The organism is Winogradskyella pacifica, from assembly GCF_013403915.1.
In the GTDB taxonomy this organism is placed as follows: Bacteria; Bacteroidota; Bacteroidia; order Flavobacteriales; family Flavobacteriaceae; genus Winogradskyella; species Winogradskyella pacifica.
On the sequence record NZ_JABFDI010000021.1, the window covers coordinates 1 to 57671 of the forward strand.

49 protein-coding genes and 1 tRNA gene (1 of these 50 running past the window's edge) are annotated in these 57671 nt (G+C 33.9%); 28 read left to right on the forward strand and 22 right to left on the reverse strand.

The window, feature by feature from the left end:
* Positions 1-94: 94 nt before the first annotated feature.
* Positions 95-2161 (reverse strand): M13 family metallopeptidase, encoded by a 2067-nt coding sequence (locus tag HM984_RS15460; RefSeq protein WP_179349814.1) that lies wholly within the window; start codon positions 2159-2161, stop codon positions 95-97.
* An 81-nt stretch (positions 2162-2242) separates the two neighbouring features.
* Positions 2243-2770, reverse strand: coding sequence for a hypothetical protein (locus HM984_RS15465; RefSeq protein WP_179349815.1), 528 nt, complete (start codon positions 2768-2770; stop codon positions 2243-2245).
* A gap of 171 nt (positions 2771-2941) precedes the next feature.
* Here HM984_RS15465 and HM984_RS15470 point away from each other — a divergent pair, with 171 nt between their 5' ends.
* The gene (locus HM984_RS15470; protein ID WP_179349816.1) at positions 2942-3895 is read left to right on the forward strand and encodes an NAD-dependent epimerase/dehydratase family protein; all 954 of its coding nucleotides are present in this window, start codon (positions 2942-2944) and stop codon (positions 3893-3895) included.
* A gap of 149 nt (positions 3896-4044) precedes the next feature.
* On the opposite strand, the gene HM984_RS15475 is transcribed toward HM984_RS15470, so the two are convergent.
* From HM984_RS15475 to HM984_RS15510, 8 genes are all read right to left on the reverse strand, one after another.
* Positions 4045-5388, reverse strand: a complete 1344-nt coding sequence (locus HM984_RS15475; RefSeq protein ID WP_179349817.1) for an alkaline phosphatase family protein — start codon at positions 5386-5388, stop codon at positions 4045-4047.
* A gap of 8 nt (positions 5389-5396) precedes the next feature.
* The gene (locus HM984_RS15480) at positions 5397-6806 is read right to left on the reverse strand and encodes a tetratricopeptide repeat protein (RefSeq protein WP_179349818.1); all 1410 of its coding nucleotides are present in this window, start codon (positions 6804-6806) and stop codon (positions 5397-5399) included.
* Positions 6807-6817: 11 nt separating this feature from the next.
* Positions 6818-9976 (reverse strand): TonB-dependent receptor domain-containing protein, encoded by a 3159-nt coding sequence (locus tag HM984_RS15485; protein ID WP_179349819.1) that lies wholly within the window; start codon positions 9974-9976, stop codon positions 6818-6820.
* A 93-nt stretch (positions 9977-10069) separates the two neighbouring features.
* Entirely contained in the window at positions 10070-10651 is a 582-nt protein-coding gene (locus HM984_RS15490; protein ID WP_179349820.1) for an RNA polymerase sigma factor, read from the reverse strand.
* Entirely contained in the window at positions 10641-11615 is a 975-nt protein-coding gene (locus HM984_RS15495; RefSeq protein WP_179349821.1) for a FecR family protein, read from the reverse strand. The genes HM984_RS15490 and HM984_RS15495 overlap by 11 nt, the downstream gene beginning before the upstream one ends.
* 472 nt (positions 11616-12087) lie before the next feature.
* Positions 12088-12161 (reverse strand) — tRNA-Asn (locus tag HM984_RS15500).
* Between the two features lie 233 nt (positions 12162-12394).
* A complete protein-coding gene (rseP, locus tag HM984_RS15505) occupies positions 12395-13738 on the reverse strand; it encodes an RIP metalloprotease RseP (RefSeq protein WP_179349822.1) in 1344 nt (447 codons plus the stop codon).
* A 95-nt stretch (positions 13739-13833) separates the two neighbouring features.
* Positions 13834-15774 carry a M1 family metallopeptidase gene (locus HM984_RS15510; RefSeq protein ID WP_179349823.1) on the reverse strand — a complete coding sequence of 647 codons (1941 nt, stop codon included), beginning with the start codon at positions 15772-15774 and terminating at the stop codon, positions 13834-13836.
* Positions 15775-15858: 84 nt separating this feature from the next.
* Between HM984_RS15510 and HM984_RS15515 the strand changes: the two genes are divergently transcribed.
* From HM984_RS15515 to HM984_RS17975, 4 genes are all read left to right on the forward strand, one after another.
* Complete coding sequence (locus HM984_RS15515) at positions 15859-16539, forward strand: SCO family protein (RefSeq protein ID WP_115811359.1); 681 nt, start codon at positions 15859-15861, stop codon at positions 16537-16539.
* 97 nt (positions 16540-16636) lie between these two features.
* The gene (locus HM984_RS15520; RefSeq protein ID WP_179349824.1) at positions 16637-16864 is read left to right on the forward strand and encodes a FeoA family protein; all 228 of its coding nucleotides are present in this window, start codon (positions 16637-16639) and stop codon (positions 16862-16864) included.
* Positions 16857-18956, forward strand: coding sequence for a ferrous iron transport protein B (gene feoB, locus HM984_RS15525; RefSeq protein WP_179349825.1), 2100 nt, complete (start codon positions 16857-16859; stop codon positions 18954-18956). Before HM984_RS15520 ends, feoB begins: the two co-directional genes overlap by 8 nt.
* Before the next feature lies 1 nt (position 18957).
* Entirely contained in the window at positions 18958-19098 is a 141-nt protein-coding gene (locus HM984_RS17975) for a FeoB-associated Cys-rich membrane protein (protein ID WP_115811365.1), read from the forward strand.
* Between the two features lie 231 nt (positions 19099-19329).
* Here HM984_RS17975 and HM984_RS15530 read toward each other — a convergent pair whose 3' ends face one another.
* Together HM984_RS15530 and HM984_RS15535 are read right to left on the reverse strand one after the other, a co-directional pair.
* Positions 19330-20139 (reverse strand): DUF6503 family protein, encoded by an 810-nt coding sequence (locus HM984_RS15530; protein ID WP_179349826.1) that lies wholly within the window; start codon positions 20137-20139, stop codon positions 19330-19332.
* 124 nt (positions 20140-20263) lie between these two features.
* Positions 20264-20920, reverse strand: a complete 657-nt coding sequence (locus tag HM984_RS15535) for a metal-dependent transcriptional regulator (RefSeq protein ID WP_179349827.1) — start codon at positions 20918-20920, stop codon at positions 20264-20266.
* Between the two features lie 99 nt (positions 20921-21019).
* Between HM984_RS15535 and HM984_RS15540 the strand changes: the two genes are divergently transcribed.
* The 7 genes from HM984_RS15540 (at position 21020) to HM984_RS15570 (ending at position 28682) form a co-directional block, all read left to right on the forward strand.
* Entirely contained in the window at positions 21020-23320 is a 2301-nt protein-coding gene (locus tag HM984_RS15540) for a TonB-dependent receptor (RefSeq protein ID WP_179349828.1), read from the forward strand.
* 13 nt (positions 23321-23333) lie between these two features.
* Positions 23334-23804, forward strand: coding sequence for a thioredoxin family protein (locus tag HM984_RS15545; protein WP_179349829.1), 471 nt, complete (start codon positions 23334-23336; stop codon positions 23802-23804).
* A 77-nt stretch (positions 23805-23881) separates the two neighbouring features.
* Positions 23882-24793 (forward strand): metal ABC transporter solute-binding protein, Zn/Mn family, encoded by a 912-nt coding sequence (locus HM984_RS15550; protein WP_179349830.1) that lies wholly within the window; start codon positions 23882-23884, stop codon positions 24791-24793.
* Positions 24794-25059: 266 nt separating this feature from the next.
* Positions 25060-25833, forward strand: coding sequence for a metal ABC transporter ATP-binding protein (locus HM984_RS15555; RefSeq protein WP_179349831.1), 774 nt, complete (start codon positions 25060-25062; stop codon positions 25831-25833).
* Between the two features lie 74 nt (positions 25834-25907).
* Entirely contained in the window at positions 25908-26300 is a 393-nt protein-coding gene (locus tag HM984_RS15560) for a VOC family protein (RefSeq protein WP_179349832.1), read from the forward strand.
* Positions 26301-26401: 101 nt separating this feature from the next.
* Entirely contained in the window at positions 26402-27529 is a 1128-nt protein-coding gene (locus HM984_RS15565) for a metal ABC transporter permease (RefSeq protein WP_115811379.1), read from the forward strand.
* Positions 27522-28682, forward strand: a complete 1161-nt coding sequence (locus HM984_RS15570; protein ID WP_179349833.1) for a metal ABC transporter permease — start codon at positions 27522-27524, stop codon at positions 28680-28682. Before HM984_RS15565 ends, HM984_RS15570 begins: the two co-directional genes overlap by 8 nt.
* Before the next feature lie 287 nt (positions 28683-28969).
* Here the strand turns inward: HM984_RS15570 and HM984_RS15575 are convergent, their stop codons facing one another.
* The gene (locus tag HM984_RS15575) at positions 28970-29758 is read right to left on the reverse strand and encodes a TerB family tellurite resistance protein (protein WP_179349834.1); all 789 of its coding nucleotides are present in this window, start codon (positions 29756-29758) and stop codon (positions 28970-28972) included.
* Between the two features lie 131 nt (positions 29759-29889).
* Between HM984_RS15575 and HM984_RS15580 the strand changes: the two genes are divergently transcribed.
* From HM984_RS15580 to HM984_RS15600, 5 genes are all read left to right on the forward strand, one after another.
* On the forward strand, positions 29890-30294 hold the full coding sequence (locus HM984_RS15580; protein WP_179349835.1) for a hypothetical protein: 405 nt from the start codon (positions 29890-29892) through the stop codon (positions 30292-30294).
* Between the two features lie 136 nt (positions 30295-30430).
* Positions 30431-30841 (forward strand): BrxA/BrxB family bacilliredoxin, encoded by a 411-nt coding sequence (locus HM984_RS15585; RefSeq protein ID WP_115811387.1) that lies wholly within the window; start codon positions 30431-30433, stop codon positions 30839-30841.
* An 81-nt stretch (positions 30842-30922) separates the two neighbouring features.
* Positions 30923-31660 (forward strand): lysophospholipid acyltransferase family protein, encoded by a 738-nt coding sequence (locus HM984_RS15590; protein ID WP_179349836.1) that lies wholly within the window; start codon positions 30923-30925, stop codon positions 31658-31660.
* A 20-nt stretch (positions 31661-31680) separates the two neighbouring features.
* Positions 31681-32661, forward strand: a complete 981-nt coding sequence (locus HM984_RS15595) for an acyl-ACP desaturase (protein ID WP_115811391.1) — start codon at positions 31681-31683, stop codon at positions 32659-32661.
* A gap of 9 nt (positions 32662-32670) precedes the next feature.
* Positions 32671-33333 (forward strand): HD domain-containing protein, encoded by a 663-nt coding sequence (locus HM984_RS15600; protein WP_179349837.1) that lies wholly within the window; start codon positions 32671-32673, stop codon positions 33331-33333.
* A 6-nt stretch (positions 33334-33339) separates the two neighbouring features.
* On the opposite strand, the gene HM984_RS15605 is transcribed toward HM984_RS15600, so the two are convergent.
* Together HM984_RS15605 and HM984_RS15610 are read right to left on the reverse strand one after the other, a co-directional pair.
* A complete protein-coding gene (locus HM984_RS15605) occupies positions 33340-33513 on the reverse strand; it encodes a hypothetical protein (protein ID WP_179349838.1) in 174 nt (57 codons plus the stop codon).
* A 16-nt stretch (positions 33514-33529) separates the two neighbouring features.
* Positions 33530-34402 (reverse strand): AraC family transcriptional regulator, encoded by an 873-nt coding sequence (locus HM984_RS15610; RefSeq protein ID WP_115811395.1) that lies wholly within the window; start codon positions 34400-34402, stop codon positions 33530-33532.
* A gap of 343 nt (positions 34403-34745) precedes the next feature.
* Between HM984_RS15610 and HM984_RS15615 the strand changes: the two genes are divergently transcribed.
* Positions 34746-35303, forward strand: coding sequence for a T9SS type A sorting domain-containing protein (locus tag HM984_RS15615; RefSeq protein WP_179349839.1), 558 nt, complete (start codon positions 34746-34748; stop codon positions 35301-35303).
* Positions 35304-35697: 394 nt separating this feature from the next.
* Positions 35698-36255, forward strand: coding sequence for a T9SS type A sorting domain-containing protein (locus HM984_RS15620; RefSeq protein WP_147298352.1), 558 nt, complete (start codon positions 35698-35700; stop codon positions 36253-36255).
* 245 nt (positions 36256-36500) lie between these two features.
* On the opposite strand, the gene HM984_RS15625 is transcribed toward HM984_RS15620, so the two are convergent.
* From HM984_RS15625 to hemH, 5 genes are all read right to left on the reverse strand, one after another.
* Positions 36501-37283 (reverse strand): enoyl-CoA hydratase/isomerase family protein, encoded by a 783-nt coding sequence (locus HM984_RS15625; protein ID WP_179349840.1) that lies wholly within the window; start codon positions 37281-37283, stop codon positions 36501-36503.
* A gap of 55 nt (positions 37284-37338) precedes the next feature.
* Positions 37339-38748, reverse strand: a complete 1410-nt coding sequence (locus HM984_RS15630; protein WP_179349841.1) for a sensor histidine kinase — start codon at positions 38746-38748, stop codon at positions 37339-37341.
* A gap of 205 nt (positions 38749-38953) precedes the next feature.
* The gene (locus HM984_RS15635) at positions 38954-39502 is read right to left on the reverse strand and encodes a CopD family protein (RefSeq protein ID WP_179349842.1); all 549 of its coding nucleotides are present in this window, start codon (positions 39500-39502) and stop codon (positions 38954-38956) included.
* A 4-nt stretch (positions 39503-39506) separates the two neighbouring features.
* Positions 39507-40856, reverse strand: coding sequence for an MATE family efflux transporter (locus tag HM984_RS15640; RefSeq protein ID WP_179349843.1), 1350 nt, complete (start codon positions 40854-40856; stop codon positions 39507-39509).
* The gene (gene hemH, locus HM984_RS15645) at positions 40856-41893 is read right to left on the reverse strand and encodes a ferrochelatase (protein WP_179349844.1); all 1038 of its coding nucleotides are present in this window, start codon (positions 41891-41893) and stop codon (positions 40856-40858) included. The genes HM984_RS15640 and hemH overlap by 1 nt, the downstream gene beginning before the upstream one ends.
* Before the next feature lie 311 nt (positions 41894-42204).
* Here hemH and HM984_RS15650 point away from each other — a divergent pair, with 311 nt between their 5' ends.
* Positions 42205-45723, forward strand: coding sequence for a TraB/GumN family protein (locus HM984_RS15650; RefSeq protein ID WP_179349845.1), 3519 nt, complete (start codon positions 42205-42207; stop codon positions 45721-45723).
* Positions 45724-45727: 4 nt separating this feature from the next.
* On the opposite strand, the gene HM984_RS15655 is transcribed toward HM984_RS15650, so the two are convergent.
* Positions 45728-46627, reverse strand: a complete 900-nt coding sequence (locus HM984_RS15655) for an AraC family transcriptional regulator (RefSeq protein WP_115811688.1) — start codon at positions 46625-46627, stop codon at positions 45728-45730.
* A gap of 210 nt (positions 46628-46837) precedes the next feature.
* Here HM984_RS15655 and hemA point away from each other — a divergent pair, with 210 nt between their 5' ends.
* The 7 genes from hemA to HM984_RS15690 all read left to right on the forward strand — a co-directional run bounded on the left by hemA (position 46838) and on the right by HM984_RS15690 (position 54311).
* Positions 46838-48085, forward strand: coding sequence for a glutamyl-tRNA reductase (hemA, locus tag HM984_RS15660; RefSeq protein ID WP_179349846.1), 1248 nt, complete (start codon positions 46838-46840; stop codon positions 48083-48085).
* The gene (gene hemC / locus HM984_RS15665; RefSeq protein ID WP_179349847.1) at positions 48078-49658 is read left to right on the forward strand and encodes a hydroxymethylbilane synthase; all 1581 of its coding nucleotides are present in this window, start codon (positions 48078-48080) and stop codon (positions 49656-49658) included. The genes hemA and hemC overlap by 8 nt, the downstream gene beginning before the upstream one ends.
* Positions 49659-49866: 208 nt before the next feature.
* Positions 49867-50895, forward strand: coding sequence for a uroporphyrinogen decarboxylase (gene hemE / locus HM984_RS15670; RefSeq protein ID WP_179349848.1), 1029 nt, complete (start codon positions 49867-49869; stop codon positions 50893-50895).
* 73 nt (positions 50896-50968) lie between these two features.
* The gene (locus HM984_RS15675) at positions 50969-51739 is read left to right on the forward strand and encodes an EI24 domain-containing protein (protein ID WP_179349849.1); all 771 of its coding nucleotides are present in this window, start codon (positions 50969-50971) and stop codon (positions 51737-51739) included.
* Positions 51739-52302 (forward strand): GNAT family N-acetyltransferase, encoded by a 564-nt coding sequence (locus tag HM984_RS15680; protein ID WP_179349850.1) that lies wholly within the window; start codon positions 51739-51741, stop codon positions 52300-52302. Before HM984_RS15675 ends, HM984_RS15680 begins: the two co-directional genes overlap by 1 nt.
* Before the next feature lie 643 nt (positions 52303-52945).
* Positions 52946-53848 carry an oxygen-dependent coproporphyrinogen oxidase gene (gene hemF, locus HM984_RS15685; protein ID WP_179349855.1) on the forward strand — a complete coding sequence of 301 codons (903 nt, stop codon included), beginning with the start codon at positions 52946-52948 and terminating at the stop codon, positions 53846-53848.
* Positions 53849-53924: 76 nt separating this feature from the next.
* Positions 53925-54311, forward strand: a complete 387-nt coding sequence (locus tag HM984_RS15690; RefSeq protein ID WP_179349851.1) for a YchJ family protein — start codon at positions 53925-53927, stop codon at positions 54309-54311.
* A gap of 170 nt (positions 54312-54481) precedes the next feature.
* Here HM984_RS15690 and HM984_RS15695 read toward each other — a convergent pair whose 3' ends face one another.
* Positions 54482-57118 (reverse strand): DEAD/DEAH box helicase family protein, encoded by a 2637-nt coding sequence (locus HM984_RS15695; RefSeq protein ID WP_179349852.1) that lies wholly within the window; start codon positions 57116-57118, stop codon positions 54482-54484.
* Positions 57119-57230: 112 nt separating this feature from the next.
* Between HM984_RS15695 and hemB the strand changes: the two genes are divergently transcribed.
* Positions 57231-57671 carry the 5' portion of a porphobilinogen synthase gene (gene hemB, locus HM984_RS15700; protein ID WP_179349853.1) on the forward strand. The gene runs 552 nt beyond the window's last position, so 441 of the gene's 993 nt are visible here — the first part of the coding sequence; the start codon lies at positions 57231-57233; its stop codon lies off the right edge, out of view.

The window sequence follows — 57671 nt, forward strand, 5'->3', positions numbered from 1 at the left end:
AAGATACGAAAATCAATGCTTCTTTGAAAATATAAAATATAAAAAAAGAGACTGCCTTTTTAGACAGCCTCTTTTTTATATCCACTTTTAATGTTTACCAAATTCTAACGCGATCTTCCGGCGCTAAATACATTGCGTCACCTTCCTTAATATCAAATGCCTCATAGAATGCATCTATATTTTTTAAAGGTTGTGTTGCTCTGTAAACACCTGGGGAATGTGGATCTGTTTTTATCTGAGACCTTAATCCATCCTCTCTTGTTAATGTTCTCCAAACTGTTGCCCAAGACATAAAGTAACGTTGCTCTGGTGTAAAGCCATCTATATTTTCTGGTCTCCCATTCTCTTCATAATATAATTGTAGACCATCATAAGCTCCTAATACACCACCAAGATCACCAATGTTTTCTCCTAAAGTAAACGCTCCATTTATATAAACGCTATCTAAAACTTGAATAGCAGAATACTGATCGGCCAAGGCTTTTCCTCGTTTTTCAAATTCTACTAAATCTTCTGGAGTCCACCAATTATTTACATTTCCGTCACCATCAAAACGAGCTCCAGAATCATCAAAAGCATGTGAAATTTCATGGCCAATAACCGCACCAATACCACCATAATTTACAGCTTCATCAGCTGTATAATTATAAAACGGAGGTTGTAAAATAGCTGCAGGAAAAACAATTTCGTTATTCATTGGATTAAAATAAGCATTAACTGTTTGAGGAGCCATTCCCCATTTTGACTTATCTACAGGCTCGTTAATATCATCAATATTTTTCTTTTGAGCCCAAGCACCTACAGCTAACATATTCTCTGCATAAGAATTATCTTCTTTTACTTGCATTGCTGAGTAATCTTCCCACTCATCTGGATAGGCTATTTTAACCGTAAATTTATCGAGCTTCAAAATAGCTTTCTTTTTGGTTTCTTCACTCATCCAATCTAGTTTATTAATTCTATTTTGAAACGCCTTAATAACATTAGCAATCATTTTTTCTGCTTTCTCTTTTGCTTCAGGCGGAAATTTTGCTTGCACATACAATTGACCAATTGCTTCACCAACAGCACCATTTACAGTACCCAATGCGCGTTCTTTTGCTGGAAGCATGGCTTTAGAACCATTAAGCGTTTTACTATAAAAATCCCAATTAGCTTTTTCCATTTCTGTGGTAAGCATACTCGCAGCATTATCTAAGGTATTCCAAGTTATAAGTGTTTTTATATCTTCTATAGAATTGGTTTTTAAAAACGCATCCATAGCTTTTAGATACTTAGGTTGCATAACCATAAGTGTATCTACTTTTTTCGTAATACCCATGTCATCCATTAATTTTTGCCAATTAATAGAAGGTGCCATTTTTTGTAAATCTGTCAACGCTGTAGGATTATTAAAATTTCTAATATCTCTACTCGCTACTTTATCTAAACGTGGCTCTGCCAATTGCGTTTCTAACGCTAAAATCTTTTCTGCTGCAGTGCGTGCATCGCCTTCAGAATAATTGATAAATTGAAGCATTCTTGCAATATGATCTACATATTTACCTCTTATCTCTTTCGTTTTTTCATCTTGGTCTAGGTAATAATCGCGTTGCAATCCTAATCCACCAGGGAATACCCACGCAATATTCATACTACTGTCATTAAGATCGCCACTAGCTCCAATACCCGCAAACGGTGCGCTAACACCTAAGGTAGACGCATAAACCGTTTGCATATCGCTAAGGTTTTTAATCCCATTAATCTTATCTAATAAAGGCTGAACGGGTTTAATACCAGCCTCATTACGCGCAAGTGTATCTAACTCAGATTCATAAATTAATAAAGCCTTCTTTTGATCAGAACCTTCTTTATAAGTTCCTAATTCTTTTGAAACATTTAAAATCTCTAAAACATCTTGTCTTGTAGCTTTACGTAAGACTCCAAAGCCTCCCCAACTAGTTTCATCATCTGGAATGGTATTATTCTTTGCCCAATTTCCATTGACGTAATTGTAAAAATCTTGTTTAGGATCCATTGAAGTATCCATATTCTCCAAAACAATTCCGGGTATTTTCACCTCTGTTATGGCAGAATCTTTTTTGACCTCTTCCTTACACCCTACTAGTGTAATAAATGCCAAACTTGATAGCGCCAATGCGCGACTAATATTAGTTTTCATAGTTTATGTTAATTAGTTTCAATTAAAAATAATTATATATAAGACTAAAAATGTATTGATTTGTTACAAACATATTTAATACTATTCTGGCTGAATTTTATCATAAAAATCGCTTTCTAACTTTTCATTAATCTGATAATTAAGATTAGAAAAAGATACAAATAGCGCTTTAATACTTAATAATTTTTCACTTCTTTTAATATTATCTAAGGTTAAATTTTCATTCAACTTTAAAAGATCTGTTTCTACAATAGCATTTCGAGATAGAATAGGATTTACTTTAAACTGGTCTGGCATTTGCGTTTTAAATTCTTCGGTAAACTTTGTTAAGAGTTCTATATCTCCATTAAAAAACGAAAAATCAGCCTTTTTTAAGTAACTAATTTGCGTAGCTAATTCGTGATACCGTTCCCAAGTTACAACGGCACTTTCACTTTCGCTACTAAGCGCATAATCCTTATAACCTATACTTTCTATAGTTTTAGCTGTAATTTTTGCACTCTGTTCTGTATTATCAGTTGTCTCCAATACTTGGGTGGTATTGGTATCCTCACCACAACTCATAACCATAATACCACATAAATATAAAAGGACAAATCTAGTTTTCATAAGTATTTTTTAATTTGAATGTAAATATACTAAACTATCCTTTTTTAGGCTTTAGTATATGCATTTGAAACAAAGTTGAGTAATTCATAATTAAAACCACCTTTTTCTGAAAACTTTAATATTACAACGCCTAAATTCTTATTACTTTTGGCGATAATTTAAAAAGAGTAGATGTCTTCAAAAATATTAATCATTGGTGCCTGTGGGCAAATAGGAACAGAACTAACCACTAAGTTAAGAGAACTCCATGGTGTAGATAACGTTATTGCTAGCGATATTAACACACGTAAACTAGAATTGGTAAACGCTGGACCTTTTGTAATTTTAGATGCTAAAAACTTTAATGCCATTAAAGATTGCTGTATTAATCATAAAGTAGATACCATTTACCTTATGGCAGCTTTGCTTAGTGCTACAGGCGAAAAGTACCCAATGGAAGCATGGGATTTAAACATGAATTCATTATTTCATGTGCTTAATTTAGCCAAATCCGGACAAATTAAAAAAGTATTTTGGCCAAGTAGTATTGCTGTTTTTGGACCAACAACTCCTAGAGAAAACACTCCGCAACACACCATCAGCGAACCGACGACCGTTTACGGTATTACCAAACAAGTTGGAGAACGCTGGTGCGAATATTACCATGATAAATACGGTGTAGATGTAAGAAGCATTCGCTATCCAGGTATTATCAGTCATAAGGCGATGCCAGGTGGTGGTACTACGGATTATGCTGTAGAGATTTATCACGAAGCTATAAAAGAAGGCAAATACGAGAGTTTTTTATCAGAAGACACCAATTTACCGATGATGTTTATGGATGATGCTATTAAAGCAACCACTCAAATTATGGCAGCTCCTGCTGAGGATGTAACCATAAGATCATCTTACAACTTATCGGCGATTAGTTTTACTCCAAAAGAGATTGCAGATAGTATTAAAGCCGAAATGCCTGATTTTAAAATGGCTTATAAACCCGACTTTAGACAAGCCATTGCAGACAGCTGGCCGTCATCTATTGATGATAGCGTAGCTCGTAAAGACTGGAACTGGTCTCATGATTTTGATCTTAAAAAAATGACGTCTGAAATGTTGACGCAGTTGAAGAAAAAGTATCAGGCTTAAAAGTTTATTCTTTTCGAAATAACATAAAAAAATCCTATCGCTTGATAGGATTTTTTATTTGCTAGATACCACAATTATACAGATATAAAAAAAGCAAGAGAAACCTAACTCTTGCTTTTTTACTATAAAAGATTTAATAATTGGTATTATTAATACCTACTATTACTATTTAGCATGCTCTTATAAACAATTCCTTTGGAGGATTCTAATTGAGTCCCAAGAACATAAGCTGCTAATGCTGCAATATCTTCCATTTGAATTTCAGAAAAAAGGATCCCTTTTTTAAAATCAGGACCAGAAGCTACAAAACCCGTCTGGATGTTTTTAGTATCTGGATACTGACCATGTTTACCACCATGCGCACTTTTAATTAATTCTCCTTCTCTGTCATTATTAAAACTAAAACCATCGTTTGCAGATAAAGCCAATACGGCATTTGGATTAGCACCTCTAGAAGTCATCTCATCTCTAGAAATAATTCTAAACGCTTTTTTAACACTAAAAGGCAAACTCTCGAGTTTATTCACAATTTTTTCTATCATTTTAGTATCGTTTTTATTCTTCACATGTAAGAATGCCGAACCACCAGTACTTAAAAAGAATGTGTCTTTATCTAGCAGGCCTAACTCTTTTAACCATAGATTGGGAGCCATACTAGAATGTACAGTATAAAAACCATGATCTCCGGTGATAATAATATTGGTTTGTTCTAAAATATTCGCTTTTTTTAAGGCATCAATTATAGTACTCACAGCTTGGTCTGCACCTGCAATTGCTTTTTTAACTTCAATACCATCACGTCCATTTCTGTGTTGTGCACCATCGGTATTTGGTAAGTGAATTGTTAATAAATTTGGAGTATAGGTTCTAATTATATAGCCTGCTATTCTACTCAAATTTTGATCCATACTCAACGAACTTAAGTTATAATCGTCTATATCTAAATTCCCTGTAGCATTAGCTATGGCATCCTCAAACAAACCTTCAGGTATTGCATGTATTTGAGTAGCACCACGGCGATCTCTTGGGTTATCAAACGACCATATTTCTGGTATGTTATAATCTATGAATGGTGCATTTACCGTTATGGGCCATGACACAGAAGCTGTTTTTAATCCTGCGTTTTTCGCAGCTTCCCATAAGGTTTTAGCTTTTACAGACTTAAAATCATAGTACCAGTCTCCTAGTGTGCCTTCTTCCGAAACTTTAGTATTGTAATATATACCATGCTCGTCTGGACCTACACCTGTAATTAAAGTGGTATGCGATGGATATGTAACTGTCGGGAAAATACCATTTACACCTTGGGAAGCAATTCCATTAATAGCTAAATCCTTAATATTAGGAGTCGGCCACTGGTCTTCCAAATAGAAGTCTGGCCTAAAACCATCGATACTAATTATAACCAAGTGCTTTGCCTCTTGTGCAGCGATTAGGTTTAAGCCTAAACACGCTGATATCACAAAATAAATATATCTAAGTTGCTTTTTCATTTTTAGAATTAATTAAAAGGTAAGACATGGTTTGATGCTTTATTTTCGACCAATACACGGTTCATATCATAAAGGATGGTGACATTCCCTGTGGTTTCATCTACCGTAAAATCGTCTAGACCAAGATTCATAGGAATAAAATTAGGAATCACAGGCAAAGTAAATTCATCTGAAATATTAGAATTGTTTAATTGCTCAGTTTGAGAAACAGGAAACTTAATACCTAAATCGTTAGAACGTCTACCTTCACTAATAAAAATTTCTTGACGCACTAAGTAAATAAGGTATAATACATCATCTGCATTTGCTGTAGCATCAATATCTTGATTTGTGATACTTGTGCCAGAAACTGTATACACAGGTATTAAACCTGTTTGTCTATCTAAGATATACCCGGATTTAGATTCTTGGTCACTTTCAAAACTGACATTAACAGCTGTTATTGGATAATCTTGTCTATTAGTACCATTTCTCAATTCTTCACTATCGTCTAAATACATAATTGGTCTGGATGCTAAAACATTATCTATTAAATTGGTTAGTGTAGATTTAGCCAATTCCAAATTATTTTCGGCAGTATACGCTTCCGCTAAAATTAAATAGGCCTCTTCTACTTTAGCCAGAGACAATGGCTTTTGATCTTCTGCAGATGTTCCTATGTCAAAAAATTTAGGATCTAAAAAATCTAACCTTGGTAAAGGTGCAAACCTATTCTCACTAGCGGTAAAGGTGGCATTCTGAATTTCATTAGGAACACCATTATTACCATCAAATTCTACAGTAAACAATAAGCTGTTATGACTAACCACTGTTAGAGCCAAAGATTTTGCATTAGCAACATCCCCTAAACTACGATACACTCTAGATTTTAATAATTGGTAGACTAAAGTGGTTTCGGGCTCAGTTTCATTTTCAATTGCAAGGTCTAAGTAACCTATGCTAGCTTCTAATAATTCGTTTGGAGTATAAGCGTCACCATTACTGTTCATAGGAAGACCAGTGAAATTTTCACCAGATAAAATTAAGGCATAAGCTTTTGCAAAATAAGCATAAGACCAGTCTTGAGCTGTAGCGTCTGGATCGTTTGGAAGTACTGTTTCTAGAGCATATTCTGCCATTTCTCTTAGCGCTCCAATTTCAACCTGCATACTATTACCATCAATATCTGTATAGTCAATTTGCGGAATATCGTATACTTTATTGTAAAGCGTATAATTGTTGAAATAATTATCTGAAACCATTTCAGAGTTGATGACGATAGCGTTCATGGTTATGGCAAGTTGCCTTTTAACACCTGTAATCCAACTCGTAGCAGAATTGTTGTTGTCCAAGAAATTCTCTTCAGTAACATTTGGGTTATCGACACAAGCGGTAAGTGTCAGAAACAAAACGGTTATGTATATATAAATTGTTTTCATGTTTTTTGTTATTAGAAGTTTATTTTTAATGAGGTTAAAAATTCTCTTGGCGCAGAGTATGTAGCATAAGATATACCACCCGTAGAAGCACCACCCTGTCCCGTTGCCGAACCACTAATTGTAGCTTCAGGGTCAAACGACGATGCTGTAAAACTTAGCGGGTTATTAACACTAAACCCAATTAGGATGGATTTAATAGTATTAGTGTTTTTAGGGATTAAATTGTAATTCATTCCGATGGTTCTAATTTTTATAAAATCAGTCTTTTCTGTAAATAAATTTGTAAAGTTTAACCAATTTGATGTTCCATTAGCTTCAACTTCTGCTGCTGGCACTATATCATCCGATGCACCATAAAGAAATCTAAACTGTTGATCAAAACTGTTTGCGTAAGCCCCTTTTTGGTAATTACCGTTTGCAAAGAGACTGAAGTTTTTATAGGCGAAATTCATTCCAAGATTACCAAATAAATCTGGAATCGTAGTCCCTAAATACGATTGTGCTGTTGTGGATTCTAAAACACCATTCTCATCAAAGGTTCCATAGTTTCCTCTAATATATCCTATAGGATACCCTTCTTCTACTACAGTTTGAATGGTTCTGGCACTAAATCCATTAATATTAAAGGGTGCTACACCACCTGAGTCTACCACTAAGTTGTCTAAAGTGTTTATAGATACATTAAGTGATAAGGTTACATTTTCGGTTTGAATAGGAATAAAGCTGGCATTTATTTCCCAACCCTTATTCTCTATTTCACCAATATTGTATAATTGACTATTGGCATATCCACTAGATGGTGTTGGCGGCACATAGAATAAAGCATCTTTTGTATTTGCGTTATAGTAACCCACAGAAAGATTTACCCTATTATTAAACAATGCGGCATCAACACCGACTTCAAAAGTTTTCGTTTTTTCAGGTTTTAAATCCGGATTACCAGATTGTCCAAAAAAGGCCGCTTGTTCTCCTAAAAAGCCATCAAAATCAATGGTTCTTTCGTTTACAAAAGCAGGAGGTAAATTACCCGCTACACCGTAGTTTCCTCGTAATCTTAAAGAATTTATAGCAGTTGAATTTTCTAACCAAGGTTCTGAGCTTAATAGATATGAAACACCTGCTTTAGGATAGTATTGCGTCCCAATATTATCTCCAAAAGAGGGGTTACGATCTCCTCTAATACCTAAGTCAAAGAACAACTTATCTTTAAAGCCAATATTTTCTTGAAAATAGAAACCATAGTTAAGCACCTCTGCCAAATATTCTTCACTTGTTTTTATAGCGGCATCGCTAATTGTTTCGGCTCCGTCTCTAATATTAGTACCTGTGAATTGTATTTGATGATCTGAGTTTCTAAACAACTGACCTCCCACGGTAGAGATAAATGAAAATTGACCTGTTTCAAATTTATGTTGCGCACTTAACTCTAGAGTAATACCAAAGTATTTACGTTCTAAGTTATTTATACTTCCTTCGTCTGTAACGTTAGTTTGAGTTGTATGCGTTAAGTATTCATTGGTTTGGATGGCCTTGTCATTCTGAACTCTATAATCGATACCTCCAACAAATTTAGCTTCAAAATTATTCACTGGTTTGTAAGAGAAACTTTGAGACGTTGTAAATCTATTAATTGAGATTTCGTTGTCTTGTAGTTCTTCTGCTGTTTTCACAAAATCATTAATTTCACTAAACTCGGCAGCACTAAGGTCGTCTAGTCTATTGTTAAACCCTTTTAAGGAGGAAGCACCACTTTCTGCAAACCATAAACCTGTATAACCCCCTTGGTTACCATTTCGGTTTCTGTTGTAGACATTATTCACGTAAATAAAAGAACTATTATACGTTACTTTTTCTCCTAATTTAGCTTTAAAACCAGTGCTAAAATCTATTTTCTTGTTGGCATTATTATCTGCTATTTGAGCTCCTGTATTCTCTAAAAAATTTCCAGAAAAACTATAGCCAAAACCTTCAGAGTTACCACCACTGATACTTAAGTTATATTTTTGGTAAGTTCCTGTTTCAAATAATAAGTCCTTAGAGCGATCAAAATACAGAAAATCTGTAGTTGGTGCTATAATTCCCATTTGAGTTGAAGCTGTAATTTGCGTTCCTCTAGAGCTTCCTTTTTTAGTGAAAATTTGAATCACCCCGTTTGCGGCATCTGAACCATATAATGTTGTTGCGGCTCCACCATTAATGTATTCGATACGCTCTATATTATCCATTGGAATATCGGCTATAGAACTCATCGCTGCACCTTGTGCACTACCACCACCTAAAGCACTCGAGGTGTTTAAATTATCCATACGAACTCCATCTATATAAAAAACTGGTGTTGAGCTAAGAAAAGCAGAATTAATACCTCGAGATCTGATTAAGGTTGTTGCGCCCGATTGACCTCCTGTAAAATTAATCTGTGTATTAGGTAATTTGGTTGCAATCAATTGGTCTATACGTTGCGATGGTAAACCGGCTAAATCTTCGGACTTAAGAACTTCTACATTACTAGACAATCTTTTTCGTTGTACACTTGCACCCTGTCCTGTAATGACAACTTCGTTAAGAGCAGCAAAATGAGGCGTTAAATTAATTGTAATTTCTAATTGACCTTCTAAAGGATAATCTACGTCTTCGTATCCGATATAAGTAATTTTTAACGTCTTAGTATCGGCAGGAACAGTAATTGTAAACTGGCCATCATAATCGGTTACAGCACCAATATTATATGCTGTAGCGTAAATATTAGCTCCAAGTACAGGCGTATTGGTTTCATCATACACCACACCTTTAATAGTGATATTCTCTTGATTAATTTTAGAAACAGTTTTGGATATGGGTTTAACGAGTATACCATTATCGGTGATTTTAAAATCTATTGGTGATTTTTGTTTTAAGGTCTTTAAAACAGTTTCTAAAGGTTGATTATTTATACTTAAATCAATTTTAGTGTTTTGGTAAATCTCATTAGAAATATAAATGAATTTTAAATCGGTTTGTTTTTCAATTAAATTAAACACCTGAATTAAAGATGCTTTTTTTAGCTGTAAGTTAATGGTGTTACTAATAATGTAATAACGCTCGGTGTTGTGTTTTGGATGTATACTTCCATAAACATTGAATAAACTTGCCAGGATTATGACAGTACTTAATATGAATTTGTGATATTTCATAAAGTTGTAATTTTTTTAATGATTAGTTGTGATTGTTACAATCGTTTGAGATTAGAAGGATGAGGTAACGAGTAGCTGTATTTCTAACACATACTACTTTAGCTTATTTACATTTGCACTAATGTGTCTGAGAGCTAACCCAATATGATTCTCTACGGTTTTAGGGGTTATGTCTAGTAGTTCTGAAATTTCTTTGTATTTAAATCCGTCAATTCTGCTCATTTCAAAAATTTGACGTGTCCGTTTTGGTATGGATTCTAAAACATTTTTAATAACATTTTTATTGATTTCTTTCTGTTCGTTAGCTATAATTTCTTCTTCGATACTTGGATAAAGACTGTAACTATTTAGGTAGTCTTCATTTTGTAGTGGTCTAATTTGGTAATTGTTCTTAACTCTTAAGAGATCGTTTTTTAATATGGCATAGATATATGATTTTGGATTTTTAATTTTATTAAGCTGGCTTCTATTAGACCATAATGTGATGAAAACATCATCTACTTTTTCTTCTATGATATGACTATTGGATTCGAATAAAACACCAAATCTGCACAGTTTTTGATAGTATTTTTTAAAGAATAGATCGAGCGCTTTAGTATCACCTTCTTGCATTTGTTCAAATAGAAAAAGGTCTTCGTTTGTAATGACTGAACGACGAATGCTTTTAATCTTCATTTTTTTGAGCTATTAAATATGTGTTAGTATTAACTTTCTTTATTTTAACATCCGCGATGAATTCAATGGAGTTTATAAATTCATCGATATTTTGCTCTTTAAAAGCACCTGTTATCTTTTTTTGATTGATGTCTTCATCAGTAATCTTGAAGCGTACTCCGTAAAAATTATTTATTTTATATAAGGCGTGTTTGAATATTAAATTATCGAGAATTAACATGTTATCTTTCCAGGCTAAGGCCTTGGTGATATTGAAGTTTCTTTTAGTAACATCCGAAGTTTTGGTGTTATAAATAAGCTCTTCTTTTGGTAATAAATTAAGGCTGTTTTTAGAGGTCTTAATTAATACATTTACTTTACCGCGTTCTAACGAAACTGATTTGTTATCGAAGACTGTGCTAACGTTAAATGCGGTTCCTAAAACCGTAATATTTAAGTCTTCGGTATGGACTATAAAAGGAATATTTTCATTGTGGGTAACATCAAAATAGGCCTCTCCTTTTACATAAACACTCCGTTGATTTTTAAAATCTGAGTTATATTTGATCTCACTTAAAGCATTTAAAATAACTAGACTACTATCTGGAAGGTATACTGTTTGCCGCTGACCTTTGTTTGTAGTAATCTGATTTGTATAGCTTAACTCATTTGAAGGTAAAAAATAACCATAGGCTATAAATATTAAAGTAATTGCCGCTAGACTAAATGATACGTGATTAATTACTTTTCTCTTTCGGTTTTTATTTCTTAAAACAGTCTTAGATTTTAATTGTATTTCTTTATGTTCATCATACTCCTTTAAACTATCAGGATAGTTATCCCAAATTAATTTATAGTTGTCATACGTTGTTTTTAATTCATAATCTAAAGTCAGTTCTATTTCAAATACAGCTCTAGCGGCTGTAGATAATTCATGTGTTAAATACCGAACGCATTTTCTCTCATTTTTGGTCATATTAATCATGGAGTACTCCTTTTACTACTATGAGTAGAAAATTAGAAAATACCCTCAGTGATTGACATCAAGAGATTGACAAGGAATTATTAAGTAAATGTTAATTGTACTGTTAGAAGGCTTGTTGCGCTATATTAATAGGTTTAAAGTGTCGTATTAAAGCGACCTTTAAAACGAAAGACAAAAGGAAAGTTTAAAAGATTGGATTAGACAGGGCTGATTAAATGAAAGCGATATCAAAACACTTTGTCTTAAATCTTAATGGATTAAGATTAATGCTTGATTAGAAATTCTGGAAGACTAAGTTTAAGAAGCTTTAGATAATGGTTCAAAATCTTTTATTTGCAAAAACCCGAAAAGTATAGATAATTCACACACAACTTTTAGTCTTGATTCCCTTTTAGTCTTGATCCCATAAGGGATCATAAACAAAACACATTAAAACACAAAAAAGCCACTACTTTCGTAATGGCTTTGTTTGCTCCTCTTCTTAGGCTCGAACTAAGGACCCTCTGATTAACAGTCAGATGCTCTAACCAACTGAGCTAAAGAGGAATAAAATTCCTTTTTTTAGTGTGTTTTAGAAGGCACTAAACTTCTCTTTTCTTAGACTCTAATTAATCTCGAAAAGCTTTCGAGGCTCAATTAACAATCAATCGTTCTTTCTATTTGGTTATTATTAGCAGAACTAAAGTATGTGTTTTTTCGCGTTAGCGAGCGCAAATATATACAGTATTTTCATTACTACAAAACGAAATAATAATTTTTTTTAAAAAATTTTAAAATATTTAATTCGTGATGGCTTTAAAAATATCATTACCATTGGCAAACAGCACTAAAGCGATTAAAATAAAGAACCCTATAACTTGTGCACGCTCTAAAAACTTTTCGCTTGGCTTACGTCCAGAAATCATTTCATATAGTAAAAACACCACGTGTCCACCATCTAAAGCTGGTATTGGTAATAAATTAAGTATCGCCAACATAATAGATAAAAAGGCTGTTAAACCCCAGAAATCTTGCCAAATCCATTGGTCAGGGAACACATCAAAAATCGCTTTAAATCCACCAACGCCTTTATAAGCACCTGTACTTGGTGTAAAAATCTTTCCTAATTGATCAAAATACCCAGAAACCTGTTCTTTAAATTTATCTACTCCTCCACCAAAACTTTCTAAGAAGGTATAATCTTTATGAATAATATTAAAATACCCTAGCTCTGCAAACCTTGAATTATGTGATGCCGGGAAAATTCCAACTTTACCTTCAGCATTGACTTGTAAGTTTGTATTTATTTTTTCTTCACCTCTTAAAAATGTTGCTTCTACAGATTGATTTTTATAGGCTAACATTCTTGACTCTACCTCATCAAAGTAACGTAGATCTTTTCCATTAACCGATAATAAAACATCACCCTTTTCTAAGTTCGCTCCTTTATTTAATGATGTATCTGGCACACTACCCACCATAAACGGAATTCGTAGCTTAAAGGTGCCGTTCTTTCTTTCTGCTGATGACAACTGACCCAAGAAATCTTTTGGAAGTACAATTTCTTTGTTTTCACCATCTCTAACTATAGAGTACTTTTCGCCATTTACTAAGTTTTTTCTAACATCATAATAGGTGTCAACTTTTTCGTCATTAATAGCTAATATTTTATCTCCGTTTTTAAAACCAACATCTAAAAGCAGATTGTTTTCTATCCAGAAGCCATCTTTCATACTGTCGGTAGTAACATCTGTATCTCCATATGTAAACGAAATAACCACGTAGATAAAGTAGGCCAAAATAAAGTTCACGGTTACTCCACCAAGCATAATAATTAAACGTTGCCATGCTGGCTTAGAACGAAATTCCCATGGTTGCGGTGGCAATGCCATTTGCTCCTTATCCATGCTTTCATCAATCATTCCTGCAATTTTCACATAACCTCCAAGAGGCAACCAACCAATACCATATTCGGTATCACCAATCTTCTTTTTAAAGAGTGAAAATTTCACATCAAAAAAGAGGTAAAACTTTTCAACTTTAGTTTTAAAAAGCTTTGCCGGTATAAAATGCCCAAGCTCGTGCAAAACAATAAGTAAGGATAAACTAAGTAAAAATTGAGATATTTTTATAATAAATTCCATGTAATTTTTTTCAAATTTCGATTTGCAAAAGTAAGGTATTTATATGAAACGTATATTTAAAAAAATCTTAGCAATACGTTAAAACAACAGCCTAGTTAATTTTTTATAATTCTTTTATTAATCACTCCTTCTTTGGTTTGAATTTGTACAAACAACAAGCCTGACGCCAAAGTGTTTAGATCTACCTGAGGCGTCCAATTCTGCTGTAATACTAATTGGCCTAAACTATTATAGATTTTAATGGTTTCGATCTCCATATGTTCTGGTTTTACAATATGAATTACAGATGATGCCGGACTAGGATAAATGGTTATTTGGTCCTGTAATTCAAAATCTGACGTGCTTAAAGTTGAGGCATTATTTTTTGAGATTAAATGATAATCAGGATCGACTAACACCTCCAGTACTGTAAAATTAACGGTTTCAAAAAACTGTTCGTTATTGGTCGTATTGTCTAAAACTAGATCTAAAGATTCGCCCAAAGTTCCTGTCACTCTAATTGGCAATCCTGCTTCAAAAAAAGACACTGACGCATCACTTTGAGTCTGCGACACCATAAGTTGCAATTGATTGTCATCTTGATTCCAGTTCACTGAATAACTTGGGTAGCCTTGGTTATAAAGCCAATCATTAAAAAACTCATCTAAATTTTGCCCTGTAGATGATTCCATAATAGCAATAAAATCTTGTGTTTTAGCATAATCATAAACCAAAGTTGGTGTCGCCAAATACGCTTTAAGACCTTGATAAAAATCAACATCACCCAATTGACGTCTTAACATATGCAATACCATAGCACCTTTATTATAAGTTAAACGGCTACTAAAAATTCTATTAACACTTGTGGTATCTTGGTCTGTAAGATAGACTGCACCTCCAGGTTGAGATGTGATACTCGCCGTGGTTTGCTGTCTCCACGATTTAAAATTAGCCTCTCCGTCTAAATCTTCAATCACCAAGCCAGATAAATATGTTGCAAAGCCTTCGTTTAACCATATATCTTTCCAGCTTCCGCATGTTATTTTATTACCAAACCATTGGTGTGCCAACTCGTGTGCAATAAGTCCTCTGTTAAAAGATCCCATAAAGGAAACTGTGGTATGCTCCATGCCTCCTCCCCATCCAAATTGTGCATGACCATATTTCTCATCTGCAAAGGGATATTCTTCAAATAAATCTGTAAAAAGATTCATAATATCTACAGTTATCCCTGTATTTGCTTGAGCATAATTAATATCTTCCGGATAGACATAATTTATAATATCAAAAGGGTTACCATTGTTTGGTACCACATGCGAATACACTTCATAATTAGTAACAGCTACGGCAATTAAATAAGCCGGAATGGGATGACCATGTTTAAAATGAGTCGTCTTCTCAGAACCTACAACCACTTGGCTTTGCTCTAAACCATTAGAAACGGCCACGTAAGTTTTGTTTAACGGATTTAATACTGGTGTCGTAATATAAACATCTATATTCTCTATTTTATCTATTAAATCTTGTTTGCACGGCCACCAACCTTTAGCTCCATAAGGTTCAGAAAGCGTCCAAATAACAGGATCATTGTCGGCACCATGAGTGGTCTGCTCAAAAGAACCAAAACCTGAACTCACAGGGTTGCCAGCGTAACTTATCGTTAATGAATCTAAAACTCCTTGGGCTTGTGTGGCAGGTAAGGTAATGACCAATTCATCATCCGAATTCTGAATATAATTTAAACTATTACCACGTTGCAACACTTGAGAAACCATCATATTATCCGACAAATCAAAAGTGATTTCTGTCAGTGCTTCTTTAGCTTCGAAATAGGTAGTGACATCACCAGAAATTGCTGCTACAGACGGATCTATATTTAATTCTAGCCTATGGTATTTAACATCGTAATTTCCTGTATTAGCGTTTTGTGCATTCATCATTTGACGTAATGCTGTGTTAGCTTCAGCAGAGCGAATAGCATTCAATGTTTCATTATAATCTTGGGCATTTATTTGCATAGCCAATACCAAGATTAGGCATCCTAAAAATCGTTTCATAGCACTCGTTTTAATGTTAAAAATAAAGCTTTTCTTGAGATTCAGTCGTATTTTTGCCCTTCAACTATCTTTAATACAATCTTAATGTCATTTCTTTCATTTTTTAAAGGGTATAAAAACTTCGGAATCTTTTTTTCAATACTTTGTATCATTATCATCGCAATAATATACAACGTCTTAAATGTAAAACATACACTTCCTATTTATCAGCCCGGAATGGTGAGCGAAGAGTTAGTAGACAGCACTATTCAACACCAATTAAAATATCATAAAATAGCGGATTTTAGCTTAACTAATCAAAATGGTGAAACGATAACACAACAGAATTACGAAGATAAAATCTATGTTGCAGATTTCTTTTTTACGACGTGCCAAACGATCTGCCCGATAATGACCAAAAACATGGAACAAATACAGAAGGCAATTATTAATGATGATGATATTATGTTACTTTCTCACTCTGTAACTCCAAAAATTGATAGCGTAGCGCAACTAAAAAAATACGCTATAGAAAAAGGGGTTATAGATCGAAAATGGAATTTGGTTACTGGAGATAAAAAACAAATCTACGAACTAGCCAGAAAGAGCTACTTAGCCGTAAAAACTGATGGTAATGGCGATCAATTTGACATGATACATACAGAAAATTTTATGTTGATTGATAAAAAGCGTCAAATAAGAGGTTTTTATGACGGTACAAATCCTGAAGATATTGAGCTACTTCTGCAAGATATTGAGACTTTAAAATATTTTGGTGGATCATAAAATAAGTTAAAGCCTACAAATAACTATTGTCTTACTTTTTACACTAACAAATTTCTATTACATTTGCTTCTTTATAACAATTCTAAATAAGGAGAGGTTGACATTAGCAGAATTAAAACGCGGACAACAAGGCACTATAACAGATGTGTCTTCTATTCATATTCCATTAAAATTGCTCGAAATGGGCTGTTTACCTGGTAATTTGGTAGAGCTTGTACAAGTTGCTCCTTTCGCAGACCCAATGTATCTTAACATTAATGGTACGCATTTAGCCATTAGAAAAGAAACTGCTATTCACATTATAATTGAAACTGCGCATGAGTAAGCAAATCAATGTTGCGTTAATAGGAAATCCCAATACAGGTAAAACGTCTGTTTTTAATGCCCTAACCGGATTAAATCAAAAAGTGGGTAATTATCCTGGCATTACCGTTGAAAAGAAAGAAGGTATTTGTAAACTGCCTCGAGGAGTAAAAGCGCATATTATAGATTTACCCGGCACGTATAGTTTAAACGCCTCGTCCTTAGATGAGAACGTTGTTATAGAATTACTATTAAACAAAAACGATAAGGATTATCCAGATCTTGCTGTTGTAGTTAGTGATGTAGAAAATTTAAAACGAAATCTTTTATTATTCACACAAATCAAAGATTTAAAAATCCCTACAATTCTTGTTATTAACATGTCTGATAGAATGGCCTACAAAGGCATTTCTTTAGATATCGATTATTTAGAACAAGAATTAAAAACCAAAATAGCTTTAATAAGCACCAGAAAAAACAAAGGGATTAACGAGCTAAAGGAACTCATAACACACTTTAAAGAACTTTCTACAGAACCTTGTCTAGATGCCTCTACTATAGATAAAGCCTATTTTGAAAACTTAAGAAAAGCATTTCCGAATCAATTATTATACAAACTTTGGTTAGTGATTACCCAAGATGTAAACTTCGGAAAAACAGATAGAAAAACATTTGAAGCCGTAGAGGATTTTAAAACCAAATCTAAAACAGATTTAAAACGACTTCAACAAAAGGAAACCATAAAGCGTTACCAATTTATAAACGAAACACTAAAATTAGGACAAACTATTGACCTAAAATCGGCAAAAGATTTACGCATAAAACTAGACAGAATTCTAACTCATAAAGTTTGGGGTTACTTAATTTTTGGGGTTATTTTACTCACCATATTCCAAGCCATTTATGACTGGTCTAGCATTCCAATGGATTTTATAGATAGTTCATTTGCCTCTTTAAGTGAATGGACAAAAAACACATTACCAGAAGGTGCCTTTACAAACCTACTAGCTGAAGGTATTATTTCAGGACTTGGAGGTATCGTTATATTCATTCCACAGATCGCCTTCTTATTTCTGTTTATTTCTATTCTTGAAGAAAGCGGTTATATGAGTCGTGTTGTGTTTTTAATGGACAGAATTATGCGACGTTTTGGATTGAGCGGAAAAAGCGTTGTGCCTTTAATTTCTGGAACAGCGTGTGCCATTCCTGCAATTATGGCAACTCGAAATATTGAAAGCTGGAAAGAACGCTTAATCACTATTTTAGTAACACCGTTCACTACGTGTTCGGCAAGGCTACCTGTATATCTTATCATTATTGCTTTAGTTATACCCGAAGGACGCATACTAGGATTAAGCTATCAAGCCTTAACTTTAATGCTCTTATACCTTATTGGATTTGGAGCCGCGGTTGGTTCAGCCTGGATTCTTAATAAAATATTGAAAATAAAAAGTAAGAGTTTCTTTGTGGTAGAAATGCCAAATTACAAATTGCCTTTATTTAAAAATGTGGCGCTAACGGTTTTAGAAAAAACAAAAGCTTTTGTTTTTGGGGCGGGTAAAATTATACTTGCAATTTCTATCGTATTGTGGTTTTTAGCATCTTATGGACCAGGCGATAATTTTAATAATGCGGAAAGTATTGTCACCGAAAAATTTGCTTCAGAGAATTTACCTGAAGATGAATTAAACGAAAAAATAGAATCTCATAAACTAGAGCATTCCTTTATTGGTATTGCAGGCCACGCTATAGAACCAGCAATTAGACCTTTAGGTTACGATTGGAAAATTGGTATTGCCATCGTAAGTTCTTTTGCTGCGCGTGAAGTTTTTGTTGGGACACTAGCCACTATTTATAGTGTTGGTAGTGATGAAGAAGAAACCATTAAAAACAGAATGGCAGGCGAAGTCAATCCTATACTTGGAGGCCCATTATTTAATTTTGCTTCTGGTATTTCATTGCTCTTGTTCTATGCCTTTGCTATGCAATGTATGAGTACACTTGCTGTTGTGAAAAAAGAAACCAACTCATGGAAGTGGCCAATGTATCAATTAGTAATTATGAGTGGATTTGCTTATATTGTTGCTTTAATCGCTTATCAAGTCTTGAAATAATATGAACACAATAATTCAAAACATATTAGTTTTTGCTGCATTAGGATTGGCCTTACTTTTTCTAGTACGAAAATACATTTGGTCCCCTAAGAAAAAATCAGCTAAAGCTTGTGGCGGCGATGATGGCTGTGGATGTCATTAGTCGTTATCATAATCGCTTACATTTTCGATTATAAATCTAACAAAACAACGTTTTTAAAAGACCTCATCAGTGGTATTCTTATATGCTTTGGTCTTTTTATCTCAGCCCTAGTATTTGTAGTGCTATTTGACCTTAAAATCATTCACGGTGTTTTCTGTGTGAGTATAGAAATCATTCTCCTGTTTGCCTTAAAAGCTTTTATACAGAGTAATAGTAGTAAGTAAGTTGATTTTATTTTTCTATAAAATCTGCAGGAATAGAAAACGTATCAGCATTTGGCGTCACAAACTTTACATTATTGATAATCGTATTACCAATCACTTTACCTAAACCAGCATCTTTAGACCACTCATAAAATTCCCAGTTATGTGCAATTGGCACACCATCAATCATTTTATAATTAGAGTAACCTATAGCATGCGGATCTGATTCCGCTGCTTCTGTAGATTTATTAACGGTAACAATGTAAGCTACATAATCCATCATATTGGTTTTTGGATCACTGTAAACAATATACCAATCATCTGGTGCATCGCCCGTATTAGCTTCAAACGTTAAATGTTGCGAATTGTATGTTTTATCATTAAGTTTTGCACTTTCTACATCAGACCATATAGTTCCTTGGTCGCTCAACTTAGTAGGAAACAATAAGAAATACATCCATGTGTAAGCATCAAATCGTGCTGCTTTACCGTTTGTAAGATTTGGAGAATGGAATACTTTTTCGCCATCATAATAAATAAAAGTACCATCATTCAATTCAATTTTTCCTTTTGTTGAATTGGTTAAAAACGTCATTTTTCCATTAAGGCGTTCACTACCACCAAAACTGACCACCATATCTAACTCAATAGCTTCGTTAGATAAAAACACATCTTTGTTATAAGCTTTTTCAATAGTTTCTACAGGTGTGAGAATCTTATTTTCTACTATCGGTTCTGACGTTTCTGCTTCAATTGACTCTTTCTTTTCACTTTTACAACTTGTAGCAAGTATTACAAGCAAAACACAAACGATACTAGACTTAAACATATGAGACATATTATAGAATTTTATTAAATGAGAATGACTTCAAAATTATAGTGTAAAATGAACACCAACGATTAGACTTCATTATTTTAAGATAAGTTTAGCTTTTTAAGTGAGATTTTTACCAAGAGCGGAATTAAATCTTCTTTAAGTATAAATTTTTAGCCACACTTTGAGAAACTACAATTTCAGAATTTTCTAAAGCTATTTTTATAGAATTATCAAAAGGTTCTTTATGCTTTACTGTTATTATTGTACCGAGCGCAATATGATTACTGTCTAAATATTTTAAAAACTTAGAAGACGTATCATCCACTCCCACACATTTATAAGCAGAGCCAACTTCGGCTTTAGCCAAAACTATTTTTTCAATATGCTTAAAGTTACCTTCCTTATCAGGAATTGGATCTCCATGGGGATCATACGTAGGAAACTCTAAGAACGCATCTAGCTCATCAATCAATTTATCAGATTTAATATGCTCTAAATGTTCTGCAACTTCATGAACCTCATCCCAAGAGAAATTTAGCTTCTCAACTAAAAACACTTCCCAAAGGCGATGTTTACGAATAATATTTACAGCAACACGCTTACCGTCATCCGTTAAAGTAACACCTTGGTATTTTTTATAATCCGCATAATTCTTTTCAGATAGTTTTTTAATCATATCCGTAACAGAAGATGCCTTCGTCTGCATCGCAGAAGCTATAGCATTTGTATTCACCGTTTTTTCGCCATTACTGCTTAAATGGTAAATGGCTTTAATATAATTTTCTTCTGTTAGTGTAATCATAGTTTTATCGTGTAAAGCAAATATAGAAAAAGTAAACTTCTTAAAATATTTTTAGACTAATCTAAAAATATATTTATATTTGCTTAAAAAATAATAAAGATGAGACTAATATTACTTTTACTTTTTGCTTCAGTCACTTGTATAAATGCCCAAAACACTTATGAAATTACTGGTCGAGTAACTTCGGAAGGACAACCACTACCTTCTGCCAATATTTATATTGAAGACAATTCAAAAGGAACACTATCTGATGACAATGGAAATTTTATCATAAAAGATTTAAAAGCAGGTACCTATATTCTTGTCGCGTCATTCACAGGCATTAAAACGGAAACAAAACGCGTTTCTATCACAACTGATAATGTGTATGTCACGTTCGATTTAATCAATAAAAATGATTTAGACGAAGTGGTCATTACAGGGACACGTACAGAAAAACGTCGTACAGATTCTCCTGTTATCGTTAATCTAATTAATAGCGAAACTTTAGAACAGGTTGTAGCCACTGATCTTTCTGAAGGCTTACGTTTTCAACCAGGACTTCGTGTTGAAATGGATTGTCAAACGTGTAATTATAGTCAAATTCGTATGAACGGACTTCAAGGTGGATACTCTCAAATCCTTATTAACGGACGTCCTATTTTTAGCCCATTAACTGGACTATATGGTTTAGAACAAATCCCAGTTAATATGATAGAACGCATTGAGGTTGTTCGTGGTGGTGTCTCAGCACTCTACGGGTCTAGTGCCATCGGAGGAACCGTAAATGTCATTACCAAAATCCCAAAACAAGATGGTTATAACTTTAGCTATACCTATCAGAACATCAACGGAGGCGCTGACCAAAATTTAATCAATGGAAATGCCACTGTAGTTAGCGACGATTATAAATCTGGCGCGACCTTTTTTGTAAGTAACCGAACCCGAACAGCCTACGACGCCAATGACGATAATTTCTCTGAATTACCAGAACTAAAAAATACCTCTTTTGGTGTTAATGCTTTTTTTCTACCTACAGAGAATTCAAAATTAGAAGTCAATTTAAGTAAGCTTTACGAGTACCGTTTTGGTGGTGAAATGGTAGATAAACCGGCTTATTTAACTCAACAATCCGAAGAGCGGGATCACCATGTGCTTATGGCGAGTTTAGATTATCAAATCAACTTTAACAACGATAAAAATTCATTGATTTTATACTATGGAGGTCAGCGTACAGATCGTGACCATTACACCGGAATTATTCCGGATGATACTGATGAACAAACTGCCTTTTTTGCAGATCCACCTTACGGAATCTCCGAAGTTACCACACATCAAGGAGGCGTTCAATTAAATAATAGATTCGATGACTTTTTAGGAGGAACAACGGTATTAACTGCTGGTGTAGAATACGTTTATGATGCTGTTATGGATGAAATTACGTCTTACAATTACCTCATCGATCAGACCACAAACAACTTAGGTGTATTTGTTCAGAATGATTGGGAAGTTACTGAAGATATCAATTTTCTAGCGGGCTTTAGATTAGATGATCATAATTTGGTAGACAATGTTGTTTTTAGCCCACGGTTATCTTTACTCTATAAACTAAAAGAAACCACACAATTCCGTTTAGGTTGGGGAACTGGCTTTAGAGCGCCACAGGCTTTTGATACCGATTTACATATTGCTTTTGCTGGTGGTGGCATCTCTAGAATTTCACTTTCTGAAGATTTGATTGAAGAACGCTCTAACAGTTTTACCGCTTCAATGAATTACGATAAACCCACAGAACATTTTATCGCTGGTTTTACAGTTGAAGGGTTTTACACTCATTTGGAGGATGCCTTTTTTCAATTTCCACTTGGCGAAGATGAATTTGGAGAACGTTTTGAAAAGCGAAATGGTAGTGGCGCAACCGTAAAAGGATTCACTTTAGAAACACGCGCTAATTTCGATTATGTTTTTGAAGTTGAAGCCGGATTCACAATACAATCAAGCAGATTTGACGATGCGGTAGAAAATATTGAAGGTTTAGAAACTAAACGCGAATTTTTAAGAACACCTAACGATTATGGTTATGCTACGTTAACGTACAAACCGACAAAACAGTTTACAGCGAGTGCCAATTTAATCTATACAGGTCAAATGGATATTACCCATTTTGCAGGAGATGGCACAGGTCAAACCGTTGATGAATACAATACAACAGATACGTTTACTGAATTGAGTTTGCGTTTGGGTTACACATTCAATCTACCAAAAATAAGCACAGGCATAGAATTTTATGGAGGTGTTAAGAATATTACCAATAGCTACCAAAGTGATTTTGATACTGGTAAAAATCGTGATAGCAACTATATTTATGGATCTGCAGCACCACGAACCTTTTTCTTAGGACTTTCTATCAACTCTCTGTAATCAGAAAAATGCAATGAAAATTTCTCTCAATTTAGTCATGTTAGTCATGGTCAGCACAGTCTTTTCACAATCAGAAAAGGCTGTGAATTGGCTTAATTTTGAACAATTAGAAGAGTCTCTTCAAGTACAACCTAAAAAAGTATTCATTGATTTTTATGCCGACTGGTGTTCACCTTGCCTAAAAATGCAAAAAGAAGTTTTTACAGACACCCTAATTATTGATTTACTTAACAAAGATTATTACGCTGTTAAAATGAATGTTGAAACAAAGGACACTATATATTTCGGCAATCAGCTTTTCATCAACAAACGTTTAAACAAAAGAAACCCTATTCATCAAATTCCATTATTAATGGCAAGGCAAAAAAACAAACCATTTTCATTGCCTGCATTAGTATTCTTAGACGAGAAATTTCAAGCTACAGCACGTTACTTTCAGTACCTCAATGTGAAACAACTTTCTAAAATTCTTTCAAATCAATAAAAAACAGATTTGAATCCTACTAAAAACCGATTAACTCTTCTCATTTTTTAGTACCTTCGTAATAAATATTTAGATATATGAAAAAAATAATTTTCCTCTTAGCTATCACGCTCATTTTTACGGCTTGTAAGGATGAATCTAAAGATAATGGAAAACTGAATATTGTGACTACAACGACCATGATTACTGACTTAGTTGAGAATATCGGTGGAGATATGATTAATATACAAGGCTTAATGGGTTCTGGAGTCGATCCGCACTTATATAAAGCCAGCGAAGGTGATGTTTCTAAATTAGTCAATGCAGATATCATATTCTACAGCGGCTTACATTTAGAAGGAAAACTCGTAGAAGTCCTTGAAAAAATGGAGAGTTCCCAAAAAACAACCATAGCACTCTCAGATGCTCTAGATGAAAACACACTTATAGGTTCTGAATATTTTGCTTCAAATTATGATCCACACGTTTGGTTCGATATTAATTATTTTGAACAATTTGCAAAAAAAGTAGCGGCTGTTTTATCTAAAAAAGATCCTAAAAACACGCAAAAATACGAAGCCAACAAGAATGCTTATATCCTTAAATTAGAAGCACTTCAGAATAACATAAAGCAGACCATAGAAACACTTCCAAAGGAAAAAAGGATATTAGTAACAGCTCATGATGCGTTTAATTATTTTGGAAAAGCCTACGGATTTGAAGTCGTTGGTTTACAAGGTATATCAACAGCAACTGAAGCCGGTGTACAAGATGTTCAAAAATTGGCTACATTTATTATCGAAAAAAACATTAAAGCCATATTTATAGAAAGTTCTGTACCAAAACGAACGATTGAAGCTCTGCAAGCTTCTGTGAAATCTAAAGGACATGATGTAGAAATTGGAGGCACACTATATTCTGATGCCCTTGGAAATGCCGGAACACCTGAAGGCACCTACATTGGTATGTTTGAGTATAATGTAAATACGATTGTAAATGCTTTAAAATAATATTCAGTTGCAGTTTGCAGTGAAGGCAATTTTAAAGAAATTAAATAAAAAGAAATTGAAAACTAATATTGCAAAGAAGAATGTCCTAGATCAATTCAGAGAATTGAACATCAAAATTCAAAAATAATGAACGAAGGAATGTAGATGCGAGGAGCAGCCTCAAGCACGAAGTTCTAAAAGTGAGTGATGCTTTAGCAATTTTCTAATTTTTGATTGTGATTTTTTGGTTCGTTTTGTATCAAGACAAAATGAACAGAACTAAAATTATGAAAGAACAAACTATTGATAATAAGACTCCTGCTTCCTCAGGAGTAATTGCCGTAAAAGTAGACGATCTTACCGTTGCTTACAACTACAAACCGGTTCTTTGGGACATCGATTTAGAAATTCCAGAAGGAGTTTTAATGGCTATTGTTGGTCCGAATGGAGCAGGAAAATCCACACTTATAAAATCTATTTTAGGAATCTTAAAACCGATTGCAGGTAGTGTCACTATCTACGGAAAACCTTATAAAAAGCAAAGACAACTCGTAGCTTATGTGCCTCAAAAAGGTAGTGTAGATTGGGATTTCCCTACCACAGCATTAGATGTAGTGATGATGGGAACCTATGGAAGTCTAGGTTGGATAAAACGTCCTGGCCAAAAAGAGAAAAAAGCATCACTAGAAGCTTTAGAAAAAGTAGGGATGTTAGCGTTTAAAAGTCGACAGATTAGTCAACTTTCGGGAGGACAACAACAACGTATTTTCTTAGCACGTGCTTTGGTACAAAATGCTTCTATCTATTTTATGGATGAACCATTTCAAGGAGTCGATGCCACCACTGAAATTGCCATCATTAACATCTTAAAAGAATTACGAAAAGCAGGTAAAACGGTTATTGTAGTGCATCACGATTTACAAACCGTACCCGAATATTTTGATTGGGTAACCTTTTTAAATGTGAAGAAAATTGCCACAGGACCTGTAAAGGACATCTTCAATGACGATAACTTAACGAAGACCTATGGTATTAATTATAAAGTGAGTATACAGGAGTAGAAACATAGTTGATCGTATTCAGTTGGCGGTTGGCAGTGCTTACTCTAATGAGAACTAAGAAAGCAATAAAAAACATGAAATACGCATACACCATTTTATATGTCGAAGATGTTGAAAAGACAATGTCATTCTACGAAAACGCTTTTGGGTTTCAAAAAAAATTCATCACACCAGAGCACGATTATGGCGAGCTACTTTCTGGAGAAACCACCATCGCTTTTGCGTCTCATTCCTTAGGAAATTCAAACTTTAAAAAAGGCTTTAAACAACTTTCTATAAACGAAAAGCCAAACGGAATTGAAATGGCTTTTACAACTGAAAATATTGAAAATGATTTTAATAAAGCGATAAAAGCTGGAGCCATAGAATACGAACCTATAATTGAAAAACCTTGGGGACAAAAAGTGGGGTATTTAAGAGATATTAATGGGTTTCTTATTGAAATTTGTACACCAATTAAGAATTAAAATAGATACAGATCTCACAAGTTTTAGAAACCTTTGAGGCCTACAAACTAAACGAAAAAAATATTACAAAGTAGGATGAGATTCCTGCTTTCGCAAGAATTGTGGATATAACAGAATACATAAAACTAGTCTTCACAGACTACACACTACGAACCATCACACTAGGAACAGCCATTTTAGGAGCTGTTACCGGAATGCTTGGTAGTTTTGCTGTACTCAGAAAACAAAGTTTATTAGGAGATGCCATCTCTCATGCGGCTTTACCTGGTATTGCTATCGCATTTTTAATTACTGGCGCCAAAGACAGTAATACATTATTAATCGGAGCATTAATTAGTGGTTTAATCGGTACGTTTTGGATAAGAGGTATTGTCACAAAAACCCACTTAAAATCAGATACCGCTTTAGGTTTAATTCTATCCTTGTTTTTTGGATTCGGAATGTTGTTACTCACCTTTATTCAAAAACAACCTAATGCTAATCAAGCCGGATTAGACAAATACCTCTTTGGACAAGCAGCAACTTTAGTAGAAAGTGATGTGTGGCTAATGGCCATTGTCACAGGACTTTGTTTAATTGTAATGCTCACCTTCTGGAAAGAATTTAAAATCCTATTATTTGATGCCGACTACACGCAAACACTCGGTTTCAACACTAAATTTATAGATATTCTTATTACGACATTTATTGTTTTGGCTATTGTGTTAGGACTTCAAACTGTTGGTGTGGTTTTAATGAGCGCTATGCTTTTGGCACCTGCAGCTGCGGCTCGGCAATGGACAAATAGCTTATCAGTTATGGTATTCTTAGCCGCTATTTTTGGTGCGTTTTCTGGAGTCTTCGGGACTGCAATTAGCGCAAGTCAGAATAACTTATCTACGGGCCCTGTTATCGTTTTAGTGGCTGGCGTTTTTGTAATGTTTTCATTTATATTTTCCCCAAGTCGTGGCTTGTTGTTTAAGCAAATCCGATTTATTAAAAATCGTCGTGATTTAGAATTGCATAAAACTTTAGCATTTATGCATCATATTGCAGAAACACACGAAGATATTTCACATCCACACGCCATAAAACTTTTAAATAATTTTCAAGGTTATACACGTTCTACACTTCAAAAATTGGTAGATAAGGACTATGTACAACTCGATGGAAATATGTGGAGTTTAACCAAAACAGGATTTGAAACCGCAGCCAATTTGTACACTAAACAATCTACTGAAGATGAGTAACGCACAACTTGAAATACAACTTATAGCGAGTTTAGTGGCTGTTGCTTGTGCCATTCCTGGAACATTTTTAGTCCTTAGAAAAATGGCCATGATTAGCGATGCTATTAGTCATTCCATCTTACCAGGTATTGTCGTTGGTTTTTTTGTGACACAAGATTTAAATTCACCCTTATTAATTCTATTAGCCGCTTTAACAGGCATCATTACGGTAGTTTTAGTAGAATACATTCAGAAAACAGGATTAGTAAAAGAAGACACAGCCATTGGATTGGTGTTTCCAGCTATGTTTAGTATTGGAGTCATTCTAATTGCTAAAAACGCCAACGATGTCCATTTAGATGTCGATGCAGTCTTATTAGGTGAATTAGCCTTTGCCCCTTTTGATAGATTACTCATTGCAGGAACTGATGTGGGGCCAAAATCACTTTGGGTCGTTGGCACCATTCTACTCATCACAATTACACTTTTAATTCTATTTTTTAAAGAATTGAAAATAAGCACTTTTGATAAAGGTTTGGCGGCATCCTTAGGATTTTCACCAGCGATTATTCATTATGGATTAATGTCGGTGGCTTCAGTGACCACTGTGGGTTCTTTTGATGCGGTTGGAGCTATATTAGTTGTCGCTTTAATGATTGCACCCGCTGCGGCTGCCTATTTGTTAACCACAGATTTAAAGAAGATGTTGGCTCTAGCCATCGGTTTCGGAATTTTTAGTGCCATTTTCGGTTATTGGGTAGCACATTGGCTAGATGCTTCTATTGCTGGCTCGATTACAACGGTTCTTGGCTTAGTATTTTTGCTAGTGTATTTATTTGCGCCATCAAAAGGAGTGATTGCTGTAATGTACAGAGAAAAACAGCAACGCACCGAAGTGTCTTTGCTCACATTTTTATTACACTTAAAGAATCATGATGAACTCGAAGAACGCCATGTTAACCACCTAAGAGAACATATTAATTGGCAAAAAGTACGTGCTAAAACTGTTCTCGATTTAGCGAAAAAAAATAACATGATTCATATTGAAAAAAATATTGTGTCCTTAACTAAAAAGGGAGATGAATTTACCTCTAAAGCCATTGATTACATTATTACTAATGAAGATGCGCAAATTGAAGATATGAAAGATGATTTCTTTTTGTTTAGAGGATAAATTTGATGGATTTATTGACACTACGATTGAAAGCTTCAAGGCTTAACTACGACAGATCCTAAAAATTTTTAAATCTCATGAACCTATTAAATTATTTCACCGGTAAAAACGGATTACTTATCATAGGATTTATCGTCCTGTGTATTTTCATTTATAACAAGTATAAAACACAACGTTACTTTAAATACATTGAAAAACGCATGAAAGAAAAAGAAAGGAAAGAATAAACTTTTATAACATCATATTGTTATCCAACAATTAAGGACAAACAACCATCAACGATAGGTTTATTTAAACCCACGTTCCTTCTGAATATGCTCATAAGCCTCTTGCACTTGTCTAAACTTAGCTTCCGCACCTTCTTGATGTTCTTTACCTAAATGACCAACGCGATCGGGATGGTATTTTTTAGCCATACCACGATATGCTTTTTTAACCTCAGCATCGGATACTGATTTATCGATTTCTAGAATTTTATAAGCATTATCGCTACTGTTATAAAACATGGCTTTAATACTCTCAAAGTCTCTATTACTAATTCCTAAATACCCCGTTATGGTATAAATCTGTCGTAGTTCGTCCTCCGTAACTAAACCATCTGCTTTTGCAATTCCGAATAAAAAGTGAATTAATTGCAGACGCGATGCATGATCCATCATTTGCTTAATCTGCAAACAAACTTGGCGTGTAGATATATTTTGTTTGGTAATGCGTTTAAACAATTCAAAAGCCTTATTCGCTCTATCTTTACCATACATATTGGTAAATTGCTGACGTACAAAATCGAGTTCACGTTGATCTTGCTTACCATCTGCTTTAATAACAATAGACGCTAAAATTAAGAGGCTTACTTCAAAATCACCCGATTGTGTTTGTGGTCGCGTTGTACGTTGACCGTAATTTGGTGTTTTTCGATACGTATCGCGCTGTCTTCCCGCTTGACGATCACCTATTAAAGGTGTTCCGCTATCTGTTAAATTATCGACAAAACTACCCAAAGCTAATCCTATAATAGCACCAATTGGACCTCCAAAAGACCAACCTAAAGCACCACCAATCCATTTTGCAAAACTCATATTATATTTTTGATTTTCTAAAGCTGTAAATATACTATATGTTAGTTGTTTGAAAATGTAATTTGTTACGTTTTGTACGCAACCATTTGCGCAAAGTCGTATCTTATAGCTATAACCAATACCTTAATATTATGAAAATCACTTTTTATATTCTAGCCTTAATGCTTCTTACACTAAGTTGTAGCAGCGATGACGACGCACAGCAAGACTCAGAACCAACACTTAATGCAACTTGGTCTTTGGTCAATGTTTCCGGTGGTTTCGCAGGTGTTGATGATGATTTTGAATCGGGTATAATTACATGGCATTTTAACAATGAATCGTCTGAAATTACCGTTATCAATAATGACACAAGTAATGCTATACATAGTGGATATGCTTCTGGAACTTATAGTTATGAAGTCTTAACAACATCTAATGAAACCAGTGTAGTTATTGAGAATACCGATTTAAGAATTATAAGTTTAACCACTAATCAACTCATTTTAGATGAAGGTATGATTTCTGATGGTTTTCAATATACATTTAGTAGATAGCTTAAATTTTCAATAGTTCTAAACACTATTGAAAACCAAAATAGTACCATTTAAACTACGAACTAAAGACTTACGAGTGCCTATTATTTTTCATTATCTTTGCAATTCAAATTAAGATTAATTAAAATATAAAGATATGTACCCAGCAGAATTAGTAAAACCAATGCGTGAGGATTTAACCAAAGTAGGTTTTGAAGAATTACATACATCAGAAGCTGTAGAAAGTGCTATTGCAAAAGAAGGTACAACATTAGTTGTTGTAAATTCAGTTTGTGGTTGTGCAGCAGCAAATGCAAGACCAGGTGCTAGAACAAGTTTAGACAATGCAAAAAAACCAGATCATATTGTTACTGTTTTTGCAGGTGTAGACAAAGAAGCTGTTGATGCAGCAAGAGCACATATGGTTCCTTTTCCTCCAAGTTCGCCATGTATGGCTTTATTTAAGGACGGAGAATTAGTACACATGTTAGAGCGTCACCATATTGAAGGTCGTCCTGCAGCATTAATTGCTGAGAATCTTAAAGATGCTTATAACGAGCATTGCTAAAAGATAAAAAAACTAAGTATTTAAACCACGATTTTTATCGTGGTTTTTTTGTTCCTAAATTCCATTGATTACCTTTGCCACATGAGAAAACTACTAGCCTATCCGCTTTCGGTTATATTTTATTTATGCTTTGGGTTAACCTTGGTTATATTTCATATAATTCAATGGATTAGCTTTAATGTATTTGGCTATAAAGCACTTAAAGTTAGTGTAGATTGGCTACAATTTTTTATTATGCGCTGTCTTAATCTTTTGGGCACCAGAATCTCATTTTACAATCCCTATAATTTAAGCACAGACCGCCCTTTAATTATAGTTTCTAATCACCAAAGCATGTATGATATATCACCTATTATGTGGTATATGCGCAAACACCATGTTAAATTTGTTTCTAAAAAAGAATTAGGAAAAGGCATCCCAAGTGTGTCTTACAATTTAAGACACGGGGGATCGGTTTTAATAGACCGAAAAAATCCGAGACAATCGTTATCTGCAATGATGACCTTTGGAGATTATATTGAAAAAACAAAACGAGCAGCTGTTATTTTCCCTGAAGGCACACGAAGTAAAGATGGTGTTCCAAGACCATTTAAAACCAAAGGATTAGAAATGCTACTCAAGAAAGTGCCTTCTGCACTTATCGTTCCTGTTACGGTTAATAACTCATGGAAAATGTTACGCTACGGAAATTTCCCAATGGGAATAGGAAATCATATGAAATTTACTGTTCATAAGCCCCTAGAAATTATTAACTTTACAGATAAGACTGAATTAATTGAGCAAGTAGAACAAACTATTGTTGCTGCTATTGAGAATTAATTACCAAAAACACTATTAAGATGTCGCTAAAAAACGTAAGATTAGAAGTGATGCAACATCTCGAAAAAGATGTACAATCACTGATTGAAAAATATTTAATTCCTGTTGAAAAAATCTGGCAACCTACAGATTTCTTACCAGACCCTACAAAAGATTCATTTTATGAAGAGGTTAGGGAGATTAGAGAATTATCTAAGGAACTGCCTTACGACTTTTGGGTGGTTTTAGTTGGTGATATGATTACCGAAGAAGCCTTACCAAGTTACGAATCTTGGCTTATGGATGTTGAAGGAGTGGACCAAATTGAACGTAACGGATGGTCTACCTGGTTAAGACATTGGACAGGTGAAGAAAACAGACATGGTGATGTTTTAAATAAATACTTGTACTTATCTGGTCGTGTAAATATGCGCGAGATTGAAAAAACCACACAATATTTAATTAGCGATGGTTTTGATATTGGTACAGGCAGAGATCCTTATAAAAACTTTGTATACACAAGCTTTCAAGAGTTAGCGACTTATATTTCGCATAATCGTGTGGCTAAAATTGCCAAACAAAAAGGTAATAAGCAATTGGCTAAAATGTGTAAAATCATTTCAGGAGACGAAATGCGTCACCACCATGCGTATTCTGAGTTTGTAGAGCGCATTTTTGCTGTAGACCCTAATCAGATGATGATGGCTTTTCACGATATGATGAAACGTAAAATTGCGATGCCAGCACATTTCTTAAGAGAATCTGGTGAGAGTATTGGTACGGCTTTCGAAGAATTTTCTAACACCGCACAACGTCTTGGTGTTTATACGTCTAACGATTATGTAGATATCTTACAGAAACTAATTGACCGTTGGGAAATAGGAAAAATGACCGGACTTAATGAGGAAGCCGAAAAAGCAAGAGATTACTTAATGAAGCTACCTCCAAGAATGTATCGTTTGTCTGAGCGTATGAAGATTCCTGAGAATTCATATCAATTTAAATGGGTAGATCCTGCGTAATAATTTCGTATGACAATTTCTGATGCGCAACTCATTGAAGCTACTATTGATTTCGTTAAAACTGAACTCAAGAATGCTGAAGGTGGCCACGACTGGTTTCATATTGAACGTGTTTACAAAAACAGCTTACTAATTGCTAAGCAAGAAAATGTAGATATCACAGTCGTGTCGTTAGCCGCTTTGCTTCATGATATTGCAGATCCTAAATTTCATAACGGAGATGAAGCACTCGGCTCTAGAATTGCTAGTACATTTCTATTAAAACACAATGTAGACAGTGAAATTATAGAGCATGTGACTCAGATTATAGATAACATGTCTTTTAAAAATTCGTTTGATTTAAATACGTCGTTCACTTCTAAAGAAATGGAAGTAGTCCAAGATGCAGATCGTATAGATGCTATTGGAGCTATTGGTATTGCGCGCTGTTTTAATTATGGTGGTTTTAAAGATAGAGCCCTTTATAATCCTGAAATAAAGCCTAATCTTAATATGACTAAGGCAGACTATAAAAACTCAGAAGCGCCAACAATTAATCATTTCTACGAAAAATTGTTATTGTTAAAAGATCAGCTAAATACTAAAACAGGACAACGCATTGCTTTAGAACGCCACAAGTACATGGAAGGTTTTCTGAAACAGTTTTTTGCCGAGTGGGAAGGCGAAAAATAAAATCTATTAGTTTTCTTTAGCCACCTCTAAAGCAGTTAACTTATATTCAATCTCTGCCATTTCTTGGCCATAGTGAATAATTTCATCTGCAGATAAATTGCTATTAGAGTTTACAGCATTTAAAATATCTTGGCCTTTTTTAGAATAGTATACTATTGCAATTTCTATTTTATCATCCATAACTATCACAATTAAATTATTGAACCATTAATTTTAACTGGCCTCTATACTTAGAAGCACTTTTACCTGTAAACTCTTTAAATAGTTTATTAAAGTGCGAAAAATTATTAAATCCACACTCAAAACTAACGTCTGCAATACTCTTTTGACTTTCCGAAAGCAATTTGGTAGCATGCACAATACGGTATTCATTTACCAACTTTGTAAATGTCTTACCTGTTACCTTTTTAAAATAACGACAAAACGCAGGTACCGTCATGTTTACTTTATCAGCGATTTCATCTAAACTAATATGCTCCTGAAAATTTTGATTTATATGCTTAATAACAACATCAATCTTAGCACTATCTTGTGGTTCTGTTTCAAAGGCAAAACCATCGACATTCAATAATGTGTAATCTTCACATTTAGCTAAACCGTGTAACACTTCAAGGAATATTAATATTTTTTTGAAGCCTTCTTTTTCGTTTAATTTTTCAATTTTCTTCCCAAATTTTTGCTTTGTTTTAATCCCAAAAAGAATTCCTTTTTTAGAACGCTCAAACATTTTATTGATATCCTCCATTTCTGGAATATCAAAAAAATGCTCACCCAAAAACTCTGGTTTAAATTGTACAATAGTTTCACTTCCATTAATGGTAAGACGATCTGTGAACCCGTTATGAGGCAAATTAGATCCTAAAAGTAATAATTGACTGTTATTAAAATATGATAAATGGTTTCCTATATGGCGTTTACCTTGGCCTTTGTTAACATATACCAGTTCCATTTCTGGATGAAAGTGCCAAAACGGTTTACTCTCTCCTGTATATACATCGTTCTTTTTAACTTTAAGAGAACTACCAAATTCGGGACTTATTTTTTCTAATGTAGGTTTTCTTGTATTCATAATAGATTTATTACTGCAAAGTTAAGTCTATTTAAAATGAAAACCTATATACAATTACCAATAATATATTCTATTTTAACCACATACAGCATTTGAAACAGGGATAAGGTTAATTTTACATATAAATACACCAAAATGCTTGTTTTATTGAAGGTGAAGACCTTATACATTTGTAGTGTTAAATCATTTGAACTGATTATTAAAAAAACGTGAATTTTTAAGTTTCAGTTGTAACCAAAAAAAATGAAACATTACGAAACGAGCATGCTGAAAACTATATCAATTAAAGAAATGATTAATAGCGAACTGCATGTGACAATTAAAAATCAATAAATTAAAACACATGAAAACATTATTTAAAAATATTTTAGTATTAGCTGTAATGTTAGGAACATATACAAGCTACGCCAACGCCACATTAGAAGTTTTACCGACTTTTAATAATGTAAAAAAAGGAAGTACAATTTCTGTCACTAATGCTTTAGGAAAAGTAGTCTTTAGTGGTCTTATTAATTACGATGGTAATATCAGTCGTCTTTATGATTTTTCGCAATTAGAGAATGGCATATATATTATTGAAGTGAATAAAGACTTTGAAATTGATATTAATACTGTAGAAGTTAAAAACAACACTGTAAACTTTATAAGTCATAAAAGCGAAAAGATTTTTAAGCCTGTATTTAGAGTTGAAAAAGATAAAGTATTGATTTCAAAATTAGCTTTAGATGCTTCAGAAATGAAAATAGAACTTTACTTTAGTAACGAATTAATATACTCTGAAACGGTAAAAGGAAGTGATGTCTTAAACAGAGCTTACAAACTAGATCATAGTATTAGAGGAGAATACACTGCCATTGTTAGATCTAACGACAGGGTGTTCGTTAAAAACTTTAAAATCTAGATTATAATTAAATAGATTTATTTTAAAAGTGGCCCTTAATTGGTCCACTTTTTTTTGATTTAAACTATTACCCTCACCTATATAATATAGTATTCGTTTTAATCTACAGTCGCTTTAGTATTAGAGACTAATAAACACCAGTAATCAAAGACTTAAGTATAACACGCTCAATAAAGCTATAGAAGATTACCATCAATATGTGTTATTTTAACCCATAAAGTAATGAGCCAAACCACTAAGGTTAATTTAGTACACAAATATGCCAAAATGGTTGTTTCACCACATCTATAACTGCCCTAAATTTGCAGTGTTGAATCGTTTAAAGCTGGAGTCTGAAAAAATTGCTATGACCCAAATTATAAGTCCAGCTTTTAAACGATTAAAATTAAAAATTATGAAAACAGTATTTACAAAAATTTTAGTATTAGCTATAACATTAGGATCACTAACTAGCTATGCAAACGCAAAAACAGATATAATACTTTCTTCTAAGTTGGTTAGTAAGGGAGATCATATTTCTGTATCAGATGCAGCAGGAGTAGTACTTTATAGTGGTAGTATTAATTACAACGGAAACATAAAGAATCTTTATGATTTTTCACAATTACAAGATGGTGTTTACACTGTTGAAGTGAATAAAGATTTCGAAATAGATATAAATTCTATAAAAGTAAAAGCGAATAAAGTTACGTTTTTAGAAACGACAAGTAAAAAGATTTTTAAGCCTGTCTTTAGACTTAATGATTCTCAACTTATCATTTCAAAATTAGCTATGGATAGTAACGAAATGGATGTAGAGCTATATTTTAAAAATGACATTATCCTTTCTGAAACTATAAAAGGTAGTGACGTATTAAACCGTATTTACAAATTAGACCAAAACCTAAAAGGCGAATACACTGCTATAATCAGAGCAAATGGTCGTGTGTTTGTTGAAAACTTCAAAATTTAGATTATTGTTTATTTATTAGTTTATTTAGTTAAAAGTGGGTTGTAGAGAGCCCACTTTTTTTTTGTTTAAAACAGTTTCATTCGGCCTGTCTTTTACAAGGGCTTATGAAGCTACATATTAAATCTCAACGCAATAAGATTGTGGTCTTTTAAATAAAAAAAAGGCTATAAATTTTTGATAAAATCTATAACCTTTAATTAAGTATCATTTATATTAAACCTATTCAAAAAATAGATAATATTCATCTATTTCCCAGGAAAATCTGCCTTACGCTTCTCCAAAAACGCTGTAGTTCCTTCAACAAAATCCTCTGTTCCAAAGCATTTTCCAAATTGTTTAATTTCTACTTTGAAACCATCTTTGCCGTCTTTGTAATTCGCGTTAATCGCTTTAATGGCTTTACTGATGGCAACAGAAGAATTTCGCATTATTTTACTTGCAATCTTCTCTGCTAATGGTAGTAATTCTTCTAGCTCAACAACGTGGTTTACTAAACCATAATTTAATGCTTGGTTAGCATCAATCATACCGGCTGTCATTACCATTTCCATAGCTCTACCCTTACCAACTAATTGCGGTAAACGTTGTGTCCCTCCATACCCCGGAATCACTCCTAGAGACGTTTCTGGCAATCCCATTTTTGCGTTGCTACTTGCCACTCTAAAATGACAAGCCATCGCTAATTCTAAGCCTCCACCAAGTGCAAAACCATTTACGGCTGCAATTACTGGTGTACTTAAACTTTCCACAAAATCGAATAATAAAGCTTGTCCTTGTGCGGCTAGTTTTCCTCCTTCTTTAACACTAAAATCTGCAAATTCGCTAATATCAGCTCCGGCCACAAAGGCTTTTTCACCGCTTCCGGTAAGGATGATAACTTTAGTGTTTTCATCTGTATCTGCAGCATCAAAAGCATCATGTAATTCTTGAATAGTATCTTTATTCAAGGCATTCAACTTCTTTGGTCTGTTGATGGTAATTGTTGTAATTCCGTTGGAATAATCTGAAAGTATGTTTTCGTAGTTCATTGAAATATGTTTTAAAAGCCACTCAGACTCTGCTCAGTGTGACATTATCATTAAATTAATTTTTAGGAAAATTTACAGTGAAAATGGTTCCTTTTCCTAATTGCGTAGTAAAGGTAATACTTCCATTATAAGTTTCTACAATGTTTCTTACCATAGCTAAACCTAAGCCCATTCCACTCGTTTTGGTCGTAAATTTTGGCTCGAATATTTTATCTTTAGTTTCTTCATCTATTCCGGTACCATTGTCCTCAATCGTAATGTTTACATTGTCTCCTTCCCTAAAAACACGTACTACAATTTTAGGATTTTTAGCGTCATTAGGAATTGCTTGAATACCATTTTTAACTAAATTGGTAACCACCCTTATTAACTGTGTTCTATCAAATTTAGCAATAATTTCTTCAGTTTCAGAATAGAATTCAATGTACTCTTCGTTAAAAATATCGAGTGCCATTTTTACAATATGCACCACGTTGAGCATTTCACTTTTTTGAGCTGGCATCTTAGCAAAATTTGAAAATGCCGAGGCAATAGAACTCATGGTATCGATTTGCTGAATTAACGTATTGCTGTATTCATCTACTTTTTTATGAATGTTTTCATCCTCTGGATTAAACTTACGTTGAAAACTCTGAACCGTTAATCGCATTGGTGTTAATGGATTTTTAATCTCGTGGGCCACTTGTTTTGCCATTTCGCGCCAAGCTTGCTCACGCTCATTAGTTGCTAAAACCACAGCACTCGCTTCAAGCTCATCAATCATGCTATTATAAGAATTAATAAGCGTTGAAATTTCATTACTTGATGAATCTACCTGAATCTTTGTATTTCGCTTTTCTAAACGTGTTTCATTCATCTTATCACTAATAGTCCGAAGTGATTTGGTTATGAATTTAGATATAAAATAAGCAAAGACAATTGCGACTAAAATCAATACTAAATAGGCATAAGCTAAACGTTTTAAAAATTCCTTTAGCTCTTTATTAAAAAAATCATCATTTTCTAAATAGGGTAAATTTAAAATGGCTAAAGTCTTAAACTTTTCGTCCATAATGTAAGTATACGATGATTGAAATGTTTGTCCGGCAACCTTATTCTTCACCACGTAACGGTGTTCTAAAGTATTAGATAAGGTGTTTAATATTTCAGCATCTAAGCAAAGATCGGAAGGATCTCTTTGAATGATTCTTTTTGAACTTTTTAATAATTGTCCATCCAAATCATAAAGGTTAATTTGTAAATTATGAATGGCATCAATTTCGAAAATTTCATCTTTAAAAATTAACGGAATATTATCTGTTGTAACAGGATATGTGGTTTCACCGATAACGAAATTAATACTTTGCTTAATCGCTTTTTCTTTACGCTCTAAACGTTCGCTATGGTACTCCTTCGCCTCTTCACTATATTGATAAATAGTTACTGCAGCGATCAAAACTGAGGCTACAAGTACTAAAAGTATCATGGCTACATTTATTCGAGCTCGTAAGGATAGACGTTGTATCATTATTGAAATGCCCAAGAAAATGGACGGGTTTTAATTCTGAAATATAAGTTTTAAATATAGCAATAATCAATCCAAAGACACTATGTGTAAATTCCAATTTTAAAAAACTCAAATTCCAATGCGTACCATTTGAGATTTGGATTTTAGATTTTGGAATTCGATTCTATGCTTCTGGATTTTTAGAACGTATATTTTTATACAGCTTAAAACCTAACATTAATAAAACCCCTAAAACTACAATACCGAGCACTCCAAAAATCCAGTTTATAGAACTTTTCAGAATGACTAGAAAAACAACAGCAAATAGAATAAAGGTGGCGCCTTCGTTCCAAATTCGCATAAAATTAGAGGTGACTTTAACCTCATCATTTTGAAGTTGTTTAAAATACAAATGAGTTTTAAAATGATAGATAAATAATAGAAACACAAATAGCAATTTTACATGCATCCAACTTTGTTGCAACCAACTTGGCATTAAAATCAGTAGCCAAACCGCAAATAGTGTCGCTAAAACAGCAGAAGGCCAAGTGATAATGAACCAAAGACGTTTGGCCATTAATTTTAATTGTTTTCCTAAAATTTCTTTTTCTGGTGATGGTTTATGAAAGGCTTCAATCTGATACACAAATAATCTTGGAATGTAGAACAAGCCTGCAAACCAAGTAATCACAAAAATGAGATGTAATGATTTTATGTAATTATAATATTCCATGCGATTAAATTTTATCTACTAATGTTTTATTAATCTCTCTTTTCAAAAAATAACCAGTGACAAGGGTTGATAACACATCAGAAATCGGAAACGCAATCCAAATCCCTAATTCACCAAAATATACAGGTAAGATATACATTAATGGAATAAAGAAAATAGCTTGTCTCGTTAGGGTTAGTAATAATGCCGGCAATGCCTTACCAACTGCCTGAAAATAGGCCGCACCAATAAGTTGCAACGCTAGTATTGGCACCGCAGCAAAAGCCCATCTCATATTATTAGGGGTAATTCTAATAACATCAGGATCTGATGTAAACCATTTAGTAATAGTTTCGGGAAAGAACATTAAACCAATAAATACTACGGTTCCTAAAATAGTAGCATATTTTATGGCGGTATAAATAGACTCCTTAACACGTTCATATTTTTCTGCACCATAATTAAAACCTGCAATAGGAATAAAGCCTTGCGTAATTCCAAAAACCGGAAACAATACAAACATCATCATCCTACCAACTATAGCATAAGCCGTAACCGATGTTTCTCCTCCGAAGTTAAAGAGTGCATTATTTACCAACAAGAACGTAACACTTACAACAGCTTGCCTCGCTAAGGTTACAAAACCTAACGATGCAATTTCAGATACAATAGACTTCTGTAATTTAAAATGTGAAAAGTTGATTTTCAACTCAGAATTATCGGATAAAAAATACCAAAATATAAACAGAAACGCCACGACATAAGACCCTGTTGTAGCCCATGCGGCTCCTGCCATTCCGTAATCTAAAACATTAATAAATATATAGTCTAAAACTAAGTTGCCGACGGAAGGAATAAGCATGGCATACATCGCAAATTTAGGTTTCCCTTCTGCTCTAATGACAGTATTCCCCATCATTACAAATCCTAAGATGGGTACACCGTAGAGAATGATTTCGTAATATACTTTTGCTGGTTCAAAAATATTACCTTTTCCACCAAAAGCAGGAATTAAGGTGTCCACAAAATAAAGTCCAAACACAGCAAACGTCACCGTAAACAATAGGGTGAGTGTGAGCTGATTCCCAAAAGTTTTAAGCGCTTTAATAGTATTATTAGCACCTAAAGCTCTAGAAATCATTGAAGACCCTCCAATACCAATAGCCATACCCAATGCTGCAATAAAAAACGACACTGGTAGTACTACGTTAATGGCGGCAATGGCTGTAGAGCCAATCCAATTTCCAACAAAAATAGTATCGACCAAGATGTTAAGCGACATCACCAAAATACCTATAGATGCTGGTACGGCTTGCCTAATTAATAATTTGCCTATAGGCTCATTACCTAGATCTTGAGACGATACATTTGCCATTATACGGCTTTCGTTTCAGCAGTTGCCCACTCCTCTACCATAGTGCTAAGTACTTCAGCAAAATCGTCGCGGTCGTTGAGGCAAGGGATCACTGTAAATTCTTTTCCACCCATTTCGTGGAAGATTTCTTCACCTTCCATCGCAATTTCTTCCAAGGTTTCTAAACAATCGCTTACAAAAGCAGGTGTTACAATAGCCATTTTCTTGGTGCCAGCCTTACCCATTCTTTCAATTGTACGGTCTGTATAAGGTTTTAACCATGGATCAAACCCAAGTCTCGATTGAAACGTCGTAGAATATGTACCATTTTTTAAACCTAGCTTTTTAGCCACATTTACGGTGGTAATTTCGCATTGGTGACGGTAACAAAACTCATGTTGTTTACTCCCCATTTTAAAACAGCATTTGCCGTTCATTTGGCAGTTACCATTGGTAATATCACTTTTACGAATATGTCGTTCAGGAACCCCGTGATAACTAAAAAGAACATGCTCATAATCCAAATCATTCAAGGTTTCACCAATGCTTTTAGAAAGTACATTGATATAATCTTCACGATTGTAAAATGCTGGAGTTCGTGTAATTTTTATATCAGGAAAATGTTTAGCAACCAACTCATCTACTTTTACATCAATCGTTTCCGTTGTTGCCATCGCAAATTGCGGATATAGTGGAATGGTTTTTATTTCAGTACAGCCTTTATCAACTAATTCTTGCAATCCTTTTTTAATCGTCATGCTGCCATAACGCATGGCCAAAGCCACAGGATACTCTACTTTTTGCTGTACTTTTTCTTGAAGTCGCTCTGAAAGTACAATTAACGGAGAGCCTTCCTCCCACCAAATTTTTTGATAGGCTGCAGCCGATGCTTTAGGTCTGGTATTTAAAATAATACCTTTTACCAAAATAGTACGTGCCACTAATGGCACATCAATAACGCGTTCGTCCATTAAAAACTCGCCAAGATACTTCTTAACATCTTTAGGACTTGGACTGTCTGGAGAGCCCAAATTAACTAATAAAATTCCTTTTGACATGCTTTACATTTTCAACTACAAAAGTACGATACTAATCCTAAAACTTAATAATGGTTTGTATTGGTTTTATTTATTCTACCATCTTAAAATATTTTATCTACTTTTAGGTTATAGATACCAAAACAAATAGTTTTATGACTTGTTTTTAATCGAGTTTAAGTTAAACTATAAGTCTGTTTAAAGGATTTAAATATCTTTACAAGCCTTGATAACATTTTATTATGAACCGAGTATGTTCAAAATTTAATTATTTAAAATATAATTAATAGCGAACTGCATGTGACAATTAGAAGGTCAACAAACACAAACACATGAAAAAAATCCTATCACTACTTCTCTTTTTATTTACAATAGTTGCCTTTTCACAACAACAATATCAGAGTTTACTTTGGAAAATTACAGGAAACGGATTAGAAAAACCGTCCTACCTCTATGGCACCATGCACGTTAGTAAAAAAGTAGCGTTTAGGTTAGACGATGTGTTTTATAAAGCTTTAGATCAAAGTGATTGTATTGCACTAGAATCTGACCCAACCACGTGGCCAGGTTTTAATTACGAAATGATGCTTGGGCAAATGGCAGCCTACACTAATTATAATGATAATTTTTACACCAACCTTTTTAAGCTAACGCATCCGGAAGAAATGGCCATTAGAGGCTCAGTGCGTATGGATAATAATGCAGTGAACGCCTATTTATATAGAAAAAATAGTTCTTCTGATAATTTTGAAGAAGAAACGTATTTGGACATGTTTATTTTTCAGGCGGGAAAGAAAAACAATAAAAAAATATATGCCCTAGAAGATTTAGAAGAATCTAGATACTTAACGACAAAAGCAGCTTATAATGCTAATAAAAAAGAATTAGACCCTTGGTTACAAAAATTGTATGCTAAAGAGAACGCGTATTTAATTCAAGAAAACTTATATCGCGATAGAAACTTAGACTTACTCGATTCTATTGGAGCTGGTGTTAACACCGAATTCTTCCGCGAAAACATGCTCTATATTCGAAACGAGAATATGGTGATATCTTTAGAAAAATTAATGCCTACCAAATCTGTATTTGCAGGAGTTGGTGCCGCACATTTACCAGGAGAACACGGCATGATTAACATGTTACGTCAACGCGGTTATACCGTAAAAGCACTAACGTCAGATCAGACAGATTATAGTAAAACAGAAAAAACAAAACTCGATAGTCTTTTTGTAACACCAGAACTAAAAATGCATAGTAGTCCGGATGGATTTTTAAGCATCAATACCTACGATGAGCTTAGAGAGTTTTCTTATGGTGGACAGAAATATTATTTAGATCCAGACATGACTAATGGTGCCTATTTAACCATTAACAGAATTAGTCGTTTTACGTATTTACCAAACGAAAAAGAAAACATTAGCCTTAAGGAAATTGACCATTTGCTGTATGAAGACATTCCTGGAGATATTATTAAGAAGGACGAATTAACGCAACCTTATCCCGGCATAAGTATCGTTAATAAAACTAAAAAAGGTGAGTTTCAGAAGTACCATATTTATGAAACACCGTTAGAAATTATAATTATAAAATTTGCGGGTCGCAGTGATTTTGTACTCAAACATGAAGATAAGATTTTCAATTCAATAGTATTGAAAACTCCTTCAGACGACACACAACTGTTCACCTCTCCTAAGCGTAAGTTTCAAGTAGATTTTCCTAAATATTATATTTCTAGCAACATGGATAACTATGGAAAAAAGCTAGTGGAAGGTCATAAAGATGGAGCTTATTATTTTGTTGAAGAAGCCGTTTTAAACGACTTAACTTATATTGAAGAAGACAGTTTTGAGGCTAAGTATTTTCACCATGCCTTATATAAAAATTACAAATTAGTTGAAGCTGAAGGTGGTTTTAAAGCAGGTGATTACAAAACCTATGAATCTAACGCCATTTTAGATGCAGACACCAACAAAAGATTATATCTAAAAACCATTGTTAAGGATGGTAGTTACTATCTGTTGGGTTATGTGGGCACAAATGAAGCCGATAAAACGGCATTTTTTAAGTCGTTTAAATTTAATAAAACAGATTATTCAGGATTCGAAAAAGTGATAGATACCTCTTTACATTTTTCGGTTAACACAAATGGAAAAGCACCTTTACCAAATCCATACAACTACAATTACAATGGTGGTAAAAAAGCTAAAGATTATGAGCAGACCATAAACGAAACGGTTTATTCTACTTATGCTAACGAGCAAATCTCCATCTCAAGGACTAAGTTTCACGATTTACAAATGTTTCATAATGTAGATAGCCTTTGGAAAGATTTAGAAGAGAAAGTAAATTACAGAGCACGTTATTATAAAGCCGAAAAAGCATTTCATATCGCCAATCGTAAGTCATCTAAAACGGATGATGATATTTACATCAATACTTTTAGTTACACAGATTCTTCAAGTGCAAAGCAAGTATTAGTTAAGAATATTTTGAAGGAAGGAGTGCTTTTCGAATTAAAAACGTTGGTGGATTCTATAAGCGGTCCTTCAAAATTTGTGACAGAATTTTACGAGTCATTTACACCAAAAGACACCCTTTTAGGGAAAAATGTGTTAACCGATAAAACCAAACAATTTTTTGAAGCCTTACGAGCAAAAGACAGTATTGTTTTAGAATCTTATGGTCTTATTAAATTTAAGAAACACAACAGTAAAGACATTGCTTCTATTCTGAAGGATTTTGAATTTGATAAAGAACGCCTAGAGATAAAATCGTACCTCGTAGAACAACTCATCGAAATCGACTTAAAGAACAATCTGCCTTTTATAAAGCAACTCTATCACGATAGTTATTCTGACCCACAAACTCAAACCTCTATTTTAGAAGGCTTATTAGATTCTAACACCAAAGAATCTTATACCATTGCTTTAGAATTAATGGAGCGCGATTTACCCTTAGGAAGTGTTGGCAGTATGTTTTATAATTATAATCGCAAAGACTCGCTAGAACTGAAAGCTTCGCTATTCCCTAAAATATTAGAATACAGTACCATACAAGAGTACAAACAACCACTTTACACTTTACTAGCTAAGATAAAAGACAGCGGATTAGTAAAGCAAAAGACCTATAAGAAATATAAAAATCAGTTGATAAATGACGCTAAAATGGAAATAAAGCGGAATTTAGGAAGCTATAATAATTACGGTTACAATTCGTATTCGCATAATTTGGCGACCTATGTACGACTCATTTTTCCTTATAGAGAAGAACGTACAGCTAAAGATTTCTTTTCAAAATTACTTAATGTAGATGATATAAATGCCTTGGTAAAATATTATGTATTGTTAGCTAAGGCCAAAGAAACAATTCCGGCTCAACTTACAGAAAAGCTTGTTAATGATGAAGAAAACCAATATTTACTTTTAGAGGAATTAGATGCTTCTAAATTATTAGGCAAACTAAAATCTATTGGTATTAATCAACAACAATTTGCCAAATCGAAACTATTATCGGACGCTAATTATGAAAAAGAAAAAGATTCTATTGCCTTTCTTTTTAAGCGCGATTTTGTGACCGACAAAGGTAAAAATGCCGTAATGTATTTCTTTAAAATAGATAAGGATGACGAGTATTCTGGCAAGGTTGAAGCCTTACATTACATTTCATTTATTAAACCAAAAGACCCAAAGCAATTGGTTGTAGATTACTATTCTGTATCTGAAAGTTATGGTACTATGGTTGATAAAACGAAAGAACTCGAAGAGCAATATACTGAAATTCTTAACCTAGCGATTTATAAAGATAGACAACGGGTAACGCCTACTGGTGGTGATGGGTATTATGATTATTAGTAATTTATGACGATGCCTGAATATACTTCTTAGGCGTCGTCCCAAATTTCTTCTTAAAAGCCGCAATAAAATGGCTTCCTGTGCTGTAACCCACTTTTAGTCCAACTTCGTTTACATTATAATCGCCAGATTCTAGAAGCTTACGAGCGACTTCCATTTTATAATCGAATAGAAAACTAAACACCGAATCGCCATAAATCTGTTTAAAACCCTCTTTTAATTTCTTAAGACTTAAATCAATTTCATCCGCCAACTCTTGCAAACTTGGTGGTTCAGCCATATTTGCTATCATAATGTCTTTTGCTTTTTTTAATTTGGCAACATTGACCTCATCAACTAAAAACGGACATTGTTCAATATCGGCATCTTCACTTCGGTTAAAAAACAGACTCAATAATTCATAAGCCTTACCTTTAAAGTATAAGGGTTTTATGGAATTGTTTAAATTAAAACTGATTAATTGATTTAAAACTACAGCCATGGATGGAGATATTTTTCCATCCTTATAATATTTTTTATCTCTATTATCGTCCGTTAAAAAGGTAACATAATTAGCATCCTCTGAAAACAAACCATGAAATTTCTTAATAGAAATCACTAAAGACACCAACCAAGAATGCGGCTGAATCTCTAAATGAATCGGCAAATCACGTTCTGGATTATAAAGTAACAAGGACGTTTCTTCATCAATATTCAAGGTATAATTGCCCTGATTAAACTTAAAAGCAGCTTTTCCTTTAGTGCAAAAATGAAACTGAATATAGCTACTATCAATCTCACGCTCAAGAATTTCGAGGCTGTCATTTTCATTTTTATGGGTTAACACAAAAAAGCCATCTTCAATACGCGTTTCTTCAAAAGTACTTATAGCGATACTTTCTGAGTTGGTTTTTTCTAAATCCATTTCGTTATTATTTAGATTCATTCTAAACAAAAGACTAAAAAGCCCTTGGTTTTACTACAAAAGTATGATAATTATCATGTTTTAGTAAAAAACAATCCTAAAAAACCACAATCGATACTTTAAGTTCTTCTAGCGTTGTTTTTATTTGAATATCAAAATTACATTTGCGCTGTTACTTTCCAAAGTCAGGTAAACGAGCGAACGCAACACATGCATAATAAAAGCAAATATTTTTACGCCATAGGTCTCAGCTATCAAAAAGCAGATGCAGAAGTGCGCGGTCATTTTAGTTTAAGTGACACGGCTAAACACAACATATTGTCGCAAGCTAAGCAAAACGGCATCGAAAGCCTTTTAGTAGTTTCTACTTGTAACCGAACTGAACTTTACGGTTTTGCTGAGCATCCTTTTCAACTGATTCAATTATTATGTGATAACACAAAAGGTACTATTGAAGAGTTTCAAGATGTAGCTTATGTTCACAAAAACAAAGACGCTATAAACCACATGTTCCGTGTAGGCTCTGGTTTAGATAGTCAGATTCTTGGAGATTTCGAAATTATATTTCAGCTTAAAGCTGGTGCACGAATTTCGAAAAAAGTCGGTTTATTAAATTCATTTACGGAACGTTTAGTGAATTCTGTGATTCAAGCTAGTAAACGTATTAAAAACGAAACGCAGTTATCTTCTGGTGCCACATCGGTTTCATTTGCTTCTGTTCAGTACATTATGAATACCGTTGAGCAGATTTCTAAAAAGAACATTTTACTCTTCGGAACAGGAAAAATTGGAAGAAACACTTGTGAAAACTTAGTTAAACACACGAAGAATTCTCATATCACATTAATTAACAGAACTAAAGATAAAGCTGAAGAAGTAGCCGGTAAATTTAACCTTGTCGTAAAAGATTACGAGAATTTAGAAGACGAAATTAACGCTTCTGATATTGTCATTGTAGCAACAGGCGCTCAAAATCCAACGGTTTACAAATCTTTAATTTCAACCGAAAAACCATTATTGGTTTTAGACTTATCGATTCCAAAAAATGTTAATGAAGACATTAGAGAACATGCTAATATCACTTTAGTACATTTAGATGATTTGGCAAAAATCACAGATGATACTTTAGAAAAGCGAAAAGCATACATTCCACATGCTGAAGCGATTATTATAGAAATTTCAGCCGAATTTAATGCGTGGTTAAATACTTTAAAATTTGTACCTACCATTCAGGCTATAAAGCATAAATTAACAGATTTTAAAAATTCTGAATTCAATACACAACGTAAAAAGATGTCTGACTTTAACGAGGTTCAGGCAGAATTAATTACGAGTAATTTGATTCAGAAAATAACAAATCAATTTGCACATCACTTAAGAGAAGATGGCAATACTTCAGATGAAAGCATAGAGCTCATCAAAAAAATATTTCAGTTAGAAACTACCGATAATGTCTAAAATAATTCGCATTGGCACACGCGACAGCCAGCTCGCTATGTGGCAAGCAAAAACCGTTCAATCTCAACTTGAACATTTAGGTCATAAAACCGTCCTTGTTCCGATAAAATCAACAGGAGATTTAGTTCTCGATAAACCGTTGCACGAACTCGGTATTACCGGAGTTTTCACTAAAACTTTAGATATCGCCATGCTTAAGGGCATTATTGATATTGCGGTTCATTCCTTAAAAGATGTACCAACCGTTTTACCTAAAGGAATTATTCAAGCGGCAGTTTTAAAACGTGGAAATATTAATGACACCTTAGTTTTTAAAGACAATGAAGAGTTTTTATCAGCTAAAGACGCCATTATAGCAACAGGAAGTTTAAGACGCCGTGCACAATGGTTAAATCGTTATCCAACGCATACTATTGTTGGTTTGCGTGGAAACGTAAACTCTAGACTAGAAAAGCTTGAAAATAATGACGATTGGGATGCTGCTATTTTTGCAGGCGCTGGTTTAGGTCGCTTAAATATCACACCCGAAAATTCAATTAACCTACACTGGATGGTTCCTGCGCCAGCACAAGGAGCTATTATGATTACAGCTTTAGAATCTGACGAAGAAACTAGGGCAATCTGTACAGAAATTAATGACGAAGTAACTCAAATTTGCACCACTATTGAGCGCGAATTTTTGAATCGTTTAGAAGGAGGTTGTACAGCACCAATCGGAGCTATTGCTTATATTAACAAAGAAGAAGAACTTAATTTTAAAGGGATTCTTTTAAGTACCGATGGCTCTAAAAAAATCGAAGTGGTTAAAGTAGTTCCACTTGGAAACCATCATAATGTAGCAGAATTCTGTGCTGATTATATTATTGGCAAGGGAGGTAAGGTTTTAATTGACGAATTAACGCAAGGTGACAAAATCACTAACATTTATTCTACGAAACAATTAACTAACGATCAGAAAGCGTTGTTTCATGATGATGTTGTCGCTGAAAGTAACGATGATATTAAAATTAATCCCAACAGACTTAGTAAGAGTGTTGTTCGTAACGAAATTGAGAACGTTATTATTACAAGTCAGAATGCAGTAGAATCGCTACTTACAAATTTTTCGGCAGTAGAATTACAATTCAAAAATATTTATTGTGTTGGTCGAAAAACCAAACGTATGGTTGAAAAACGTATCGGAAAAGTTAAGCATTACGAGCAGTACGCTAAAAATTTGGCCAAGCACATGGTTGAATTTATGGATGGTGCTGAAGTGACTTATTTCTGTAGTAATTTGAGATTAGATACCATACCTGATATTTTATCCGAAAACAACATCAAAGTCAACGAAGTTGAAGCCTATGAAACGAAGCTTGATGCTAAGAAAGTAGAAGGTGATTTAGATGGAGTTATGTTTTATAGTCCATCTACAGTTCAAAGTTTTTTACAAAAAAATGAAGCCAAAGGCATTGCATTTTGTATAGGTGATACAACGGCTACAGAAGCTAAAAAGCACTTTAAAGAGGTGAGAGTGGCTAAAGTTCCTTTGGTTGAGAGTGTTGTTGAGTTGGTGAATGAATTTTACAAATAGTATTACACCCCTAAAGTCCCCTCAAGGGGACAATTGTTCTATGAAACTTTAGAGGTTTATGATAAAAATCTTATTTTCAAAATGAACATAATATTATCAGTTTACTCAATTTTAAATCTGTAAATTGTCCCCTTGAGGGGACTTTAGGGGTGTTTTTTGAAAAAATAATTAAAAAATAGATTCCTGTCTTTACAGGAATAACAGAAACATGATAAAGAACGATTTATTTTTAAGAGCATTAAAAGGAGAAACTGTAGAACGCCCACCAGTTTGGATGATGCGCCAAGCAGGTAGATACTTACCTGAGTTTATGGAAATCAAAGCGAAATATGATTTCTTTACACGTTGCCAAACACCAGAATTAGCAAGTGAAATTACGGTTCAACCAATACGTCGTTATGGTATGGATGCTGCTATTTTGTTTTCAGATATTTTAGTGATTCCTCAAGCGATGAATATTGAGGTTCAGATGAAACCTAATTTTGGGCCTTACTTACCAAATCCAATTCGTTCTCAAAAAGATGTCGATAACGTCATTGTTCCAGATGTAAAAGAGGCTTTAAACTATGTTTACGAAGCTATAAAAGCCACCAAAGAAAAACTGAATGACGAGATTCCGTTAATCGGTTTCGCTGGTTCACCTTGGACTATTCTTTGTTATTGCGTGCAAGGTCAAGGTTCTAAAAACTTTGATAAAGCTAAAGAGTTTTGTTTTACAAATCCGATTGCTGCACACCAATTATTACAGAAAATTACAGATACTACGATTGCATATTTAAAGGAAAAAGTGAAAGCGGGTTGTAATGCCGTACAAGTTTTTGATTCTTGGGGAGGCATGTTATCTCCGGTAGATTATCAAGAATTTTCTTGGCAATATATGCAACAAATCATTAATGCTTTAAAAGATGATGCACCAGTTATCGCCTTCGGAAAAGGCTGTTGGTTTGCTTTAGATTCTATGGCAAAATCTGGAGCTTCTGCTTTAGGTATCGATTGGACCTGTTCTGCAAAAAATGCACGTTACCTTACAGGAGGAAATATTACACTACAAGGTAATTTTGACCCAACACGTTTATTTTCTCCACCTGCTGAAATAAAGAAGATGGTAACTCAGATGATTAATGAGTTTGGAAAAGATAAATACATCGTTAATTTAGGTCATGGTATTTTACCAAATATTCCTTTAGAAAATGCCAAAGCATTTATCGATGCCGTTAAGGAATACAAAGCAGACTAAGTTTAATTCTCTATTATTGTAACTTAGAACACCTTTTAACGTCTTTTAAGTGTCGTCAACTAAAAACAATAATATGATCAATAATATATTAAAAGGGATCCAAGCTTATGCGGGATCCTTCGCTTTAATTTCAAAATTAAAACTTTGGAAATACTTCGCCATTCCTATACTTATTAGTGTTGTAACCGCTGTAATAATTGGGTTATCCGCTTACGGATTATCAGATAATATCGGTCGTTTTATTGCCAGTATTTGGCCTTGGGATTGGGGAAAAGAAACCTTTACTGCCATCTCAACATTTATTGGAGGTATCATCGTAATTGCCATTGGCTTAATTTTGTACAAACACATTATAATGGCATTATCTGCGCCATTTATGAGTCCCGTTTCAGAAAAAATTGAAGCGCATTTAACAGGAATAGAACAACACAATCACAGAAACACATCGTTTAAAGACCAGCTGTGGAGAGGTATAAGAATTAATATCCGGAATTTAGCCAAAGAACTATTAGTTACAATTCCTATTTTGCTTTTAAATTTTATCCCATTAATTGGTAATATCGCTTCGTCTGTCTTATTATTTTTAGTCCAATCCTATTATGCCGGTTTCGGTAATATGGATTACACCTTAGAACGTCATTTTAAATACAGAGAAAGCATTAATTTTGTTGGAAGACATAAAGGAGTTGCCATAGGAAACGGTATTGTTTTTATGCTCTTTTTATTGATTCCGGTTGTCGGTGTTATTTTGGTTTTACCATTGAGTGTCACAGCCTCTTCTGTGAATACTGTAAAGCTCTTAGAACAAGAAAAAAACCTAAACCAAAATAGCCTCACAGTATAATGGTTGCTAAATTCGATACATTTGAAATCAATCCGATTCACAAAGGCGACGCCTGGAAAATTTGTGATTTGTGTGTCGCAAATGAAGATCGACTCAAACGTTATTTCCCAAAAACTTTAGAGCAGAATTTAAACCCAACCTTATCTCAACTATTTGTTGAAAAGATGGTAAAGCAATTTGAAGAAAAAGAAACGTTTTTATTCACGTTAAAACATTCCGATACAAGAGAACTCGCAGGACTTATTTACATAAAAGAACTCGATTGGACTATAAAACGAGGAGAATTTGCCTACTGCATTGGTTACACTTTTGAAGGACAAGGTTTAATGTCTAAAGCTATCCATCAACTATCACAACATGCATTTAGTAATTTAGGTTTAGAAACACTTCAAATTATTGCACATAAAGACAATTTACCGAGCGTGAAAGTGGCTTTGAAAAATGATTTTAAATGGGTAAAAACTTTGGCTAATGAGTTTACACCAATTGGTGAACAATCTTTGGACATGGAGTTGTATGAATTATATAAACAAAACACACGCAAAGACCTTGCAGGTTTTTAAAACCTAGCAGGTCTAGTTCAACTCTTAAAAACAAGACTAAATTTCTAATAAGATGGAATTACTAAAAGAAGAAAATTACTACCATATTTATAATCGAGGAATCAATAGCGAAGTGATTTTTAAAGATGAAAATAATATGAATTATTTTTTAAAGTTAGTAGCAAAGTATTTAAGCCCAAATGTTAATATTCTAGCCTATTGCCTACTTAATAATCATTTTCATTTTGCTATTGAGGTAACTTCAGAAACCAAAGAAGTTAATCAAGCATTTTCAAATTTATTTAATGCCTATACCAAAGCTTACAACAAGCAGAATTATAGAACAGGTGCTTTATTAGAACGACCTTTTAAAAGAAAACAGATAAAAAATGAAGATTATTTAAAACAACTCATTTTATATATTCATAAAAATCCCGAAAATCATAATATTGTAAACGATTTTAAAACTTATGAATTTTCATCTTTTAAATCGTACGTTTCTGAAAATGACGCCCTAATTAGTCAAAAAAAATCATATATAATTGGACTTTTTGATGATTCTGAAAATTTCATAATAACACATACCAAAAAAAATTCTATAGAATTAAATATGGAAAACGATAATTCTAGACCTACTAGGTTTGAAAAACCTGCTAGGTCATCAATGAAAGACAAATTCTTCAATTACATACACCAATTACAAGACACTATCACCTCTAAACTAGCGGAAGTCGATGGCAAAGCTAAATTCAAAGAAGATACATGGGACCGACCAGAAGGTGGTGGCGGAAGAACACGCGTTATAGAAAATGGAAACGTTTTCGAAAAAGGCGGTGTAAATATTTCAGGTGTTCATGGAAAATTACCAGACAGCATGCAAAAATACTTTGGCGTAGAGGATGCCGATTTTTTTGCTTGTGGTTTAAGTTTAGTATTACATCCTACAAATCCAATGGTGCCAACAGTTCACGCCAACTGGAGATACTTCGAAATGTATGATAAAGAAGGAAATATTGTAGACCAATGGTTTGGTGGTGGACAAGATTTAACGCCATACTATTTATTTGAAGACGATGCCAAACACTTTCATCAAACCTGTAAAACCGCTTGCGACAAACATAACCCAGAATTTTACCCAAAATATAAGTCGCGTTGCGATGACTACTTTTACAACGCTCATAGGAATGAAGGTCGTGGTATTGGCGGTTTATTTTTTGATTATTGCAAGGCCACAGACGAGATGAGTATGCAAAATTGGTACGATTTTGTAACCGAAGTTGGTGATAGTTTCCTTGAAGCTTACGTACCAATCGTTGAAAAACGAAAAACATTAGAATACACTAAACCTCAACGCGATTGGCAAGAAATTAGAAGAGGACGTTATGTGGAATTCAATTTAGTCCATGATAAAGGCACTTTATTTGGATTAAAAACCAATGGACGCATAGAAAGTATTTTGATGAGTTTACCACCACATGTACAATGGGTTTACGACCACCAACCAGAAGCCGGAAGTGAAGAAGAAAAACTAATAAACGTTTTACAAAACCCTGTGGATTGGGTTTAACAGTTGGCACCACGTCAGACCTAGCAGGTTTTAAAAACCTAGCAGGTCTAAAATAATCAAGAAAACAAAGTTAACTATGAACTGCCACTGCGGAAACCATAAAACCTATCAAGAATGCTGCGAAGTTTTCCACTTAAACAACGGAAAAACAACTACAGCCGAACAACTCATGCGTTCTAGATATTCTGCCTTTGTTTTAGCAAATGGTGATTATTTAATGGCAACGCACCACGGCTCAACACGACCAACAAAAGAGAAAAAAGCGATTGTAAAATGGGCAAAATCAGTACAATGGATTCGATTAGAAGTTTTGGAAACAACCAAAGGTTCTGAAAACGATACTGAAGGTACAGTAACCTTTAATGCTTATTTTTTTGAAAATGGAAAAGTGGATGTCATTTACGAAAAATCGGCTTTCGTTAAAGAAAATGGACAATGGTTTTATTTGGGTTTGAGTAAATAAAGAATTAAAAATGATGAATCAAACCTCACCTAGCAGGTTTCTAAAACTTTGCAGGTCTAAAATTATCAAACTATGCTATACCATTTGATTGTTGAACAAGTACAATTTGGCCTTGTTAGTCGGTAATAAAGGTTGAAAACTCTACTAGACCTGCTAGGTTTTTGAAAGCATCACTTCCAAACCATAACCTCTTTGGTGACGTCCTTAAACGCACTATACACATGAAACAATCGTGCTTTTAAAAGCAGCTTTCTTCCTTCAACGCTTCGTGTAAATACCAATTTGCTTTTCCCTAAATAATGTTTCCAATGTTTTTGAAACACTACCGCATTTTCCTTTTTATCACCAAATAATTCCGGAACCGGATAAAAATTCTCTACATCTAAACGTTTTCTGAAAAGATTTGTTTTTATAATTAAATATCTTGGTGATTCTATGGGTTCCAAAAGTTCGCTCAAGGCTTTGGCGAATAAGGAATTTTCTAGCGCATTAGCACCAACCAAATTGCAAACCACATCACCTTTTCCTAAGACATAAGAATTCACACTAATATTAGTTCTACCTGAAGTGATATACCCCAATTCATCCAAAGTATCGAGAATTGCTAATCCCATTTTGCCAATCTTTTTATAGAGGTAACCATGACGCAGATATAATTTTACCGCTTTCCAAAGTTTATAGCCAAATACACCAACAAAGGCAGCTAAAAGCGCATATATAAAATAAAAAACACCGCGTTGTAAGATGAGATGGAAACTTTGTAAAATAAACTCGACATAAAAGAGCATCATGGTAAATAATAGTTCTACTACAAAAAAGCGAAGCGCATCAAAATAATAAATCTGTTTTTGAGCTTTAAAAGGTCGTTTTCCTGAATGTAAAATCTTGACTTCTTTGGTTAGTTTTGTGCCTTTTCCGATGGCATTATTCCATTTTTCGGTGATGAGAATTCGTTTTGTAGCACGATTTATAGTGTCATCGTTCAAGGCTTCAATAGATTCTACATTAATTTCATCAGGAATATTTAAGCGTTCAAAACCATTAGAAATAAATGAAATGGTACTGTTAGTAACACCTACAAAAGCTTCAAAACGGCGCTTTAAAGTATCAACTTCTTTACCTCCATCTAAATTGGTTGGATCCACGCAAGCCAAATGCCAAATGTTTCCGGTTTTGTTGGGTGCATTTGCATCTTTCCTGATTGCTCTTCCTCGCATTTGGTTAGAGGACACAAACGAACCAATAAACGAAGCCAGAATTAAACTGTTTATAGATGGTGCATCCCAACCCTCACCTAACAAGGATTTTGTACCAATGAGCACTTTAATGTGTCCCGATTCAAAAAGTTGAGTAATAATACTTACAATGGAATTTTTCGATTTCCCTTTAGTTGTAATCAACAAAAACGACGCATCAATTTGCAATGGTGAAAATGAAAAATTATCTAATGTAGCAATCGTTTCAAAAGCAGTTAAAATAGATTGATGAATAATTACAATACTACCCGAAAGCACAGCCAATTCTTCAGGCTTATCACAAAAATGTCTTATATATTGAAAAATAGGAAGCACACCAATTTTATCGATGTCTTCTATTTTTTCAACTTTAATATTTAAAAATTCCTTTCGGATATAATCGGTAAGTACAACGCATCTTAAATCGGCTTTTAGACTTTTGCGTTCTGCATTAACAATACTTACAATGCTTTTTAATTTACTAGGACTGTTTGAGAGTGATTTATAGAGTCGTTGTTCGCCAATAAAATCGACTGAATTTCGTTCAAAAACATGAAGTCGTCTTAGTCGTTTTTCTAAAGTTGAAACGTACTTTTCTTGCTCAATTAATTGTTCTCTATCCGAAACTAAGAGGTTCTGAAATAAAATACCAAGCCAATGTAAATCGAGCTCAGGAAACTGAATCAGTTCTTGTTTATCAAACCCTAAAACTTCTAATTTTTGATGATCAATTTCAAAGCCACAGGAATACAAAAAGATAAGAATGGCCGAAAAGTATTCCGTATTTGAATAGAGTTCATCCAAATGCCAATTCGGGTTTTTATAAAAACGATGTTCAATTAAAAAGTTAATGAAGGCCTCATCCTTTAATAATTCATCTTTAAAATCAGCAATATTCCGTCTGTAATCGACGATAAAATTAATCTCTAAATCTTCGGGTTTTGAGAAATACACAAAATCTTGATGCGGACTTAAATCTCCTTCACGAACCAAATCAGGAACCGCAATTTCATCATCAACCTCACCACAAAGTGTAAAATATTTAGACACCTCTGCTCTACTGCTATCATATGGAGGTGTTGCTGTAAGTGCCACGATATAAAACTCAGAATTCCGTTTTAAATCCATTAAACAATTCCACCACGCATTTTTTAAATGATGGGCTTCATCTAAAACTAAAGTTTCAATATTATGGCTTTTGAAAAATTGGTAATAGTCGGTTTTATCTTCAAACGTTTTATAAAAGGCATGAAGTGATTGATAGGTAGAAAACGTAACATCGCTTGGAGATTTAATATCGAATGAATAGGCTTTAAAATCGCGATTTTCAGTAAAAAAGGATTGTAAGCGGTCTTCCCACTGATTTCTTATAGTCAATGTTGGAGCAAGAACTAATGTTTTCTTTCCTAATTTTCTAACGATTTCTAATCCTAAGATGGTTTTCCCAGAACCTGGAGGTGCAATAACATGAAAATGATTGTCTGCAATATGACTATTAAAATGCTTTAAAAGTTCAGCCTGATAACTTCTCCAAGGAAAGATAAATTCTAAATCATCTAAGGATTTGAGCACTTAAAAATGGGTATTATTGATTAACTTTGTAAGTGATAAAAGTAACCATTATACTCATAAATAAAAACCTGTCAGGTTTTAAAAACCTAACCGGTCTGCAAAATATAAAATCATGTTTCCAATTAGAAGAAATCGAAGACTAAGAACTAACGACGCTATTAGAAGTTTAGTTAGAGAAACTTACATCACACCAAATGACTTTTTAGTACCTCTTTTTGTTGTTGAAGGCAAAGGTGTAAAAGAAGAAATTGCTTCGATGCCAAACTACTATCGTTTCAGTTTAGATTTACTAAAAGAAGAAGTAAAATTATTGTGGAGTTTAGGTTTAAAATCAGTTTTACTATTTGTTAAAGTAGATGATATTTTAAAAGATAATAAAGGTACCGAAGCATGGAATCCTGATGGCTTAATGCAACGTGCCATTAAAACCGTAAAAGATGTTTGTCCTGGCATGTTAGTGATGACCGATGTGGCTTTAGACCCCTATTCATCTTACGGACACGATGGTATTGTTGAAGGTGGAAAAATAATAAACGACGCAACCGTCGAAGCT

Bases quoted from the DNA above. Each gene is read 5' to 3' on its own strand.
- HM984_RS15595 (WP_115811391.1), top strand. From the start codon at position 31,681: ATGTCGCTAAAAAACGTAAGATTAGAAGTGATGCAACATCTCGAAAAA.
- HM984_RS15485 (WP_179349819.1), bottom strand. From the start codon at position 9,976: ATGAAATATCACAAATTCATATTAAGTACTGTCATAATCCTGGCAAGT.
- HM984_RS15580 (WP_179349835.1), top strand. From the start codon at position 29,890: ATGAAAATCACTTTTTATATTCTAGCCTTAATGCTTCTTACACTAAGT.
- HM984_RS15540 (WP_179349828.1), top strand. From the start codon at position 21,020: ATGAGACTAATATTACTTTTACTTTTTGCTTCAGTCACTTGTATAAAT.
- hemF (WP_179349855.1), top strand. From the start codon at position 52,946: ATGAAAGACAAATTCTTCAATTACATACACCAATTACAAGACACTATC.
- HM984_RS15600 (WP_179349837.1), top strand. From the start codon at position 32,671: ATGACAATTTCTGATGCGCAACTCATTGAAGCTACTATTGATTTCGTT.
- hemC (WP_179349847.1), top strand. From the start codon at position 48,078: ATGTCTAAAATAATTCGCATTGGCACACGCGACAGCCAGCTCGCTATG.
- HM984_RS15550 (WP_179349830.1), top strand. From the start codon at position 23,882: ATGAAAAAAATAATTTTCCTCTTAGCTATCACGCTCATTTTTACGGCT.
- HM984_RS15555 (WP_179349831.1), top strand. From the start codon at position 25,060: ATGAAAGAACAAACTATTGATAATAAGACTCCTGCTTCCTCAGGAGTA.
- HM984_RS17975 (WP_115811365.1), top strand. From the start codon at position 18,958: ATGAACACAATAATTCAAAACATATTAGTTTTTGCTGCATTAGGATTG.
- HM984_RS15615 (WP_179349839.1), top strand. From the start codon at position 34,746: ATGAAAACATTATTTAAAAATATTTTAGTATTAGCTGTAATGTTAGGA.
- HM984_RS15675 (WP_179349849.1), top strand. From the start codon at position 50,969: ATGATCAATAATATATTAAAAGGGATCCAAGCTTATGCGGGATCCTTC.
- HM984_RS15635 (WP_179349842.1), bottom strand. From the start codon at position 39,502: ATGGAATATTATAATTACATAAAATCATTACATCTCATTTTTGTGATT.
- HM984_RS15510 (WP_179349823.1), bottom strand. From the start codon at position 15,774: ATGAAACGATTTTTAGGATGCCTAATCTTGGTATTGGCTATGCAAATA.
- hemA (WP_179349846.1), top strand. From the start codon at position 46,838: ATGCATAATAAAAGCAAATATTTTTACGCCATAGGTCTCAGCTATCAA.
- HM984_RS15690 (WP_179349851.1), top strand. From the start codon at position 53,925: ATGAACTGCCACTGCGGAAACCATAAAACCTATCAAGAATGCTGCGAA.
- HM984_RS15610 (WP_115811395.1), bottom strand. From the start codon at position 34,402: ATGAATACAAGAAAACCTACATTAGAAAAAATAAGTCCCGAATTTGGT.
- hemE (WP_179349848.1), top strand. From the start codon at position 49,867: ATGATAAAGAACGATTTATTTTTAAGAGCATTAAAAGGAGAAACTGTA.
- HM984_RS15655 (WP_115811688.1), bottom strand. From the start codon at position 46,627: ATGGATTTAGAAAAAACCAACTCAGAAAGTATCGCTATAAGTACTTTT.
- HM984_RS15575 (WP_179349834.1), bottom strand. From the start codon at position 29,758: ATGAGTTTTGCAAAATGGATTGGTGGTGCTTTAGGTTGGTCTTTTGGA.
- HM984_RS15545 (WP_179349829.1), top strand. From the start codon at position 23,334: ATGAAAATTTCTCTCAATTTAGTCATGTTAGTCATGGTCAGCACAGTC.
- hemH (WP_179349844.1), bottom strand. From the start codon at position 41,893: ATGTCAAAAGGAATTTTATTAGTTAATTTGGGCTCTCCAGACAGTCCA.
- HM984_RS15490 (WP_179349820.1), bottom strand. From the start codon at position 10,651: ATGAAGATTAAAAGCATTCGTCGTTCAGTCATTACAAACGAAGACCTT.
- HM984_RS15640 (WP_179349843.1), bottom strand. From the start codon at position 40,856: ATGGCAAATGTATCGTCTCAAGATCTAGGTAATGAGCCTATAGGCAAA.
- HM984_RS15480 (WP_179349818.1), bottom strand. From the start codon at position 6,806: ATGAAAACAATTTATATATACATAACCGTTTTGTTTCTGACACTTACC.
- HM984_RS15590 (WP_179349836.1), top strand. From the start codon at position 30,923: ATGAGAAAACTACTAGCCTATCCGCTTTCGGTTATATTTTATTTATGC.
- HM984_RS15465 (WP_179349815.1), bottom strand. From the start codon at position 2,770: ATGAAAACTAGATTTGTCCTTTTATATTTATGTGGTATTATGGTTATG.
- HM984_RS15515 (WP_115811359.1), top strand. From the start codon at position 15,859: ATGTCATTTCTTTCATTTTTTAAAGGGTATAAAAACTTCGGAATCTTT.
- HM984_RS15650 (WP_179349845.1), top strand. From the start codon at position 42,205: ATGAAAAAAATCCTATCACTACTTCTCTTTTTATTTACAATAGTTGCC.
- HM984_RS15560 (WP_179349832.1), top strand. From the start codon at position 25,908: ATGAAATACGCATACACCATTTTATATGTCGAAGATGTTGAAAAGACA.
- HM984_RS15530 (WP_179349826.1), bottom strand. From the start codon at position 20,139: ATGTCTCATATGTTTAAGTCTAGTATCGTTTGTGTTTTGCTTGTAATA.
- HM984_RS15495 (WP_179349821.1), bottom strand. From the start codon at position 11,615: ATGATTAATATGACCAAAAATGAGAGAAAATGCGTTCGGTATTTAACA.
- HM984_RS15570 (WP_179349833.1), top strand. From the start codon at position 27,522: ATGAGTAACGCACAACTTGAAATACAACTTATAGCGAGTTTAGTGGCT.
- HM984_RS15680 (WP_179349850.1), top strand. From the start codon at position 51,739: ATGGTTGCTAAATTCGATACATTTGAAATCAATCCGATTCACAAAGGC.
- HM984_RS15470 (WP_179349816.1), top strand. From the start codon at position 2,942: ATGTCTTCAAAAATATTAATCATTGGTGCCTGTGGGCAAATAGGAACA.
- HM984_RS15605 (WP_179349838.1), bottom strand. From the start codon at position 33,513: ATGGATGATAAAATAGAAATTGCAATAGTATACTATTCTAAAAAAGGC.
- HM984_RS15625 (WP_179349840.1), bottom strand. From the start codon at position 37,283: ATGAACTACGAAAACATACTTTCAGATTATTCCAACGGAATTACAACA.
- feoB (WP_179349825.1), top strand. From the start codon at position 16,857: ATGAGTAAGCAAATCAATGTTGCGTTAATAGGAAATCCCAATACAGGT.
- HM984_RS15460 (WP_179349814.1), bottom strand. From the start codon at position 2,161: ATGAAAACTAATATTAGTCGCGCATTGGCGCTATCAAGTTTGGCATTT.
- HM984_RS15630 (WP_179349841.1), bottom strand. From the start codon at position 38,748: ATGATACTTTTAGTACTTGTAGCCTCAGTTTTGATCGCTGCAGTAACT.
- HM984_RS15535 (WP_179349827.1), bottom strand. From the start codon at position 20,920: ATGATTACACTAACAGAAGAAAATTATATTAAAGCCATTTACCATTTA.
- rseP (WP_179349822.1), bottom strand. From the start codon at position 13,738: ATGGAATTTATTATAAAAATATCTCAATTTTTACTTAGTTTATCCTTA.
- HM984_RS15475 (WP_179349817.1), bottom strand. From the start codon at position 5,388: ATGAAAAAGCAACTTAGATATATTTATTTTGTGATATCAGCGTGTTTA.
- HM984_RS15620 (WP_147298352.1), top strand. From the start codon at position 35,698: ATGAAAACAGTATTTACAAAAATTTTAGTATTAGCTATAACATTAGGA.
- HM984_RS15585 (WP_115811387.1), top strand. From the start codon at position 30,431: ATGTACCCAGCAGAATTAGTAAAACCAATGCGTGAGGATTTAACCAAA.